Annotated in this window: 33 protein-coding genes and 1 pseudogene; 19 read left to right on the forward strand and 15 right to left on the reverse strand. The window is 73.6% G+C overall.

Annotation, left to right across the window (positions count from 1 at the left end):
- Positions 1-45: 45 nt before the first annotated feature.
- The 5 genes from LZF96_RS23205 to LZF96_RS23220 form a co-directional block, all read right to left on the reverse strand.
- Positions 46-3,315, reverse strand: coding sequence for a S8 family serine peptidase (locus tag LZF96_RS23205; protein WP_233876226.1), 3,270 nt, complete (start codon positions 3,313-3,315; stop codon positions 46-48).
- Between the two features lie 478 nt (positions 3,316-3,793).
- Positions 3,794-7,201: a S8 family serine peptidase gene (locus LZF96_RS23210; protein WP_233876228.1), complete on the reverse strand. Its 3,408-nt coding sequence runs from the start codon at positions 7,199-7,201 to the stop codon at positions 3,794-3,796.
- A 252-nt stretch (positions 7,202-7,453) separates the two neighbouring features.
- Positions 7,454-7,588 carry a morphogenic membrane protein MmpB gene (gene mmpB / locus LZF96_RS26770; protein WP_267941279.1) on the reverse strand — a complete coding sequence of 45 codons (135 nt, stop codon included), beginning with the start codon at positions 7,586-7,588 and terminating at the stop codon, positions 7,454-7,456.
- A 112-nt stretch (positions 7,589-7,700) separates the two neighbouring features.
- On the reverse strand, positions 7,701-7,913 hold the full coding sequence (locus LZF96_RS23215) for an acyl-CoA carboxylase epsilon subunit (RefSeq protein ID WP_233876230.1): 213 nt from the start codon (positions 7,911-7,913) through the stop codon (positions 7,701-7,703).
- Positions 7,914-8,103: 190 nt separating this feature from the next.
- A complete protein-coding gene (locus LZF96_RS23220) occupies positions 8,104-9,699 on the reverse strand; it encodes an acyl-CoA carboxylase subunit beta (RefSeq protein ID WP_233876232.1) in 1,596 nt (531 codons plus the stop codon).
- A 136-nt stretch (positions 9,700-9,835) separates the two neighbouring features.
- On the opposite strand from LZF96_RS23220, the gene LZF96_RS23225 reads away from it, so the two are divergent.
- From LZF96_RS23225 to LZF96_RS23250, 6 genes are all read left to right on the forward strand, one after another.
- Complete coding sequence (locus LZF96_RS23225; protein ID WP_233876234.1) at positions 9,836-10,717, forward strand: biotin--[acetyl-CoA-carboxylase] ligase; 882 nt, start codon at positions 9,836-9,838, stop codon at positions 10,715-10,717.
- Positions 10,718-11,107: 390 nt separating this feature from the next.
- Entirely contained in the window at positions 11,108-12,121 is a 1,014-nt protein-coding gene (locus LZF96_RS23230; protein ID WP_374203313.1) for an adenylate/guanylate cyclase domain-containing protein, read from the forward strand.
- A gap of 240 nt (positions 12,122-12,361) precedes the next feature.
- Entirely contained in the window at positions 12,362-13,129 is a 768-nt protein-coding gene (locus tag LZF96_RS23235; protein ID WP_233876285.1) for an enoyl-CoA hydratase-related protein, read from the forward strand.
- A gap of 123 nt (positions 13,130-13,252) precedes the next feature.
- Positions 13,253-14,563: a diguanylate cyclase gene (locus LZF96_RS23240; protein WP_233876239.1), complete on the forward strand. Its 1,311-nt coding sequence runs from the start codon at positions 13,253-13,255 to the stop codon at positions 14,561-14,563.
- Positions 14,564-14,580: 17 nt separating this feature from the next.
- Entirely contained in the window at positions 14,581-16,194 is a 1,614-nt protein-coding gene (gene hutH / locus LZF96_RS23245; RefSeq protein WP_233876287.1) for a histidine ammonia-lyase, read from the forward strand.
- Positions 16,195-16,710: 516 nt separating this feature from the next.
- Positions 16,711-17,187: a hypothetical protein gene (locus LZF96_RS23250; protein WP_267941280.1), complete on the forward strand. Its 477-nt coding sequence runs from the start codon at positions 16,711-16,713 to the stop codon at positions 17,185-17,187.
- A 168-nt stretch (positions 17,188-17,355) separates the two neighbouring features.
- Here the strand turns inward: LZF96_RS23250 and LZF96_RS23255 are convergent, their stop codons facing one another.
- Positions 17,356-17,673 carry a hypothetical protein gene (locus LZF96_RS23255; RefSeq protein WP_233876241.1) on the reverse strand — a complete coding sequence of 106 codons (318 nt, stop codon included), beginning with the start codon at positions 17,671-17,673 and terminating at the stop codon, positions 17,356-17,358.
- 446 nt (positions 17,674-18,119) lie between these two features.
- The gene (locus tag LZF96_RS23260; RefSeq protein ID WP_233876243.1) at positions 18,120-18,884 is read right to left on the reverse strand and encodes a class I SAM-dependent methyltransferase; all 765 of its coding nucleotides are present in this window, start codon (positions 18,882-18,884) and stop codon (positions 18,120-18,122) included.
- Positions 18,885-18,930: 46 nt separating this feature from the next.
- On the opposite strand from LZF96_RS23260, the pseudogene LZF96_RS23265 reads away from it, so the two are divergent.
- Positions 18,931-19,089 (forward strand): annotated as a pseudogene (locus LZF96_RS23265) (DNA mismatch repair protein MutT); the annotation flags it as partial.
- Between the two features lie 60 nt (positions 19,090-19,149).
- Here LZF96_RS23265 and msrA read toward each other — a convergent pair.
- Complete coding sequence (gene msrA / locus LZF96_RS23270) at positions 19,150-19,839, reverse strand: peptide-methionine (S)-S-oxide reductase MsrA (RefSeq protein ID WP_233876245.1); 690 nt, start codon at positions 19,837-19,839, stop codon at positions 19,150-19,152.
- Between the two features lie 13 nt (positions 19,840-19,852).
- Positions 19,853-21,115 carry a hypothetical protein gene (locus LZF96_RS23275; protein ID WP_233876247.1) on the reverse strand — a complete coding sequence of 421 codons (1,263 nt, stop codon included), beginning with the start codon at positions 21,113-21,115 and terminating at the stop codon, positions 19,853-19,855.
- A 221-nt stretch (positions 21,116-21,336) separates the two neighbouring features.
- Between LZF96_RS23275 and LZF96_RS23280 the strand changes: the two genes are divergently transcribed.
- Positions 21,337-22,488, forward strand: coding sequence for a cystathionine gamma-synthase (locus tag LZF96_RS23280; protein ID WP_233876249.1), 1,152 nt, complete (start codon positions 21,337-21,339; stop codon positions 22,486-22,488).
- A 445-nt stretch (positions 22,489-22,933) separates the two neighbouring features.
- Here LZF96_RS23280 and LZF96_RS23285 read toward each other — a convergent pair whose 3' ends face one another.
- Positions 22,934-23,470: a MarR family winged helix-turn-helix transcriptional regulator gene (locus tag LZF96_RS23285; protein WP_233876251.1), complete on the reverse strand. Its 537-nt coding sequence runs from the start codon at positions 23,468-23,470 to the stop codon at positions 22,934-22,936.
- Between the two features lie 593 nt (positions 23,471-24,063).
- Between LZF96_RS23285 and ilvA the strand changes: the two genes are divergently transcribed.
- The 4 genes from ilvA (at position 24,064) to LZF96_RS23305 (ending at position 31,481) form a co-directional block, all read left to right on the forward strand.
- Positions 24,064-25,197 carry a threonine ammonia-lyase gene (ilvA, locus tag LZF96_RS23290; RefSeq protein ID WP_374203314.1) on the forward strand — a complete coding sequence of 378 codons (1,134 nt, stop codon included), beginning with the start codon at positions 24,064-24,066 and terminating at the stop codon, positions 25,195-25,197.
- A 517-nt stretch (positions 25,198-25,714) separates the two neighbouring features.
- Entirely contained in the window at positions 25,715-26,848 is a 1,134-nt protein-coding gene (locus tag LZF96_RS23295; protein ID WP_233876255.1) for an ATP-binding cassette domain-containing protein, read from the forward strand.
- Positions 26,845-27,723 (forward strand): ABC transporter permease, encoded by an 879-nt coding sequence (locus LZF96_RS23300; RefSeq protein WP_374203312.1) that lies wholly within the window; start codon positions 26,845-26,847, stop codon positions 27,721-27,723. Before LZF96_RS23295 ends, LZF96_RS23300 begins: the two co-directional genes overlap by 4 nt.
- A 323-nt stretch (positions 27,724-28,046) precedes the next feature.
- Positions 28,047-31,481 carry a tetratricopeptide repeat protein gene (locus LZF96_RS23305; RefSeq protein WP_233876258.1) on the forward strand — a complete coding sequence of 1,145 codons (3,435 nt, stop codon included), beginning with the start codon at positions 28,047-28,049 and terminating at the stop codon, positions 31,479-31,481.
- Between the two features lie 121 nt (positions 31,482-31,602).
- On the opposite strand, the gene LZF96_RS23310 is transcribed toward LZF96_RS23305, so the two are convergent.
- Positions 31,603-31,794 carry a hypothetical protein gene (locus LZF96_RS23310; RefSeq protein ID WP_233876260.1) on the reverse strand — a complete coding sequence of 64 codons (192 nt, stop codon included), beginning with the start codon at positions 31,792-31,794 and terminating at the stop codon, positions 31,603-31,605.
- Positions 31,791-32,726, reverse strand: a complete 936-nt coding sequence (gene mca, locus LZF96_RS23315) for a mycothiol conjugate amidase Mca (RefSeq protein WP_233876262.1) — start codon at positions 32,724-32,726, stop codon at positions 31,791-31,793. The genes LZF96_RS23310 and mca overlap by 4 nt, the downstream gene beginning before the upstream one ends.
- Before the next feature lie 244 nt (positions 32,727-32,970).
- On the opposite strand from mca, the gene LZF96_RS23320 reads away from it, so the two are divergent.
- Positions 32,971-33,435, forward strand: coding sequence for a DUF4307 domain-containing protein (locus LZF96_RS23320; protein WP_233876264.1), 465 nt, complete (start codon positions 32,971-32,973; stop codon positions 33,433-33,435).
- A 225-nt stretch (positions 33,436-33,660) separates the two neighbouring features.
- Here LZF96_RS23320 and LZF96_RS23325 read toward each other — a convergent pair whose 3' ends face one another.
- Complete coding sequence (locus LZF96_RS23325) at positions 33,661-34,872, reverse strand: S8 family peptidase (protein WP_233876267.1); 1,212 nt, start codon at positions 34,870-34,872, stop codon at positions 33,661-33,663.
- Between the two features lie 790 nt (positions 34,873-35,662).
- Here LZF96_RS23325 and greA point away from each other — a divergent pair.
- Together greA and LZF96_RS23335 are read left to right on the forward strand one after the other, a co-directional pair.
- The gene (gene greA / locus LZF96_RS23330; protein WP_233876269.1) at positions 35,663-36,160 is read left to right on the forward strand and encodes a transcription elongation factor GreA; all 498 of its coding nucleotides are present in this window, start codon (positions 35,663-35,665) and stop codon (positions 36,158-36,160) included.
- Between the two features lie 119 nt (positions 36,161-36,279).
- Positions 36,280-38,412, forward strand: a complete 2,133-nt coding sequence (locus LZF96_RS23335; RefSeq protein WP_233876272.1) for a thioredoxin domain-containing protein — start codon at positions 36,280-36,282, stop codon at positions 38,410-38,412.
- A 96-nt stretch (positions 38,413-38,508) separates the two neighbouring features.
- Here the strand turns inward: LZF96_RS23335 and LZF96_RS23340 are convergent, their stop codons facing one another.
- Positions 38,509-39,150 carry a hemolysin III family protein gene (locus LZF96_RS23340; RefSeq protein ID WP_233876291.1) on the reverse strand — a complete coding sequence of 214 codons (642 nt, stop codon included), beginning with the start codon at positions 39,148-39,150 and terminating at the stop codon, positions 38,509-38,511.
- 585 nt (positions 39,151-39,735) lie between these two features.
- Between LZF96_RS23340 and LZF96_RS23345 the strand changes: the two genes are divergently transcribed.
- Positions 39,736-41,580 (forward strand): phosphoenolpyruvate carboxykinase (GTP), encoded by a 1,845-nt coding sequence (locus LZF96_RS23345; RefSeq protein WP_233876274.1) that lies wholly within the window; start codon positions 39,736-39,738, stop codon positions 41,578-41,580.
- Between the two features lie 168 nt (positions 41,581-41,748).
- Here the strand turns inward: LZF96_RS23345 and LZF96_RS23350 are convergent, their stop codons facing one another.
- Positions 41,749-42,960 (reverse strand): pyridoxal phosphate-dependent aminotransferase, encoded by a 1,212-nt coding sequence (locus tag LZF96_RS23350; RefSeq protein ID WP_233876276.1) that lies wholly within the window; start codon positions 42,958-42,960, stop codon positions 41,749-41,751.
- Between the two features lie 118 nt (positions 42,961-43,078).
- On the opposite strand from LZF96_RS23350, the gene LZF96_RS23355 reads away from it, so the two are divergent.
- The 3 genes from LZF96_RS23355 (at position 43,079) to LZF96_RS23365 (ending at position 47,113) form a co-directional block, all read left to right on the forward strand.
- Positions 43,079-44,356, forward strand: a complete 1,278-nt coding sequence (locus LZF96_RS23355; protein ID WP_233876279.1) for an alanine racemase — start codon at positions 43,079-43,081, stop codon at positions 44,354-44,356.
- Positions 44,357-45,052: 696 nt separating this feature from the next.
- Positions 45,053-45,559 (forward strand): SigE family RNA polymerase sigma factor, encoded by a 507-nt coding sequence (locus LZF96_RS23360; protein ID WP_233876281.1) that lies wholly within the window; start codon positions 45,053-45,055, stop codon positions 45,557-45,559.
- Between the two features lie 27 nt (positions 45,560-45,586).
- Positions 45,587-47,113: a hypothetical protein gene (locus LZF96_RS23365; RefSeq protein WP_233876283.1), complete on the forward strand. Its 1,527-nt coding sequence runs from the start codon at positions 45,587-45,589 to the stop codon at positions 47,111-47,113.
- Positions 47,114-47,329 lie beyond the last annotated feature (216 nt).

The following is a 47,329-nucleotide window of genomic DNA, read 5'->3' on the forward strand; positions in this document are numbered from 1 at the left end:
TGAGCGGAACGCTCACCGGCCCCCGGGTGCCGAACCCGTTCGGGATCAGCGGGTGCGCCAGGCGTCGATGATGGTTTGTTCGGTGGTGTTGCCGTCGGTGTCGGTGAGGTGGGCGCGCAGGGAGACGGAGCCCCCGGCGGCGGGGTTGTGGACGGTGAAGGAGCGCTTGTCGTGCTTGTCGGTGGCCTTGCCGGTGACCTTGACGGTCTTCCAGGTCTTCCCGCCGTCGAGGGAGACCTCCACGCGCAGGGACTTGGCGTTCTTCCCGGCGGCGGCGCCGACGACGGTCAGGGGGACGCGGGTCTTCTTCCCGGCCTTGGCGGTGCTGTCCAGGGCGAGCTTCGGCTGGTAGCGGACCGCGGAGATCGGCAACTCCGTCTCCTCGCCCTCCGGCGGGGCGGCCGAACGGAAGGTGTGCGCCGTCTCCACTCGCGAACTCACCGCTCCGTAAGGGGTGTCCGCGCGGCTCAACGAGGTCTCCAGCCGGTAGTCGGCCGCCTCCGCGGGCACCTCCAGGAACAGGTAATCGGCCGGTTCCTCCTCGTCGATCAACACCTCGCCGTTCCGGTACAGGGTGGTGCGGGCCGCATCGAAGGAGGTGAATCCGTCGTTGCCCCGACCGTCGGCCAGCGGAGCGAGCCCCCCGAAGATGAGGTCACCGTCCCGCAGGAGGCCACCGGCCGCCGGGTTGGGTCCGAAGACGCCCACCTGAAGCGTCTCGCTGTGCTTGCTCCCGGCGGGACGCGACCGGTACGGGGTGGCGTAGAAGGACCAGTCGTCCTCCTCGTCCCACTCCCAGACCTCCTGCATCCACTTCTCCGCGTCCCCGGCGACATTCACCTCGACCGTGGTGGGCAGCTCGCGGAACCAACCGAGACCGAAGGTGAAGCCCTCGGGCAGCGTGCTCAGCGCCCCCTCCCGCCCCGGAGCGGGAGAGCCCACGCGAGTGGTGATCCGGGCGAAGTCCCGACGGCCGAAGTGCCGGGTCAGATCGGTGGGCAGCCGGCCCTCCTCGCGCAGGAACACCTGGTACTCGGTGTCCAGGGACGGCCGGATCCAGTGGGCCCCCACCGTGCCGGCGGCCTCGACGCCGTCGCCGACCTCGCCGGTCTGCCCCAGCCGGACCGAGAAACCGTCCAGCGGGAAGAGCGCGCCCCACGAGTGCACGTCCTCCCACGACTCCCCGTCCTCATCCCGCTGGACGCGCAGCTCCAGCGCGGCGTCGAGGAGTTCCCCCACCGCACGGCGGTCGTGGACCGTCAGGTTCACCGGGGAGGCGTCGGCGGCCGAGTGCGTCAGCACGCTTCCCTCGGTCTCCTCGTTCATCTCCAGGGCCGGGTGCAGCAGCCAGGAGAACTCCGGGGTCTCCCCGTCGTCCACCGGCTCCCCGTTCTCGTCGAGCTCGGGGAACATGAAGGTGTCCACCAGCCACTCGCCCTCGGGCACCCGGGCGACACCGACGCTGCCGTCGGTGCTCTCCGGGTCGGGGAAGAGGAACTCCATCTCGAAGGTGAACGGGTCGACCGCGATCGTGTCCCACAGGGGCGTGGGCTCCCCGTCGGAGGAACGGTGGTCCACCCGCAGGTCGTACAGGCGCGGCTCGCGGTACACCATCCCGGCGGTCCGCACCTCCTGCCCGTCACCGGAGGCGGTGAGGAACAGGCTGTACACCCCGACACCACCCGCTTCGACGCGGGGGTCGGCGGTCACCTCGACCGCGGCGGTGCCGCCGGCCGGGACGGTGATCGTCTCCTCGGAGAGCGAGAACATCCCCTCCGGCGCCGGCCCGCCCTCCGGGCCGATCGCCTCGGTGGCCGGCTCCAGGGTGACGTCCTCCCCGCCGAGGTTGCGGTAGACCACCTCCCGGCTGATCGGCTCCGCCTCCTCGTGCGGCCAGACCGCCGTGCCGAAACTCACCGACCCGGACTCGACGATCACCTCGGTGGCCAGCGCCCGCTCGATGTCGATCCGCCCGCTGCCCTGGCGGTGGGCGGGGGTGTCCGCCAGGCCGACGGCGGAGCCCATCAGCACCGCCTTGATCTCCTCGGCGGTCAGTTCCGGCCGGGCCTGCGCCAACAGGGCGGCGGCGCCGGCGACGTGCGGGGTGGCCATCGAGGTCCCGGAGATCGCGAGGTAGCCCTCCTCCACGGCCTCCTCCCACTGCTCCAGCAGGCTGCCCGACGCCGCGGCGGCGGCGATGTCCACACCGGGGGCGGTCACGTCCGGCTTGAGCGCGCCGTCCCGCAGCCGGGGGCCGGAGGAGGAGAAGTCGGCGACGGTGTCGTCACGGTCCACCGCGCCCACGGTGAGCGCGGCGTCGGCGGTACCGGGGGAACCCAGCCTTCCCCGACCGGTGCCCTCGTTACCGGCGGCGATCACGAAGAGGCTGTCGCTCTCGGCCGAGAGACGGTTGACAGCCTCCTCCAGCGGGTCGATCGTCATGCCCGCGTAGCCGCCGAGGCTCATGTTGACGATGTCGGCGCCCCGCTCGACCGCCCACTCCATGCCCTCGATGATCTCGGAGTCGAAGCCCCAACCGTCGTCGTCCAACACCTTGACGTCGAGCAGGTCGGCGCCGGGGGCGACGCCGGTGAAGCGTCCGTCGGACTTGGCGCCGGTGCCGGCGGCGATCGAGGCCACGTGCGTGCCGTGGCCGAAGAGGTCGCCGACCTCCGGGGCGTCGGAGAAGTTGACCTGCTCGACCACACGGTCGGCGAGATCCGGGTGGGAGGTGTCCACACCGGTGTCCAGGACCGCTATGGTGACGCCCTCGCCGTCCAGCCCCAGCTCACGGGCCGCCGGGACACCGATCTGTTCGGTGCCGCGGTCCAGCAGGGCCTCCCGCACGCCGTCCAGTGCCACGGCGCGCACGCCGGGGGCCAGTTCCGCCCCGACGGTCTCGTCGCCCGCCTCGACGGTCAGCGCCTCCCACACCGGGGGAACGGTCTCCTCGACGAGAGTCAGGGCCTCGGCGTCGATGGTGTCGAATTCGGTGCGCGCGTCGGCGTCCACCTCGGCCCCGACCGCCTCGCGGGCCTCCGCGCCGCCCTCGGCGTCCTCCTCGTAGAGGACGATGACGGGCAGGCCGTCGATCGCGTCGTACTCGGGCCGGGTCAGTTCGGCGGTGTCGAACAGGCGCCGGTCCAGGGTGCCGTCGGCGACGGCGCCGGCGATGTCGAGCGGCAGCACCAGGGTGCCGTTCTCACTCGGCACCGTGCGGATCGGGATGTCCCTCCGGCCCTCGGCGGGGATCAGGCCGGTGGCCCGCCCGTCCGGGCCGACCACGACGCGGTCGCCGGTGATCAGGGTGACCATCCGGGGCGTCCCCGCCGGGGCCGTGTCACCGGCCGGTGGAACCGGGCCGGTCGGCCCGTCGGGCGGTGCGGCGAAGGCCGGGCCGCCGAGCAGCGTGCCGGCCAGAGCGGCGGCGAGGAGGGCGGCGGCGGATCGCGCCGGGCCCGGTCGGCGGCGCCCGGAACGGGTCGGCCGCGGTATCGGATGCGGGTCGTGTGAGGCGTGCGAATCGGGCAACGTACCCCCTTGTGACACGGGACCTGTCGGTCCCGAAGCGGGGGGAAGCCCCGTGCGTCCCCCCACGCGTGGTCAGAAACCTACGCAGCGGAACGGGGCATTCAGCAGGGGGTATCGGGGGGTTTTCGGTGGGGGAAAGGTGCGCTGGTGGTGAAGTCGCCGGAATTCACGACGAGTTGATTCGGATCTTCACGGATGTGAAGGGCCCGGGGGCCGGTGAGTGGAACGCTCACCGGCCCCCGGGTGCCGAACCCGTTCGGGATCAGCGGGTGCGCCAGGCGTCGATGATGGTTTGTTCGGTGGTGTTGCCGTCGGTGTCGGTGAGGTGGGCGCGCAGGGAGACGCTGCCTCCGGCGGCGGGGTTGTGGACGGTGAAGGAGCGCTTGTCGTGCTTGTCGGTGGCCTTGCCGGTGACCTTGGCGGGCTTCCAGGTCTTCCCGCCGTCGAGGGAGACCTCGATCCGCAGGGTCTCGGTGTTCTTTCCGGCGGCGGCGCCGACGACGGTCAGGGGGACGCGGGTCTTCTTCCCGGCCTTGGTGGTGCTGTCCAGGGCGAGCTTCGGCTGGTAGCGGACCGCGGAGATCGGCAACTCCGCCTCCTCGCCCTCCGGCGGGGCGGCCGAACGGAAGGTGTGCGCCGTCTCCACCCGGGTGGAGACCGGGGCGGCGGTGTCGGTGCGGTCCGTCACCGTCTCCAGGCGGTAGTCGCCCTCCCCGGCGGGCACGTCGAGGGACACGTAATCGGGCGCCTCGGGTACCCGGGCCACCTCCTCGCCGTTCCGGTACAGCACCGTCTCACCGTGGTCGTACAGGTTGAAGCCCTCATGGCCCGCCCCGTCCACGAGGGGAATCATCCCTCCCTCGATCGTGTCGCCGGTCCGGATGAATTTCCCGAGGTCCGGAGCCGGACCGAAGACCCCGACGTTGAAGGTCTCCGTGCGCGAGGAGCCGGGCCGCAGGTCGGGGTGTACCGCCAGGTGAAAACTCTCGAAGTCCCACGAGGAGTTGATCTGGAAGGCGACCTGGGACCAGGAGAGGCCCTCGGGGCGAATGTGGACCTCGACCTCCGTCGGGAGATCCGGAAAGCTCAGGGAACCGAAGCCGAGCCCGTCGGGCGAGGTGGTGAGGAGGCCTTCCCGGTCCGGGGCCCAGCTCCCCACCCGGGTGGTGATCAGGGCGAAGTCCCGCCGGGTGCTGTGCTGGGTCACCCCGCTCGGCAGCCCACCGGGGTGCATGATCACGGACTGGTACTCGCGGGCCCCGTCCGGCGTTCCCCACAGTGACCACGCCGAACCGAGAACCTCGACGTGCGCGGGTGTCTCCCCGGTCTGGGCGGTACGGACCGTGATCCCGCCCGGGAAATAGGCACTCTCCTCGATCAGACGGTCCTCCGACTCGGCCCGCAGACCGATGCCGAGTTCCAGGTGCTCGGCCCGACGGTCGTGCACGGTCATCCGCACCGGTCGGGTATCGGCCGCGGAGTGGACCAGTCGGACGTCCTCGGTCTTCCCGTCCAGTTCCAGCCAGGGGTGCAGCATCCAATCGATCGTGTCGTCCCCGGTCTCCCCCACCATGGTCTCGACGAGCCAGAGTCCTTCGGGCAGACGGATCCCACCCACGTGCGGTTCCTCCGCCGGGTTCGGTTCGAGGAAACGCATCTCCGAGGTCATCGGATTGAACGCGATCGTCCCCCAGCCCTCGGTGGGCTCCCCGGCCCGGTCCAGGTGCTCGACCCGCACGTCCACCATCCGGGGCTCCATGTACAGGCTGCCGGCCGTGCGGACCTCCCGCTCCCCGTCGCCGGCGGTCACGAACGCGCCGTACACGCCCGCGCCCTCCTCGCCGAGCCCGGGGTCGGCGGTCACGTCGACGGTCGCCGTTCCGCCGGCGGGCACGGTCACCTCACCGGAGTCGAGGGTGAACATGCCCTCCGGGGCGGGAGAGTCGTCGGGGGCCATGGTCTCGAGGGAGAGCGCCAGGGTGACGTCCTCCGTGCCGAGGTTGCGGTAGGTCAGTTCGCGGGTGACCGGGGAGATCTCCCCGCTCTCCCACGGCACCAGGCCGAAGCCCAGGGAGGTGGGTTCGGAGATCACGTCGGCGGCCAGGGCGCGCGGGACATCGACGCGCCCGCTGCCCTGTCGGTGGACAGGGGCGTCGAGCCCGACGGCGGAGCCGACGAGCACCGCCTTGAGCTCCTCGGCGGTCAGTTCGGGGCGGGCCTGCGCCAACAGGGCGGCGGCGCCGGCGACGTGCGGGGCGGCCATGGAGGTGCCCGATCCCGGGAAGTAGCCGCCGGTACCGACCTCCGCGGCCATGATCTCCACACCCGGCGCGGTGAGGTCCGGTTTCGGCGCACCGTCCCGGAAACGGGGACCGGAGGAGGAGAAGTCCGCGACGGTGTCGTCGCGTTCCAGCGCGCCGACGGTGAGCGCCGCCTCGGCCGTACCGGGGGCGCGCAGGGAGGAGGTGAACGGACCCTCGTTGCCGGCGGCGACGACGAACAGGGTGTCGCTCTCCGCCGAGAGCCGCTCCAGGGCCTCCTCCACGGGGTGCACCGCGTCCGTCACGAAGTAGCCGAGGCTCATGTTGACGATGTCGGCGCCCTGTTCGACCGCCCACTCCATGCCCGCGATGACGTCGGACTCCAGGCCGCCGCCCATGTTGTCCAGCACCTTGACGTCGAGCAGGTCGGCGCCGGGGGCGACCCCGGTGTACAGCCCGTCGGAGGCGGCTCCGGTACCGGCGGCGATGGAGCCGACGTGCGTGCCGTGGCCGGCCACGTCGCCGATGTCCGGGGCGCCGGAGAAGTTGATCTGCTCGACGACGCGGTCGGCGAGGTCGGGGTGGGAGGCGTCGATGCCGGTGTCCACGATGGCGATGGTGAGGCCCTGGCCGTCCAGCCCGAGTTCCCGGGCGGCCGGGACCCCGATCTGCGCGGTGCCACCGTCGAGGGTCGCCTCCACGATGCCGTCCAGCGTGACGGCGCGCACGCCCGGGGCGAGGGAGGTGCCGTCGAAGAGGTCGCCGTCGTGTCGGGAGGCGTCCCGTGCGTTGCCGCCGGCCTCGACGGTCAGCGCCTCCCAGGCCGGGGTCGTGTCCTCCTCGGTGAGGGTCAGGGCCTCGGCGTCGATGGTGTCGAGTTCCACCCGGGCGTCGGTCCCCACCTCGGCGTGCAGGGACTCCCGGGCCTCCTCCGCGAGAGGGCCGTCCTCCTCGTAGCGGACGATGATCGGCAGGCCGTCGATTCCGTCGTACTCGGGTCGGGACAACTCGGCGGTGTTGAAGAGGCGTTGGTCCAGGGTGCCGTCGGCCACGGCCTCGGTGACGTCGTGCGGCAGCACCAGGGTGCCGCCCTCGCCCCGCAGGACCCGGACCGGGATGTCCTCCCGGCCCTCGGCGGGGAGGACCCCGGAGACGGAGCCGTCCGGATTCACCAGCACGCGATCGCCGGTGATCAGGGTCAGAATGTCGGGCGTCGCCGGGTCACCGGCGAACGTGCCGGTCCCGGGCGGCCCGTCGGGCGGCGCGGCGGAGGCGGGGCCGCCGAGCAGCGTGCCGGTCAGGGCGCCGGCGAGCACCGTGGCCAGAAGGCCGAGGCGGCCGGCGCGGGAGCGGCGACGCCCCGGTACGGACGGTGGTGGTATCGGGCGCGGATGGTGCGCGTCGTGCAACGGACTCTTCCCCTCGTGACGCGGGACCGGACGGTCCCCGAGGTGGGGGGAGGCCCCGTGCGTCCCCCCACGCGTGATCCGCAACCTACGGTCCGGAACGGGTCGTTCAGCAGGGGATCGATGGGGGCGTTCGATGGGGGAAGGGTGCGCCGGCGGTGAAGGCGCAGGTGATCGGAGCGTGAGAAAGCGCTTGCTCAGCGCGAGGAGGGCCACCGAAGACGGTGGCCGGCGGGCGGCGGGCGTGGAAAGGGATCAGCGGGAGCCGAGGGCCAACAGGATGGCGAGCACCATGGCGACGGCGATCACCCACCCGGCCCGGCGCAGCATGGCGCGGACCGCCCCCGCCTCCTCCTCCGGCGAGGGCTCGCGCAGGTCGGACCAGAGCATGGTTCCGATGCTGCCCGGGCCGAGGGGGCGGCGGCCTGAGTACGGGTACTCAGATTCCGGTCGGGCCCGCGGGTCGGGGCGCTGCCCGGGCCCGACGGGTGCCGACGCCGGGTCAGGCCGGCCAGAAGCTGGTGCGCCAGGTGTCCGGGCCCGGGGCCGGCAACCGGCCGGGCACCGTCCGCGCGGGGTCGGACCACGGCGTGGGCCCTCCCGCGCCCTCTCCGGTCCCGGTGGCGGCGGAGGCGGCGGCGGCGCGTGCCCGCACCACCGCCAGGGCGGCGGCCAGTTCCTCGGGGGTGGGGTCGCCTCGCAGGACACGGATCACGGTGTACCTCCGGTGCTGATGGAACGGGCGGGGAAAGAAACGGGGAAACGGACGGAAGGGGGAGCGTGGATCCGGACCACCCCGGGGGGCGGGACGGGGGAGCGGGCGGCTCCGCCCGCTCCCCACCGCCCCGGTGTTCCCCACGGGGTGCCCGGGGTGCCCGGGGTGCCCGGGGCGGCCGGCCGGCCGCTCACAGCGGGATGTTCCCGTGCTTCTTCGGTGGCAACTGCTCCCGCTTGGCGTGCAGGGTGCGCAGGCCGCGCACGATGTGCCGGCGGGTCTCCGAGGGCATCACCACGGCGTCCACGTACCCGCGCTCGGCGGCCACGTACGGGTTGAGGAGGGCGTCCTCGTACTCGGCGGTGAGGCGGGCGCGCAGCTCCTCGCGCCCGGCGTCGTCCTCCACGGCGGCCAGGGCGCGCCGGTGCAGGATGTTCACCGCGCCCTGCGCGCCCATGACCGCGACCTGCGCGGTGGGCCAGGCCAGGTTCAGGTCCGCGCCCAGGTGCTTGGAGCCCATCACGTCGTAGGCGCCGCCGAACGCCTTGCGGGTGATCACGGTGATCAGCGGCACGGTGGCCTCGGCGTAGGCGTAGATCAGTTTGGCGCCGCGCCGGATGATGCCGCTGTACTCCTGATCGGTGCCGGGCAGGAAGCCGGGCACGTCCACGAAGGTGAGGACCGGGACGTTGAAGGCGTCACAGGTTCGCACGAAGCGGGCGGCCTTCTCCGAGGCGTCGATGTCCAGGCAGCCGGCGAACCGCATCGGCTGGTTGGCGACCACGCCCACCGGCCGTCCCTCCACTCGGCCGAAGCCGGTGACGATGTTGGGCGCGAACATCGCCTGCGTCTCGAGGAACTCCCCGTCGTCCAGGATCAGTTCGATGACCCGGTGCATGTCGTAGGGCTGGTTGGCCGAGTCCGGGATGATGGTGTCCAGCTCGCGGTCGGCCTCGGAGACCTCGAGGTCGGCCTCCTCGGGGAAGGCGGGCGCCTCGGAGAGGTTGTTCGAGGGCAGGTGCGAGAGCAGCGCCTTCACCCAGTCGATGGCGTCCTTCTCGTCGCCCGCCATGTAGTGCGCCACGCCGGAGGTGGTGTTGTGGGTGCGGGCGCCGCCCAGTTCCTCGAAGCCCACGTCCTCCCCGGTGACCGTCTTGATCACGTCCGGTCCGGTGATGAACATGTGCGAGGTCTGATCGACCATCACGGTGAAGTCGGTGATCGCGGGGGAGTAGACCGCGCCGCCCGCGCAGGGGCCCATGATCAGCGAGATCTGCGGCACCACCCCGGAGGCGTGGACGTTGCGCCGGAAGATCTCGGCGAACAGACCGAGTGCCGCCACGCCCTCCTGGATCCGGGCCCCGCCGCCGTCGTTGATGCCGATCACGGGACAGCCGGTCTTCAGCGCGAAGTCCATCACCTTGACGATCTTCTCGCCGTACACCTCGCCCAGCGAACCGCCGAAGACCGTGAAGTCCTGCGAGTACACGCACACCGGACGGCCGTCCACCGTGCCGTAACCGGTCACCACGCCATCCCCGTACGGGCGATTGCGCTCGATCCCGAAATTGGTCGAACGATGACGGGCGAATTCGTCCAACTCGGTGAAGGAACCCTCGTCCAACAGCAGTTCCACCCGTTCCCGGGCGGTCAGCTTCCCCTTGGCGTGCTGCTTCTCGACCGCCCGCGCGGAGCCCGCCTGCGCGGCTTCCTCCGTCCGCCGCCGGAAGTCGGCGATCTTGCCCGCGGTCGTGTGGATATCGGGCCGGATTTCCTGTTCGGGCACGGGCTGCGGCTCCTACTCGTCCTCGGGTGGCTACCGATCCGTAGGTTAGCGTCGCGGAAGCTCTCCGACAGTGCGGCGTTGGACACACCGGGCGGGGACGAACGGACCCCATTCGATCCCTCTTACCCTCTTGACCATGACACCACCCGCCGACGGGCGCTGGACCGATCTCGACCGCCCCCCGCTGAACGCCGGCGCGCTGCGCCGCGCGCTCACCGCCCCCGCCGGTCCCTGGGCCGCCCTGGAGGTCCTGGAGAGCACCGGCTCCACCAACGCCGACCTCGTCGAACGCGCCCGGGCCGGCACCGCCGTCCCCGGCACCGTCCTGATCGCCGAGGAGCAGACCGGTGGACGCGGTCGGCTGGGCCGCAGCTGGAACGCCCCGGCCCGCTCCGGCCTCTTCCTCTCCGTCCTGCTCTCCCCCCGGGCCCCCGGCGAGCGCTGGGGCTGGCTCCCGCTGCTCGCCGGTGTCGCCGCCGCCGAGGCCCTGGCCCGCGCCGCCGGCGTCGACACCGCCCTGAAGTGGCCCAACGATCTGCTGATCACCGTGGAGGGCGAGGAGCGCAAGGCCGGTGGGATCCTCGCCGAGCGCGTGCCCACCCCCGCCGGGGAGCCCCTGGTCGTGCTCGGCGTCGGTATCAACGTCAGCCTGCGCGCCGACGAACTGCCCGTGCCCGGCGCCGGGTCCCTCGTCCTGGCCGGGGCGCCCGGCACCGACCGGGACCCGCTGCTGCGCGCGGTGTTGCGCACCCTCGCCGATCGCCTCCGCCGATGGGAGGAGGCCGGCGGCGACCCGGTGACGAGCGGGGTCAGCGGCGCGTACACGGCGGGCTGCGCCACCCTCGACCGCGAGGTGCGGGCCGAACTGCCCGGCGGCGACGAGGTGATCGGCCGCGCCGTCGCCCTGGACGGGGACGGCCGGCTGGTCATCCGCACCGGGGACGGCACCCGCCGGGCCGTCTCCGCCGCCGACGTGGTGCATCTGCGCGCCCGTCCGACGGGGGCCGGGCAGGGATGAACGACCCACGCCGCCGTCCGGACGGCCCCGGCGTGACGCACCGCACATCTGCCGTAGGGTGGTGCGGTGACGCCGCGCGCAGGGTGCGGTGGATCGGAACGGCAGGGGCAGTGCACAGCGGAGCGACCTCCACCCGGACCCCCGTCCGGCCGGCGCGGACGGTGGGTCGCGATCGTGGCTGAGCCGGAGCTCCCCGAGGGGGCGGGAGCCGGATCGTCGACGGCCGGGCCCACCGAACCGCCATCGGTCCCCGGGGTGTCCCCCGACGCCCCGGCCGACGCCGACGGCACGCCCGCCCCGACCGACGCGGACCCCGAGCACGGCACGGCCCCGTCCGACGCCCCGCCGCGGGGCGACGGGGACGGTGCGGCCGAGGAGGGCGACGACACCATCGCCCTGCGCCTGGAGCAGCTGATCATCGGCTCCGAGCGGCAGTACACCCCCTACCAGGCGGCCCGCACCGCCGACGTCCCGATGGACCTGGCCTCCCGCTTCTGGCGTGCCATGGGCTTCCCCGATGTCGGGCAGGCCAAGGCGCTCACCGAGGCCGACGTGCTGGCGCTGCGCCGGCTCGCCGGTCTGGTCGAGGCGGGTCTGCTCAGCGAGTCGATGGCGGTGCAGGTCGCCCGGTCCACCGGTCAGACCACGGCCCGGCTGGCGGACTGGCAGATCGACTCCTTCCTGGAGGGGCTGACCGAGCCGCCGGAGCCCGGCATGACCCGCTCCGACGTGGCCTACCCCCTGGTCGAGCTGCTGCTGCCGGAGCTGGAGGAGTTCCTGGTCTACGTCTGGCGCCGTCAGTTGGCCGCCGCCACCGGACGGGTGTTGCAGGCCCAGGACGACGCGGAGATGGTGGACCGGCGCCTCGCCGTGGCCTTCGCCGACCTCGTCGGCTTCACCCGGCTGACCCGCCGGCTGGAGGAGGAGGAACTCGGCGAGCTGGTCGAGAACTTCGAGACCACCGCCGCCGACCTGGTCGCCGCCCGGGGCGGTCGGCTGATCAAGACCCTCGGCGACGAGGTGCTCTACGCCGCGGACGACCCCGCCATCGCCGCCGCCATCGGTCTGGAACTGGTGGAGACCCTGGCGGACGATCCGAAGATTCCGCAGATCCGGGTCGGCATCGCCTTCGGCACCGTCACCACCCGCATGGGCGATGTCTTCGGCAACACCGTCAACCTGGCCAGCCGACTGACCTCGATAGCGCCCAAGGACGCCGTCCTGGTGGACGAGGCGATGCGCGAGGAGCTGACGGCGGTCGGCGCCGCGCCGCACTCGGAGAAGGAGGCGGACGAACGGCCCGCCGGAGTCGCCCCGTACCGCTTCGGGCTGCGTCCCATGTACCGGCGGCCGGTGCGCGGCCTGGGCGTGGTCGAGCCCTGGATCCTCTCCCGCCGCTCCTGAGTCCGAGTCGTCCCCGCCCCGCCGGTCCCCGTCCGCCCCCGGACACCCCTCCGCCGGCCGCCCCCGCCTCCGGGGCGGACCGGCGTCGTGCGATGATGCCCCGGTTCGGTGAGCGATCGTTAACCGGAGGCGGATGTGACGGACGGGACGAACAGCACGCGCGAGGGTGCCGGGAGCGGCACGGACGCCCTCGGAGGGGGAGGCGACGGGGTCGGCGCGCCCGTCCGGCACGGGGAGTGGTTGGAGATCCGCCGGCACGGCGCGGTGGCCGAGCTGGTGATGGACCGCCGCACCGCCATGAACGCCGTCTCCACCGCCTTCGCCCGGGACATCGCCGCGGCCTGCGCCGCGCTGGCCGCCGACCGTTCGGTGTCGGTGACCGTCCTGTCCTCCTCCCACGAACGCGCCTTCTGCGTCGGCGCTGACCTCAAGGAGCGCAACTCCCTGAGCGACGCCGAACTGACCCGGCAACGGCCGATCGCCCGCTCCGCCTACACCGGCGTGCTGGAACTGCCGATGCCCACGATCGCGGCCGTCCACGGCTGGGCGCTGGGCGGCGGCTTCGAGTTGGCGCTCTCCTGCGACCTGATCGTCGCCGACGACACCGCCGTGGTCGCCCTGCCGGAGGTCTCGGTCGGGGTCGTGCCGGGCGGCGGCGGCACCCAGCTGCTGCCCCGCCGGGTGGGCGCGGCCCGGGCGGCCGAGCTGATCTTCACCGCTCGCCGGGTCGAGGCGGAGGAGGCCCGCGAGCTGGGCCTGGTGGACCTGCGGGTGCCCGCCGGCCGGGCCCGGGCCGAGGCCCTGGAGCTGGCCGACCGGATCGCGGTCAACTCCCCGGTGGGTCTGCGCGCCGCCAAGCGGGCCCTGCGCACCGGCTGGGGCACCGACCTGCGCGCGGGGCTGGAGATCGAGGACGCGGCGTGGCGCACGGTGGCCTTCTCCGGGGACCGGGCCGAGGGCGTGGCGGCCTTCAACGAGAAGCGTTCGCCCCGCTGGCCGGGGGAATGACCCGGGGAGCGGGCCGGAGGCGACCGGTTTCCGGGTCGTGCGTCCCGGCCCCGGGGGCGCACAGGGCGCGCGCAGAGGCACAAGGGGAGCGCGAAAGCGCCTTCCCGGCCATAACCTTGCGACATGAACGAGGACCGTCGGCTCCGGGCCGTCACACGGTTGGCGGAGGGACTGGCCGGAACCACGGGGCTTCCCGAGGCCGCCCGCCTGGTGGCCGAGCACACGCGTGAGGCACTGGCGGCGGATTCCGTCGCGGTCCTCCTCGCCGACGTCGCCCGCCGCCCGCGTCCCGGGCGACGTCCGGTTCCGCTGCGTCCGCTGGCCATAGCCGGGTCGCCCGGGGCCGGCCTCATCGCCCCCGGCCGACGCCCCGATTCCCGCCGGGCCACCGTGCCCCTGCCCGTGACCGACCGGCTGCGCGGTGAACTGCGCGCCCGTCGCGCGTCCGGCGACCCGGCCTTCGCCGATGCCGACCTGGAGCTCCTGCGTGCCATCGCCGCCCTCGCCGGAACCGCCCTCATCCAGCAGGAACGTCTCGACGAGGCCCACCGGCTCGCCCGCACCGACGCCCTCACGGGCCTGGCCAACCGGCGTCTCGCCGACGATCGCCTCGCCGAGGCCCTGGCCGAACACCACCGCGAGGGCACCGTCGTCTGCCTGGCGGTCTTCGACCTCAACGGCCTCAAGCAGGTCAACGACACCCTCGGTCACGCCACCGGTGACCGCCTCCTGCGGGCCTTCGCGGACCTGTTGACGGAGACCGCCCGCCGCCTGCCCGGCGCCCTCGCCGCCCGCCTGGGCGGCGACGAGTTCTGCGTCGTCACCATCGGGACCGGCGGCGACGAACTGCTCGCCGCCGCCCGGCACATCTGCCGTCGCGCCGCCGCCCCCGGCTTCGCCGGCATACCCGCCCCGCCGCCGCCCGGAGGCACGACGGGACGCGACGGAGTCGGGGGAGGCGGCGAGGCGGGCGGGGGCACCGCCGGCGGGGGCGACGCCGGGGCCCGCACCGGGGAACACGGCATGGAGGGGGGGAGTGCCGAGGGCGACAGCCCCCCTCGACCCGCCGCGGCCCGACCGGCCGCGGCCCGACCGGCCGCCGGTACCGCCGCGGCCCGTGCCGGCCGGATCGCGGGCGGCACCGGCGGCACCGGCGGCGCCGCCTGCGGCCTCGCCGGTACCGACGAGCCCATCGGCCCACCGCTGACCGCCCGCCGCCTGCTCCGCCTGGCCGACGCCGCCCAGTACCGGGCCAAGACCGACGGCCTCCTCGAACCCGTGGTCGCCGGTCGCGGAGCCGTCGGCCGCGAGGTGGTCCGGTTGGCCGACGCCGCCGCTCCGCGCACCCCCGATCGTCGTGCGCTGCGGGGCGGGGCCGGACCCCGGGCGGCGGTGCGCGCCGCACCACGTGACGGGCCGCGATTCACCCCGTAGGGTGCGTGAATATGTCCATGCACACCGTGGTGGTGAACCCGGCCGGCACGACGCCCGCGGACGTCCTCGCCGTCGCCCGGCACGACGCCCCCGTCCGCATCCCCGACCGCACCCTGACCGCCGTCGCGGCCTCCCGCCGGATCATCGACGAACTCGCCGCCGGTCCCGACCCCGTCTACGGAGTCTCCACCGGCTTCGGCGCCCTCGCCGTCCGGCACATCGCCCCCGAACTGCGGGTCCGGCTCCAACACCACATCGTCCGCTCGCACGCCGCCGGTATCGGTCCCCGGGTCGAGCGGGAGGTGGTCCGGGCGCTGATGTTCCTGCGCCTGAAGACCCTGTGCTCGGGCCGCACCGGCGTCCGCCCCGTCGTCGTCCGGGCCCTCGCCGACCTGCTCAACGCCGGCATCACCCCCGTCGTCCACGAGTACGGCTCGCTCGGCTGCTCCGGCGACCTCGCCCCGCTGGCCCACTGCGCCCTCACCCTCCTCGGTGAGGGGGAAGCCGAGGGCGCCGACGGCCGGGTCCGCCCCGCGGCCGACCTCCTCGCCGAGCACGGCCTCGCCCCTCTCGAACTCCACGAGAAGGAGGGCCTGGCGCTGCTCAACGGCACCGACGGGATGCTCGGGATGCTCCTGATGGCCTGCGCGGACCTCGAGATCCTGCACACCGCCGCCGACATCACCGCAGCCCTGACGCTGGAGGCGCTGATGGGCACCGACCGTGTTCTGGACCCCGCGCTGCACGCCCTGCGGCCGCACCCGGGTCAGGCCGCCTCCGCCGGGATCATGCGCCGCGTGGTGGCCGGCTCCGAACTCCTCGGCCACCACCAGGACGACGAGCCGCGCGTCCAGGACGCCTACTCCGTGCGCTGCGCGCCGCAGGTCTCCGGTGCCGGCCGGGACACCCTCGCACACGCCCGCCTGGTCGCCGAACGCGAACTCGCCGCGGCCGTGGACAACCCGGTGGTCCTCTTCGACGTGCTGGACGAACCGGACGCCGCGCGGGTGGACAACCCCGACCGGGCGGGCATGGGGCGGGTGGAGTCCAACGGCAACTTCCACGGCGCCCCCGTGGGCTACGTGCTCGACTTCCTCGCCATCTCCGTCGCCGACCTCGCCTCGATCGCCGAGCGCCGCACCGACCGACTGCTGGACCGCCGGCGCTCGCACGGCCTGCCCGCCTTCCTCGCCGACGACCCCGGCGTGGACTCCGGCCTGATGATCGCCCAGTACACCCAGGCGGGGTTGGTCTCCGAACTCAAGCGGCTCGCCGTGCCGGCCTCGGTGGACTCCATCCCCTCCTCGGCGATGCAGGAGGACCACGTCTCGATGGGCTGGTCGGCCGCCCGCAAGCTGCGCACCGCCGTGGACGGGCTGGCCCGGGTGATCGGGATCGAACTGTGCGCCGCGACCCGGGCCCTGGAGTTGCGGGAGGCGGCGGAGGGCCGGCGGCCGGGCCCGGCGGCCCGCGCGGTGGTGGAGGCGCTGCGCGCGGCGGGTGCGCCGGGGCCGGGGCCCGACCGTCACCTGGCGCCGGAACTGGAGGCGGCGACCGGGTTCGTCCGCTCGGGGGCGCTCACCCGGGCGGTGGAGGGGGTCACCGGACCCCTGGCGTCGACGGGGGAGTGACCCCGGGGCGGTGCACGGGGACCGGCCGGCCGGGACGGGCTCTGCCGGCCGAAAACGATCCCCTGATCGGGTTGATGATGTGACAGATGTCACGTTTGAAAAGCGGTTGATCAGGAGAGAGGAATCCGGCGGAACGGATCATTCCGATCCGGCACCCGAGGGGGCGTGGCGAACCGATCGGCGTGCGGAAAGGGACGGGGAGCGAACCCCTGTCAGTCGGTGGGCGCCCGTGGCGCCGACGGTCCGGGGCCCTCCACGGACTCGCTCACCGTGCCGATGCCGGGCGTGCCCTCCCCCGTGTCCGGCCCGGCATGGGCCGACGGCATCAACCACACCCCGCACAACACGACCGCGGACACGACGCCCGTCATCAGGGGGCGGCGATCGGACATACGGCGGTGCTCGGCCACGGGTGCTCCCGGGTAGTGCTGAGGTTCGCGGGCGTGGTGGGCGATGTTACGGCGCGTCGCGGGTCGCGGGGAAGACACGACCGGGGACGGGCATACCCTCACCCCCATGACAACAGAGGAAATCGGCCGGGTCAGGGTGCGCATCGATCTGCTCCTGGAAGTGGCCGATATCGAGCGCCTCACCCGCATGGCGCTGGCCCGTATCAGCGCCGACGAACTCCTTCCCGACGAGGAGCGCGGCCCCGCCGGCGAGGCGGTCAGCCGTGACCCGGCGGAGGCCATCGCCTACCTCGTCGATCCCATCGAGCTGGTCGACGGCCTACCCGGCGTGGAACTGGCCCGTGCGTCCTGGAGCAGCGAGACCGTGGACGCAGACGACGAGGGCGGCTGGCTCGACGACGAGGACGACGAGGACGAGGGCTACGGGGACGACGACGAGGACTACGCCGACGGGGGCGGGGAGGAGCGCGACACGGTCGACGCGGAAACCCGGGAACCCCACCGTGACGGCAACGGCACCGAGACGTACGACACGGGCTCCCCCGCCCCCGGCGGATACGGCCGACTCAACGGCAGCGCCTGATCATCGACCCCGGCGGCCCGACCCCGTCCGGCCACGCGCCCGTGGCCGGATCCGGTCACGCCGGCCCGAACGCTCCCTCCCGGACGTGGTCGGCCGACCGGCGGCGGTGTCGGCGAGGGCGATGATGGTGGCAGCGATGGTGACAGTGCCGGGAACACCGCCCGCCGCTCACCCCGCCTCGGCCGCCGTACCGCCCGTCCCGCCGACCGTCGGTCCGTGCCCCGCCCCGCGCTGCCGCCCCCGCTCGCCCAGCGCCATCAACCCGTAGGCCACCCCGAACGCCGAACCGAGGAACACCCCACCCCACTCCTCGCCGGGCAACGCCGTCGCGGCGAACAGCACCGACAACGGTGCCCCCGCCCCCAGCGCCACCATCAGCGGCCGCCGTGCGAGAAACACCTCGAAGGACGTGGGCTCACCGGGGCGGGCGACTATTCGGTCAGCGGCCCGGTAGACCCGGACCGCTCTCCGGCCGAAAGCGATCATGCGGGCAGCCTAGCGGCCCCGCCGACCGCCCGGAGGCCGCTTCCCGCACGGCCTCCCCGGGCGTCCGGAGAGGCCGTCACCCTCACATCGGGGACCAGTCCCGGCGGGCCGGACCGGCGCGCATCGACGCCGCCCACGAGCCCCATGCCTCCACGGGGCGCCTGACACCGGCCACCGGCCGCACCGCCGGAAAGCCATGCCCGGAAAGCCGTGCCCGGCCGGCCGGCGCCCGACCGAGACCTCCCGGGCGGGCTCCCGCCGCAGCGGCAGCCGGCCGCCCCACCCGGGCCACCACGGCGCCCCCGCGCAGCAGGAAGACGGCGTTCTCCCCGCCCCGCGCCGACCGCGCCCCACCGCCGCGCACGCCTCCTCCAGCGCCCGCCGCGCGTCCGCCGGGCGGTCGGCGGTGTTCCGGCCCTCCCCGGCCCTCGGCGTCGTCGCGGCTGTCACGTCAGGCGGGCCCGCCACAGCTCCTCACACGGCCAGTTCCGCGCCCATTCGGCGCTCAGGTAGTCGTACTCCCGATGGGTCTTCGCCGGGGCTTGGATCTCCACCAGATCCTCCACCTCGAAACCGCAGGAGCGCAGCAGCCGCAGCATCTCCCCGTGCGGGAGGGTGAACTCGAAGGAACGGCCCCAGTCCAGTCGGCTCGTGCCGAACTGCGGGCGCAGCAGGCGCGGGCCCGCCGGGCCGTCCTCCGCCGCGCACAGCGCGAACAACGGCGAGGGGCGCAGGAAGACCAGCCGGCCGCCGGGGCGCAGCACCCGCGCCGCCTCCGGGATCCAACGGTGCGGATCGCACCACAGGGAGGCGCCGTACTCACTGATCGCCAGATCGAACTCCCCGTCCCTGTACGGCAGTCGCTCGGCATCCCCGTGCACGAGCGGGAAGTCGGGGCCGAACTCCGCCGCCATCCGACGGGCGACCTCCAACTGCTCCTCGGAGATGTCGACACCCGTCGGGTGGGCGCCGGCCCGGGCCAACCAGGCCGAGACGTACCCGGTGCCGCAGCCCAACTCGATGGCCCGCTTCCCGGCCACGTCCGGCGGGAACACCGCCAACTCCGACTCCGGCGTCCGCCACAGGCCCCAGCGTGGCTCGGACGCCGCCCAGTGCTCCCGCGCCAGGGGACCGTGATCGGCCACCCCCTTGTCGTTCCAGTACGCCCGGTTCGCCTCGACGTGCTCCGCCCGCTCCTCGTCCGTGGTCATCAACCCATCGGACCCCACCGCCCCACCCTCCACAACCGATTTCCTCACCGCCCGCGTCGTCGGCGGGACGCTCGCGATCTCGGACGAGTCCACCGAGCTGCGGTTCGTCGCCCCGGGGGAGCTGGACGACCTCCCGATGCACCACACCCAGCGGCTCCGCCTGAACCACTTCCTGGAAGGACGGGAACGGCCCCACCTCGGATGAGCGGGTCATCCGGGGCGGGGCCGTGGAGACGGGAGCCCGGGGGCACGGGCCCCGAGGGGGTCAGTCGCCGGCGGGGGCGATGCCGATGGGGCAGGAGCCGCCCTCGGACCGGTCACCGAACTTGACGCCCGTGCCACCGATGCCGCAGTAACCGCCGGGGTTCTTCTCCAGGTACTGCTGGTGGTACTCCTCCGCCGGGAAGAACGTCCGTCCCTCGGCGGGAAGGATCTCGGTGGTGATCTCGCCGTGCCCGTTGGCGGCCAGCACCCGCTGGTAGGCGTCGCGGGACTCCTCCGCGATCCGCCGCTGCTCCGGCGAGTGGGTGAAGACCGCCGAGCGGTACTGGGTGCCGGTGTCGTTGCCCTGGCGGAAGCCCTGGGTGGGGTTGTGCGCCTCCCAGAAGACCTTCAGCAGCTTCTCGTAGGAGATCACCGAGGGGTCGAACACCACGCGCACGGTCTCGGTGTGCGCGGTCATCCCGGAGCACACCTCCTCGTAGGTGGGGTTCGGGGTGTGGCCGCCCTGGTAGCCGGCGAGCGTGGTCCACACGCCCTCGGTCTGCCAGAACTTCCGCTCCGCGCCCCAGAAGCAGCCCAGGGCGAGGTCGGCGACCTCCAGGCCCTCGGGGTAGGGGCCGAGGAGGGGGTTGCCGAGCACGACGTGCTTCTCCGGCACGGTGAACAGCGGTTCGGAGCGCCCGCTCAGGGCCTCCTCCGGACCGGGAAGTCGGGTCTTGGAACCGAACAGCATGAAGGTTCTCTCCTCACTGGAGGCCGATGGCCAGGGCACGGAACGCCGCGTACTCCCGGGCGGGGTCCGGGCTGTTGACCCAGGGCACCGCACCGACATAACCGTCGACGGCCCACACGTGTTCCGCCGCCTCCCCGAAGCGTTCGGCCCGCACCAGGAACCACAGCAGCAGGTGCCGGACGTGCGGCTCGACGGGGTGGCCGGGTTCGGCGTGGTGGATGGCGAAGCGCGCGGCCTCCACCGCGTCGCTCACCACCTTCCCGGTGAACACCGACGGGGAGAGCGACATCTCCGGCAGGTGCTCGTGGACGGCGAACAGTGGCAGCGCGGGCAGCAGGCTGCCCTCCGGCGCGGCGGCGGCGGCGCTCTGCGCGAAGCCGTACGCCTCGTCCCGCGAGCCGTGCCACTTCTCCGACCAGTGGGTGAGGGCGGTCAGGTGCGCGCCCATGTGGTCGGGGCGGCGGCGGGTGATCTCCGCCCACACCGCCTCGAAGTCGGGGCGGCGGTAGTCGAGGCCGCGCGCGACGAAGAGTTCGGTGACGAAGGGGGTGGGGTCGTCCGGCGCGAGGCGGGAGGCCTCGGCGCACACGGTACGGGCCTCCTCCAGGATGATCCGGTGGTCGGCGGAGCCGGTCTCGGACATGGCCTGCCAGACGAGGAACTGCGCGTACACCTGGGCGCCGCCCGGGTCGCGGGGCTCCTCGGAGCGCCAGTTCCGCAGCCAGCCGGCGTCCCGCCGCACACCGTCGGCCGCGCCCGGGGCGCCGGCACCGCCCGTCGCCGGCCCGTTGTCGGGGGCGCCGGCCGTGGTGCCGTGCTCGGCCCGCCAGCGTGCCAGCTCCATGGCCGCCGCGCCGGCGACGGACTGCACGCGCTGCCAGCGCAGCTCGTACTCCTCGGTGAGGGCGAGCAGGCGGCCGACCGGGCGCCAGTCCTGCGTGTTCGCGGACTCCTCCAGCGCGGTGACCAGGGCGTCGTCCGGGCCGGGCAGGCGCAGGTCCAGCTGTTCCACCGGGACGGGCCCGCCGGTGCGGGGCCGGGCACCGGTGGGTCGGTCGCCCTCCTTGTCCAGGGAGACGCCCTCGCGACGCCCGCCGGGGCCGCCCGCGCCCGTCCCCGCACCGGCGTCCGGCCCGAAGCCGCCGGTGGGATCGCCGCGTCGCGCGTTCTCCGCCGCCTGTTCCAGGCGCTTGCGCTCCTGGTATCTGCGGATGGCGGGGGCGCCGAGCACGCCGAAGATGGCGGTCAGGGCGATCAGGAGCAGGATGGCTTCCATGGGGTGCGGCTCTCCCGGGGTCGGTTCCGGTGGGCTGACGGTGCGGGCCGGTCATTCGGGCGGGTGGACGGGCGGGTGTGCGGACGTGGACGACGCGAACCACACGAACGACCAAGGACTCTACGGAGTCGCGTCCCCGGTGCCACCCGGGGGGCGGCCGACGGGGCGGCGCCGGATCGTCGGCCGTCCGTTTCCACCGTACGGCCGACTACGGTGGGGACATGCACGAGCAGCCGAGTCCCCACTTCGAAACCCTGGCCATCCACGCCGGCCAGGAGCCCGACCCCCTGACCGGGGCGGTGGTGCCGCCGATCCACCAGGTCTCCACCTTCAAGCAGGACGGTGTGGGTGGCCTGCGCGGCGGCTACGAGTACAGCCGCTCCGCCAACCCCACCCGGACCGCCCTGGAGACGAACCTGGCGGCGCTGGAGGGCGGCTCCCGCGGCCTGGCCTTCGCCTCCGGCCTGGCGGCCGAGGACTGCCTGCTGCGCACGGTCCTGTCGCCGGGCGACCACCTGGTGATCCCGAACGACGCCTACGGCGGCACCTTCCGGCTGATCGCGAAGGTCGTCGAGCGCTGGGGCGTGGAGTGGTCGGTGGTCGACACCTCCGACACGGAGGCGGTGCGGGCGGCGATGCGTCCGCGTACCCGCGTGGTGTGGGTGGAGACGCCGTCCAACCCGCTGCTGGGCATCACCGATATCGCGGCGATCGCGGAGATCACCCGTGAGGCGGGCGCGCGCCTGGTGGTGGACAACACCTTCGCGAGCCCGTACCTACAGCAGCCGCTGGCGCTGGGCGCGGACGTGGTGGTGCACTCGACGACCAAGTACCTCGGCGGCCACTCGGACGTGGTGGGCGGCGCGCTGGTGACCTCGGACGCGGGACTGGGCGAGGAGCTGGCGTTCCATCAGAACGCGATGGGCGCCGTCGCCGGGCCGTTCGACTCCTGGCTGGTGCTGCGCGGCATCAAGACGCTGGCGGTGCGCATGGATCGGCACAACGCCAACGCGGCGCGCGTGGTGGAGATGCTCGACGCCCATCCGGCGGTGCACGCGGTGTTGTACCCGGGGTCGGAGTCCCACCCGGGCCACGAGGTGGCGGCCAAACAGATGTCGGGCTTCGGCGGGATGGTCTCGTTCCGGGTGACCGGGGGCGAGGAGGCGGCGGTCGCGGTGTGCGAGCGCGCCCGGGTGTTCACCCTCGGGGAGTCCCTGGGGGGCGTGGAGTCGCTGATCGAGCACCCCGGGCGGATGACGCACGCCTCCACGGCGGGGTCCGCGCTGGAGGTGCCGGCGGACCTGGTGCGGCTGTCGGTCGGGATCGAGGCGATCGACGACCTGCTGGAGGATCTGACCCGCGCGCTGGGCTGATGGTCGCCCTCCCGGCGGGAGTCGGGGAGGAAAGCGCGGAGGCGGGCGTCGACCGGTGGTCGGCGCCCGTCGCGGTGTGTCCGTGCGCGTCCGCCTCCGAGCGTCGGTCGGGCGCGGTGCGGGAGTGCGCGGTGTCGGCCGGCCATCCACCCTCCACCGGACGGGTGTCCGACGAGGAGGCCGATCCCCGGGGCCGGGGACGCGGCACGCCGTCGGACGGTCGCGCCGAGGGGGTTCGGCCGGTACCGGCCGGCTCCCCGGGCGCCCCGCGTCCCGTGCTCGCACCGGACGCGGGGCGCCGCCGGGTGGAGCGCCACCGGGCGGGGCCGGGCCGGCACGTCGTCATCGGGGCGGGGAGCGCGCGGAGTCGGGGCGGGCGCACCCGAGGGGCCGGGTTCAACGGGTGAACACGACCCCTCGGGTCACATCCTCGGCGCCGCGCCCCTCACTCGGGGAGGGTGTAGTTCGTCTGCCAGCCGGCGACGGCGGTGTTGAACCGGGTCAGCAGGACCTGGAAGGTCTCCTGCTCCTCGTCGGTCCAACCCTCGGTGAGCAGCGACATCAGCTTGCACCGTGAACGCCGCACCTCCGCCAGGCGTTCGCTGCCGCGCTGCGACAGGCGCAGCACGACCGCCCGCCCGTCGGCGGGGTCGGCGGCCCGGGTCACCAGGCCGGCGTCGACGAGCGGCGCGACCTGCCGGGTGACGGTCGAGGAGTCGATGCCCATGCCTGCGGCGAGGGCCTTCACCCCGGTCGGTCCTTCCTGGTCCAGCTTGCTGAGGAGCAGGTAGGCGGCGCGGTCCATCGAGTTGCGGGCCGGGCCCAGACCCCCGAGGCGGGTCTGTTCGGCACGGCGCGCGAAGACGGCGACCTCGTGTTGCAGGGCGTCCAGCAGGGGAGGCACCGCCCGTGGATCGGGGTGCTCACCCGAGCCGGCCGGCGGGGTGGAGGAGTGCTGGGGTGCGGTGGATTCAGGCGTCATATCCGGGATGTCTCGCAGAGTTGCGGGTGAGGGTCAGCCGTGGGGGATGGCGCGCGGGATGTGGGCCACAGGGTACGCGCACGGACGGGTGCACGTGCACCAATGGGTGAACCCTTGACGGCCCCGTTCGGGCCCCGTCGGAGCGGTCCCGGCGCCCCGCGCGGCGCCGGGGGCATCGTCGGCGCAGGTGGGGCGCCCGGGGTGGTGGACGGGCCGGTTCGGTGGACGGGGGGTGACCGTCGCGGAACCGTTCCGGACCGTGACGAAAACGGTGCACTGGCCCACCGGGCGAACGTCGCACGCGCCGTCGTAACACCCGGGGCACGTGCTGCCAGACTGGCGACATGAACGTGAATCTGCGCGCGGGCGCCGACCCCGCCCGATCGGTGGGGCAGCCCTCGGCCGGTACCGGTGACCCCGGGACCGATGTCGGGGCGACCGGTTCGAACACCCCGGCGGGGTCGGACACCGCCACCCCCGGAGCGACCGGCGATCCCTGCGACGAGAAAGCCTCCGGGATCCCCGCCGTCCCCGACATCAAGGACGTGTGGCGGGCGCGCGAGATCCTGACCGGCGTGGCCCGGGTGACGGCGATGGAGGGCAGCCGTCACCTCTCCCACCTGGTCGGCTCGGCGGTCCACCTGAAGTGCGAGAACCTCCAGCGCACCGGCTCGTTCAAACTGCGCGGCGCCTACACCCGCATCCACGGCCTGACGCCGGCGGAACGGGAGCGCGGCGTGGTGGCCGCCAGCGCCGGCAACCACGCCCAGGGGGTGGCCCTGGCCGCCTCCCTGTTGGGGGTGGAGTCCACCGTCTTCATGCCGGCGGGCGCCCCGCTGCCGAAGATCGCGGCGACCCGCGAGTACGGGGCCCGGGTGCTCACCCGGGGACAGGTGGTGGACGAGACGCTGGAGGCGGCGCGCGAGCACGCCGAGCACACCGGCGCCGTCTTCATCCACCCCTTCGACCACCCGGACGTGGTCGCGGGGCAGGGCACGGTGGGGTTGGAGATCCTCGAGCAGTGCCCCGAGGTGCGCACCGTCGTGGTGGGTATCGGCGGTGGCGGGCTGGCCGCCGGCGTGGCGCTGGCGGTGAAGTCGCTGCGCCCGGACGTGCGGGTGGTGGGGGTGCAGGCGGAGGGGGCCGCCGCCTACCCGCCGTCCCTGGCCGCCGGTCGGCCGGTGGCCGTGGCCTCGCCGGCGACGATGGCGGACGGCATGAAGGTGGGACGTCCCGGCGAGGTGCCGTTCCGGGTGATCGCGGAGTTGGTGGACGACATCCGGTTGGTGTCGGAGGACGCCCTCTCCCGCGCGCTGCTGCTGTGCCTGGAGCGGGCGAAGCTGGTGGTGGAGCCGGCGGGGGCGGCGCCGGTGGCGGCCCTGTTGGAGGAGCCGGACCGGTTCGACGGGCCGGTGGTCGCGGTGCTGTCGGGGGGCAACGTGGACCCGCTGGTGCTCCAGCGCACGTTGCGCCACGGCATGGCGGCGGCCGGCCGGTACCTCACGCTGCGCCTGCGGTTGCCGGACCGGCCGGGGGTGCTGGCCGCGCTGTTGGGGACCCTCTCGGGGGTGGACGCCAACGTGCTGGCGGTCAACCATGTGCGGACCGACGCCCGGCTGGCGGTCGACGAGGCCGAGGTGGAGGTGTGGCTGGAGACGCAGGGACCGGAGCACCGGGAGCAGGTGGACGTGGTGCTGCGGAAGAGCGGGTACCACGTCCTGGCGTGATCCGTCGCCCCGCCGCCCTGCGGCAGAGGGGGCGCCGGGGCGGAAAACCGGGGGCGATTGTCGGTGGTGGGGGCTACGGTTTTCCGGGTGGGATCCGTCGGGACGGGGGTGCCGCGCCGGGGACGGCGCCGCCGTGCCGACGGGCCGCGCGCGGGGTCCGTGCCCCGGGCCGGCGTGTCGTGTCGGCCCGGTGCGGTGGGGGTCGGCGTGGATGGGAGCCCGACAGGGCTTTCCCCGATGTGTGTTCGGGGTGTCCGCGTGGTCATATGGGGATGTTCCGGGCATCGGGATGTCGATGCCGGCCGATACCGGTCGGCGTTCGTCGGGGTTCCCGGATGTGGCGGCAAACGCGATACATCGCGATATGCTGAGCCGGTGTCCCACCGGCCCGACACGCCCCGGGTACCGGTGTGCCCCCGCACGTCCCGTCGGTGAGGGCCACGTCCCCCACGTCTTTTCGTCCACCACCCGATCCGCGGGTCCGACACCCGCCCTCACCCCTCTTCCGGGAGTTCACATGCCAGGCGCCATCCACGCCGAGGGGTTGGTGAAGACCTTCGGCGACGTCCGCGCCCTGGACGGTGTCGACCTCGACGTGCCGCAGGGCACCGTGCTCGGCCTGCTCGGGCCCAACGGCGCGGGGAAGACCACCACCGTTCGGATCCTCACCACCCTCCTGCGCCCGGACAGCGGGCGCGCCGAGGTCGCCGGCATCGACGTCCTCACCCACCCCAACGACGTGCGTCGCTCGATCGGTCTCTCCGGCCAGTTCGCCGCCGTGGACGAATACCTCACCGGCCGCGAGAACCTGCGCATGGTCGCGCGCCTCTACCAGCTGTCGGGTGCCCACGCCCGTCGTCGCGCCGACGAGCTGCTGGAGCGCTTCAACCTCGCAGACGCCGCCGACCGCATCGCCAAGAACTACTCCGGCGGTATGCGACGGCGCCTGGACCTGGCCGCCGCGCTGGTCGTCAGCCCGCCCGTCATGTTCATGGACGAACCCACCACCGGCCTGGACCCGCGCAACCGCCAGGCGCTGTGGGAGGTCATGAAGGAGCTGGTCGCCGGCGGCACCACCCTGATGTTGACCACCCAGTACCTGGAGGAGGCCGACCACCTCGCCGACAGCATCGCCGTCGTCGACCACGGTCGGATCATCGCCCGGGGCACCTCCGACGAGCTCAAGCGCCGCAGCGGCGGGGACGTGGTCGAGGTCATCGCCCGGGACGCGACCCGACTGGACGAGACCCGTGCCATCCTGAACCGCCTGGGAGACGGCGAGGCCGGTGTCGACACCCACACCCGTCGGCTGACCGTTCCCGCCGTCGGCGGCGCCAAGCTGCTGGTCGAGGTCATCCGCGAACTGGACGCGGTGGGCATCGAGATCGACGACATCGGTCTGCGCCGCCCCACCCTGGACGACGTCTTCATCTCGCTCACCGGCCGTACCGCCGAGGACCCGGGTCTCACCGGCGACGGGGACGCCGCCGATGAGGGGGACACCACCGACGGATCCGACGGCGGGAAGGGCCCCGACGGGGCCGCGAACACCACCAGCCGGGGGAAGGGCACCGCGCCCGCCGCCGGCGGCGGGGCCATCGCGCCGGCCGCCGCCCGGACCTCCCGGAACACCGAGGAGGGCCCGCGATGAGCACCACCGTGACCGGCGACACCACCACCGCGACCGGCCCCCGCCCGGTGGGCGACCAGCGCGTCGGCATCCGTCAGGGGCTGCGCGACTCGCTGGTGGTCATGCAGCGCAACCTGCTGCGGATGATGCGCATCCCCGAGGTCGTGGTCTTCGGCCTCATCCAGCCGATCATGTTCGTGGTGCTGTTCTCCTACGTCTTCGGCGGCTCGATCAACATCCCCGGCGCCGGCCTGGACGCGGACGCCTACCGACAGTTCCTGATGGGCGGCATCTTCGCGCAGACCGTCACCTTCGCCACCGCCGGCGCGGGCGCGGGCATCGCGGAGGACATGCAGAAGGGCATCATCGACCGCTTCCGCTCCCTGCCCATGTCCCGGGGCGCCGTCCTCACCGGCCGCACCCTGGCCGACCTGGTGCAGACCGCGCTCATCCTGGTGGTGCTGACCATTGTGGCGCTGCTGGTCGGCTGGCGGATCAACGAGGGCGTCCCCTCCGCGCTGCTCGCCTTCGGGCTGCTGCTGCTCTTCGGCTACGCCTTCACCTGGATCGGCGCCCTGATCGGCCTGTCGGTGCGCAGCCCGGAGGCCGCCACCTCCGGCGGGCTGGTGTGGCTCTTCCCGCTCACCTTCGTCTCGGTGGCCTTCGTGCCCTCGGAGGGCATGCCCGGCTGGCTCCAGCCGGTCGCCGAGTGGAACCCCTTCAGTGCCACCGTCCTCGCCGTCCGCGAGCTGTTCGGCAACCTGCCGCCCGGCTACCAGGCGCCCGACGCGTGGCCGATGCAGAACCCGGTGCTCGCCTCGGTGCTGTACTCGGTGCTGGTCATCCTCCTCTTCCGCACCCTGGCGGTCCGCAAGTACAAGACCGCCGCCGGCTGAGGCCGCGCCCGGTCCCCGGGCCGGTCGGGACCCCGTTCCCGACCGGCCCGGGGGCGTCTCCGCACCCTTCCCCAACCCCTGTACCCGGAATGGGGGTTCACCGCCGACCCGGCGTTCCTCCGGCGGAAAACCGACCCCTCCGCGCCGCGTGACGGACCCCTCGGAGGGGAACGGCTCAGATGACGCGCCCCGACCCCGCCCGGCCGTGGCGGGACGGGTCGATCACCGCGCCGCGCCACCGCGCCGCGCCGAGTCTCCGCCCACCCCGGGGCCGCCCCAGCCGGCTGTCCCGGGGTCACCGGCGGACAGGGGGAGGAGCCGCCATGACCGTCACACCCGGGCCGCCCGGCACGCCCCACCGGCCCGTTCCCCGCACCCTGGAGGAACTGCCGGCGCCCCGCCGCGAGGACGTGGAGCGTCTGTTGACGCGCGTCATCGAGGACGAGGTCCGCCTCGCCGGCGACGGAACGGACGCCGGCCGGCTGCTCCGCCTCGCCCGTTCCTCCGTCGACCGGATCCTCACCCCCGCCGCCGAGGAGTGGCGGGAGTACCTCCGGGTCGAGGAGGAGGACGCCGCCGGACGGTTCCGCGAGCGTCTGGACGGCCGGACCCTGGCCGCCGTCACCGCCTCCACCCTGTGCGCCACGGTCGTGGCGCTGTTGCTGCTGAGCTCCACGGGCTCCGGCTCCGGCTCCGGCTCCGGCTCCGCCGGCGTCGCGCTGACCGGCGCGTTCATCGTCGCGCTGGCCTCCGTCGTCGGCTTCCTGCTGCAGGCCGCCGTCGCCCACCTGTGGGCCTCCGAGTCGCGGGCCGGCGTTCGCAACCAGCCGGGCGGCGTCGAACAGCTCCGCCTGGCCTGGCTCAACGCCGTCGAGGTCCGCGGCCTGAACCCCTGGCTCGCCCAGCAGCGCGCCGTCGTCGCCCGCGGCGGGACCCGCCGCACCCCCGTGGGCCGGGCCTCCCACCGCCCGCCGGCCCGTGACCGCAGCGGCGTCAGCCGCACCCGGGGCGTGCTGGAACGCTCCTTCGAGCGCCTGCCCGAACCCGTGGAGCACTTCCCCGGCCGGCGCGAGGAGCTGACCCGCATCACCCGACTGGTCAACCGCGACCGGGCCGGCACCGACACCCACCCCACCATCGTCGTCCTGCACGGGCCGCCCGGCACCGGACGCACCGCCCTCGCCCACCACGTCGTGCACGAACTGCGCTCCCTGTTCCGGGGCGCCTGCTCGGTCGACCTGCGCGGCGGAAGCGAGGACCCGATGTCCACCCGGGCCGCCGCGCTGTACCTGATGAACCGGCTCGGCGCCCCCCGTGACCAGGTGCTGCAACGAGAGGGCGGTGGACGGGACGGCGACGAGGAGCCACCCGGCCGCCTCCTGGACCGCTACCGGCAGCACCTCGCCGGCCTGCCGGTGGTCATCGTCCTGGACGACGCCGCCGACCCCGAGCGGGTCCGCCCACTGATACCGCACCGGTCGCCGGCGCTGGTGCTGGTGACCACCTCGCGCCCGATGGACCCCGCCGATCTCCTCCCGCCCGGCGACGGACCCGGCGGCGCGGCCGGGCCCGATCCCGCCGACCGGATCCACCACATCGCCCCCGCGCCACTGACCGGTGCCGCCGCCGCCGAGCTGATGCGGGCGGCACTCGGGGGCCGTCGCCCCGCCGGTCCGCCGGACGATCCCGGCGCGGCCGGGGACCTCGAGCGCCTCGCCGCCGCCTGCGCGGGCCGGCCGCTGCTGCTGCGCCTGGTCGGCGCCGCGCTGGAGCACCGCCCGGCCGCCGACCTCGCCCGGGCCCTGACGACCGGCGACGGCAGAGGCACCGACAGCGGCGCCGACACGGGCAGCGGTCCGGCCGGTCCGGCCGCCCCCGAGGGGGACCCGACCGAGCGGGTCCTGACCCTGTGCGCGGAACACCTCGAGGAACCCGCCCGCCGCCTGCTGCGCCGCCTGGCCGTGGCCGGCCGTGCCGCCGTCGGCCCGGCCGCCGCCGTCGCCCTTCTGGACACCCAGCGCGCCGAGGCGGTCCGCCGCACGGAGGAGTTGGCCCGGGCCGGATTCCTGCAACCGGCGCGCGGCGACCGTCACCGCCTGCACGAGTCGGTGCGCCGCTTCGCCCGCGCCCGACTCAACGAGGAGGAGACCGCCGAGGAGCGCGCCGCCGCCCGCGAGCGCCTCATCCGCAGCTACGCGGAACTCGCCGACACCGTCATCCGGCTCGTCGACGGCAACACCACCACCCGCACCGACGCCCTGCCCGGCGCCGCCGGTCGCCACGGCTTCACCTCCCTGGCCGCCGCCCTGCGCTGGCTGGACGAGGAGGCCGACTTCATCACCGCCACCCTCCGGCACGCCGACCCCTCGGTGGACCGCGAGGCGATGCTGCGCCTGCTCGGCGCCCTGGGCGATTGGTGCCTGCTCCGCGGCGACCTGCACCGACTCGGGGAGCTCAACGCCATGGTCCGGGCCCTGGACGAGGAACGCTTCACCCGCTCGGTGCGCTGGCGCACCGGCGTCGCCGAACGCCAGCTCGGCGAACTGGACAAGGCCCGGTCCACGCTGACCTCGGTCGTCGACCTCTACCGGGAGGACCGCAACCGCGCCGGCGCCGCCCGTGCCCTGCGCGACCTGGGCATCACCCTCCAGCACCAGGGCCGACTGCCCGAGGCCGCCGAGCGGCTCGGCGAGGCGCTGGAGACCCAGACCGCCGACGGGTTCGCGGCCGACCGCGCCTGGACCTTGCACGCGCTGGCCGCGGTGGAGCGCGAGCGCGGCAGGGTCCTGGCCTCCGGGCGGCTGCTGGAGGAGGCGCTGGAACTGCACCGCTCCGGCGGCAGCGTGCACGGTGAGGCGTGGACCCGCTTCCAACTCGGGCAGACCCTGCTACGGCGTGGCCGGACCGCCGACGCCGAGCGGGAGCTGGCCGGGGCGGGCGACCTGTACGAGCGCTCCCGCGACCCCCGCGGCGGCGCGTGGGTGCTCACCGAACTCGGCCGCGCCCGCCTCTTCGACGGGGACGGCATCGGGGCCGTGGAACGGCTGGAGACGGCCCTGGGCCGCCACCGGGAGACCGAGGACGTCCGGGGCGAGGCGTGGACCCTGCACCACCTGGGCCTGGCCCTGGAGGAGATCGGCAACCCGGCCGAGGGGGTTCGCTCGCTGGAGCGGGCCCGCGGGATGTTCAACCGGATGCCGGACATCCACGGTCTGGCCCTGGCCCGCCACCACTCCGGGCGGGTCACCCGCGACATGCGGGCCGAGGCCACCGGCTCACTGCGCAACAGCGGCTTCCCCCGCCAACTGCTGGTCGACGCCCGCCGCGACTTCCGCCGCGCCGGCGCGCCCTACGGCGACGCCTGGTCGGCGCTGGAGCTGGCGGTGGTCGACGCCGGCAACGAGCGCGCCGGGCAGGCGCTGGAACTGGCAGACGAGGCGTTGGCGGTCTTCGCGGAGGGATACGGCGAGGGCGTCCCGGACGCCCGCGGCACCGACTGGGCGCGCTTCCTGCGCTGCACCCTGCTCCCGCTCGCCTCCCCCGGCGGACCGGAGGTCGGCGCGGTCGTCGCGCAGGAGGAACTGGAACGGCTCCGGCGCGAGGACCACCCGCTGCGCGACCCGGCGCTCGCGGACGCGGTGGAGTCGTTCGCGGTGATGCTGGGGCGCGACCGGGGCCCGGAGGAGGGGTGGACGGCGTGGCGACTGGGCATGGTGCCTCGCCGGGCCGCCGGCGAGGTGATCGGCGTCACCGGCTGAACCGGGCACGCCGGTGGACCCGCCGCCCGGGGGCACGCCGACGGCCGGGTGCGGGCACTCCGATGGATGCCCGCCCCCGGCCGTCGGGACGCCGGTGTGCCCCGCCCGGGGGGCGAGGGGCTCAGTCCCCCCGCTCGTCCCGCCGGGCGTCCAGACGGTTGAGCCGCCCGCTCATCGACCGCAGCAGGATCCACACCACCGCGCCGAGCGCGGCGAAGACGGTGAACCCCAGTACGCCGGGGGTCACGGTGAACTCGTTCAGCTCCCGGGCCGGCTCGGCCAGGAACGTCGCCAGGGAGATCGGGTCGCTCATGGGGCCATTGTCCCGGGTGCCCCGGGAGCGGCGGACCCCCGGTCGGTCGGCAGGTCGGTCGGCAGGTCCCGGACCCCCGCGAACAGGTCGGACTCCGGAAAGGTGGTGTCGACCCGGCTGCGGGCCAGTTCGTACTCCTCGGTCGGCCACACGTCCTGCTGGACCTCCAGCGGCACCTTGAACCAGCCACCGTCCGGGTCGATCTGGGTGGCGTGCGCCAGCAGCGCCTTGTCACGGACGGGGAAGTACTCCGCGCACGGCACCCGGGTGGTCAGCTCCCGGTCCGTCCGCTGGAACTCGTCCCAGCGGCGCAACCACTCCCCGTACGGGGAGTCCATGCCGCGCTCCAGCATCGCGTTGTGCAGCGCGAGGGTGCGGGGTCGGTTGAAGCCCTGGTTGTAGTAGAGCTTCAGGGGCTCCCACGGCTCCCCGGTGCCCGGGTAGCGCTCCGGGTCGCCGGCCGCCTCGAAGGCGACCATCGAGACGCGGTGCGTCATGATGTGGTCCGGGTGCGGGTAGCCGCCGTTCTCGTCGTAGGTGGTGATCACCTGCGGACGGAACGAGCGGATCAGCCGTACCAGCGGCTCCGCGGCCTCCTCCTCGTCCAGGAGCGCGAAGCAGCCCTCGGGCAGTGGTGGCAGCGGGTCGCCCTCCGGCAGCCCGGAGTCCACGAAACCCAGCCATTCCTGCCGCACGCCCAGGATCTCGCGGGCCTCCGCCATCTCCTTCGCCCGCACCTCGTGGATGTTCTCCTCGATGTACCGGTCGCCCTGCAGGCGTGGATTGAGGATCGATCCGCGTTCGCCGCCGGTGCAGGTGACCACCATCACCTCGACACCCTCGGCCACGTACTTGGCCATCGTCGCCGCGCCCTTGCTCGACTCGTCGTCGGGGTGCGCGTGCACGGCCATCAACCGCAGTTGCTCTGTCAAGACTCGGTCCTCGCCGTCTCACTCCGGGATACGCCTTCTATAGTGACCGATGGAGAAGGCTCCCCATTCCCGCTTTTCCGGCGCTTTCCCCGGTTCGCGGGATTCGGCGGCCGGAACGGACCGGGGAGGGCGCGGGAACACCGTCCCGCCGGGAACACCGGGACCGCCGGCCACATGCCGTACCGCCGGTCACCCACCGGAACACGGGGAACACACACCACACCGGGAACGCGAGGAATCACGCATGACGTCCGAGAGGCATCCCGGGGCGGCCGGGACGCCGTCCACCGCCCCGTCCGGCGGTGCCCGACCCGCGCCCCCGCCCGGTCGCTACGGACGCTCCGCCCCCGACGACGCCCGCACCGACCGCAGGCTGCGGGTGGTGGGCGCCGGCCTCGGCGCGCTCCTGCTGGCCTTCCTGGTGTGGACGGGGATCTCCGTGATCGGGGGGGAGCGGGTCACCGGCACCCTCACCGGTTTCACCGTGGTCTCCGACGAGGAGGTCGAGGCGGTTCTCCAGGTCCGCAAGCCCGCCGACGGGGTCGGGGTGTGCACGGTGCGTTCCCAGGCGGAGGACGGGCTGGAGGTCGGCCGGGCCCAGTTCCGCTTCGAGGCGGAGGGCGAGGTGGAGCTGCGGGCGGTGACCGTGCGCACCACCCAGCGCGGCACCAGCGCGGAACTGCTCGGCTGCGTGCTCGCGGAGAACTGAGGTCCGGGGCGGGCCGGCTCCCGCGATCCGGCCCGGGCGGTCCGACCCACGCGGGCCGGCGGCGCGGCCCGGTGGCCCGACCGCGCGGAGCCGGGCGCCTCCCCGGTGGGGGAGACGCCCGGCCGTGGCGCGCGGGGTCGGGGCCGGATCACCGGCCCGGGGACGCGCTCTCATCGTGCTTCGGGGAACCCGGCGGTTCCGGGCGGCGGGAGGGACGGGGTCGGGTCAGGGCACCCGGAGCAGGCGGTTGGGGCTGCCGCTGCCGGGGTTGGAGATCCGTCCGGTGGTGGACAGGGAGACGAGCCGGGACTCCACCTGGGCGGGGGAGAGGCTCGGGCTGCCACCGAGGACGAGGGCGGCGGCGCCGGCCACGTGCGGGGCGGCCATCGAGGTGCCGGAGATGGTGTTCACCGCCGGGTTGGAGGTGTGCCAGGGGGCGGCGATGCTCTGACCCGGGGCGAAGATGTCGACGACCGTGCCGTAGTTGGAGAAGGAGGCGCGGCTGTCGGAGCTGGTGCTCGCGGCGACAGTGATGGCCTGGGTGACCCGGGCGGGGGAGGAGTTGCCGGCGTTGGCGTTGCTGTTGCCGGCGGCGACGACGTAGGTCACGCCGGAGGCGATGGAGTCGCGCACGGCCTGGTCGATGACGGTGCTGGCGCCGCCGCCCAGGCTCATGTTGGCGACCGAGGGGCCGGAGGCGTTGCGGGTGATCCAGTTGATGCCGTTGACCACGGACTGGACGGTGCCGGAGCCGGAGTTGTTGAGCACCTTCACGCTGACCAGGTTGGCGCGCTTGGCGACGCCGTACGAGGTGCCTGCGGCGGTGCCGGCGACGTGGGTGCCGTGGCCGTTGCCGTCGGAGCCGTTGCCGCCGAAGGCGTCGTAGCCGAAGCTCGCCCGGCCGCCGAAGTCGTTGTGGGTGTACCGGATGCCGGTGTCCACGACGTAGATGGTGACCCCGGCCCCGGCCTGGTCGGGATAGGTGTAGGAGTTGTTGAGCGGCAGGGCCGGCTGGTCGATGCGGTCCAGACCCCAGGAGGGCGGGTTGACCTGGGTGGCGGTGGTGTGGACGACCTCGTCCTGGACCACGGCCTCGACGGCCGGGTGGGCGGCGAGCTTCTCGGCGTCCGCCTCGTCGGCCTCGATCGCGACGCCGTTGAGCACCGCTTCCCAGGTGCTGGTGATCTCGGCGTCGAAGTTCTCGGCGAGCTTCTCGGCCTCGGGCGATCCGGCCTCGACCTCGTCCTTGAAGATGACGATGTAGCTGCCCTCGACGGCCTCGGGGGCGTCGGCGTTGAGGATGACGCCGACCGGTTCCTCGGCCGACGCGGCGTGCGAGGTGGCGGGCAGGATACCGAGACCGAGGGCGAGGACGGCGGCTCCGGCCACCGTCAGTCGAAGTCCGGAACGGCTCAGGGGGGTGCGCGGCACTGACATCGAGGGTCCTTCCTCAGCGTGGTGCGCGAGTGGGGGGACGGGCGGGTGGTGCCTGTGCCCGGAGTGGCGGACCCGGGGACCCATCTGGGGCATGGGCATGACAAAGCAATCCCGGTGGCGTCCGAGGTGACGGACGTCCCGCCGGGGAAAGATTCGCCCCGTCACAGGAATCGCGCAAGGGGGTCGGGAGTCATGAACCCGTAATTCACACGGCTGTGACACCTTTCACGCGACGGTGACGCGGCGGACCCGAACCTCCCGAAGCTGTGGGCGGGTTGGGGAAACCGACGCGCCGTCGGGGATCCACCGGTCCGCTCCGTGGCCCCCGCCGACGCCTCCCACCAAGGCGTCGGCCGGGTCGGGCTCCGGGCGGGCGGGGGACGGGCCGGCTTCCCGGCCGGCCGGGGGCGGACCCCGCGCGCCCGCGAATCCCCGGAGCGTTCCGGGAACGGGATCCCGCCCGGGTGAACGGTTCCGACACGCCCGGGGCCGCCACTGTTCCGATGTCACCCACCCGCGCCGCTCGGCCGGACGCCCACCGGCGACACGTCGATCGGGCACTCTCCGTCATCCACGGCCACCGGAAGGTGTCCGTCCCGGGTTCGCGGGGGGAACGGATCACGGCGCGGGGACGAATGGCGGGTTGCCGGTTTGCCGGCGACGCCGCAGGGTAATTCTCCGGCGACTCGATCGCCCTTCGGTACGATTGATGTTTCGCCCACCCGGGGCGTCACCGCCTTCCGGGTCGGGCCTTGTTTGTATTCCGCCGAAAAGTTCCTAGGAGCTACTTGTGACCCAGACCAGCGAGAGCGTCACCTGGTTGACCCAGGAGGCGTACGACCAGCTCAAGGCCGAGCTGGACCACTTGTCGGGTCCCGCACGCACCGAGATCGCCAAGAAGATCGAGGCCGCCCGCGAGGAGGGCGACCTCAAGGAGAACGCGGGATACCACGCGGCCAAGGAAGAGCAGGGCAAGCAGGAGGCGCGCGTGCGCCAACTGGAGCACCTGCTGCGGACCGCCAAGGTGGGCGAGGCCCCGGCGGACACCGGCGTGGTCGCCCCCGGCATGGTCGTCACGATCGCCTTCGACGGCGACGAGGACGACACGATGACCTTCCTGTTGGCGTCCCGGGAGTTCGCGACCTCCGACATCGAGACCTACTCCCCGCAATCGCCCCTCGGCGGCGCGGTGACCGGCAAGCGAGCCGGGAACGAGGCCCGATACGAGTTGCCGAACGGCAAGATGGCCATGGTCAAGGTCATCGACGCGAAGCCCTACCAGTCCTGAGCCCGCCACCGGGCCGTCGGCCCGGTCCGACGCCCGGTGGCCTCCGGGCGCCGGGAAACAGTCGGGCCGGGCCCGCGCCGGTACCGGGCCCCGGAGGGGGTCTCCGGCAGGATGGGTCCATGGCCAACCGACTCGCCGAAGAGAGCTCGCCCTATCTCCTGCAGCACGCCGACAACCCGGTGGATTGGTGGCCGTGGTCGCCCGGGGCCTTCGAGGAGGCCCGCCGCCGGGACGCGCCGGTCCTGCTGAGTGTCGGTTACGCGAGCTGTCACTGGTGTCACGTGATGGCCCGCGAGTCCTTCGCCGATCCGGATGTCGCCGCCTACCTCAACGAGCGCTTCGTGGCGATCAAGGTGGACCGCGAGGAGCGGCCCGACGTGGACTCCGTCTACATGGACGCCGTGCAGGCCGCCACCGGGCAGGGTGGCTGGCCGATGACCGTCTTCATGACCGCCGAGGGTGAGCCCTTCTACTTCGGCACCTACTTCCCCCCGGAGCCGCGCCACGGGTTGCCGTCCTTCCGGCAGTTGCTGGAGGGGGTGCACACCGCCTGGACCGATCGGCGCGAGGAGGTGGGCGGTGTCGCCGGGCGCATCGCCCGTGACCTGGCGGGCCGGGAGGGGGTCCGCGACTTTCCCGACCCACCCGGGCCGGCCGAGCAGGCCGCGGCGCTGCTCCAACTGAGCCGGGAGTTCGACATGGCGCGCGGCGGGTTCGGCGGCGCGCCGAAGTTCCCGCCCTCCATGGTGCTGGAGTTCCTGTTGCGCCACCACGCCCGCACCGGCGCGGCCGGCGCGCTGGGGATGGCGCGCCGGACCTGTGACGCGATGGCGCGCGGTGGCATCCACGACCAGCTCGGCGGTGGTTTCGCCCGGTATTCGGTGGACGCGGAGTGGACTGTCCCGCACTTCGAGAAGATGCTCTACGACAACGCCCTGTTGTGCCGGGTGTACACCCATCTGTGGCGTGCGGACGGCACCCCCCGGGACCGCCGCGTCGCACTGGACACCGCCGACTTCATGATCCGCGATCTGCGCACGGCGGAGGGCGGCTTCGCCTCCGCGCTGGACGCGGACAGCGCCGATCCGGCCGATCCGGACGGGCCGCACATCGAGGGCGCCCACTACGTGTGGACGCCGGCGGAGGTGCGCGAGGCACTGGAGGGGCTGGACGAGGCGACCGTGAACGCCGCGCTCGACCTGCTGGGTGTCACGGAGGAGGGCACCTTCGAGGAGGGCCGGTCGGTGCTCCGCCTGCCCCCGCCCGCCGGTCCGGCCGGCGGAACCGGCGCGTCCGGCGACCCCACCGACCCCGGGCGCGCCGCCGCGGGGGAGGACGACCCGGCCGCCGCCCTGCCCGCCGAGGTGCGCCGCCGGCTGCTGGCCGCCCGCGACCGCCGGCCGCGTCCGGAACGCGACGACAAGGTCGTCGCCGCCTGGAACGGCCTGGCGATCGCCGCCCTCGCCGAGGCGGGAATCTGCTTCGACCGCCCCGATCTCGTCGAGGCCGCCGAGGGGGCCGCCGATCTGATCGTCGGCCGACACCTGGATGCCGACGGTCGACTGACGCGCACCTCGCTGGGAGGCGAGCCGGGGCGCAGCGCGGGCGTGCTGGAGGACTACGCGGATGTCGCCGAGGGCTTCCACGCCCTGTACGCCGCGACCGGTGAGGTCGCCTGGTTGGATCTGGCCGGTGTCCTGCTCGAGGTGGTGCTGACCCGGTTCCGGGACGCCGACGGCTCGCTGTACGACACGGCGGATGACGCCGAACGCCTGATCCGGCGTCCACAGGACCCCACGGACGGTGCCGCCCCCTCCGGGTGGACGGCCGCCGCCGGGGCGCTGCTGACCCATGCCGCCCACACCGGTGACGCCCGGTACCGGGAGGCCGCCGAGCGGGCCCTGGGGATCGTCTCGGCCCTGGCCCCCCGGGCGCCCCGCTTCGCCGGGTGGGGCCTGGCGGTGGCCGAGGCGGCGCTGGACGGTCCGCGCGAGGTGGCCGTGGTGGGGCCGCCCGGCGATCCGCTCCGGACCGAACTGCACCGGGTGGCGCTGCGTTCCACGGCGCCGGGCGCGGTGGTGGCGCTCGGCGAGCCGGACGGCGCGGACACGGACACCGCGCCGCTACTGCGCGATCGCCCGCTGCGGGAGGGGCTGGCGACTGCGTACGTGTGCCGGAACTTCGTCTGTTCCGCGCCCACCACCGATCCCGCCGAGTTGGCGGAGCGGCTGCGTCCCGACGGCACGCCCTGACGCCCGGACCGACCGGTCCCGGCGTACGACCGCGGCCCCGAACCCCCGCGGAGGGGTTCGGGGCCGCGGTCGTACGCCGGTGGTGCGCGCCGGGGATCAGCCGGTGCCGTAGGCGACCAGTGAGATCCCGACGTAGTGCACGACGAACGCCGCGAGGGTCAACGAGTGGAAGACCTCGTGGAAGCCGAACCACCGGGGGGAGGGGTTGGGGCGCTTGAGCCCGTAGACGACCCCGCCCGCGCTGTAGAGCAATCCGCCGATCACGATCAGGATCATGACCACGATGCCGCCGGCGCGCATGAAGTCGGGCAGGAAGAAGACGGCGGCCCACCCCATGGCGAGGTAGCAGGGGGTGTAGAGCCATCGGGGGGCGCCCACCCAGAAGACCCGGAAGGCGATACCGGCGGCGGCGGCGAGCCAGATGCCCCACAGCAACATCTGTTGGCGGCCGTCCTCCAGCAGCAGGATCGTCAACGGGGTGTAGGTACCGGCGATGATCAGGAAGATGTTGGCGTGGTCGAGCCGGCGCAGCACGGCCATGGCCCGCGGACCCCACCGCCCCCGGTGGTACAGCGCGCTGACCCCGAAGAGCAGGCAGGCGGTGAGGGTGTAGACGGCGCAGGCCAGTCGCCCCTCCGGGGTCTGTGCGAGAGCGGTGAGCAGGATGCCCGCCACCAGTACGGCGGGGAACATGCCGGCGTGCAGCCAACCCCGCAGCCGGGGCTTGATGAACTCCATGGCGGCGCCCGGCGCGATCTGCGACTCGTCATCGGCGGACCGGCCCGTCACGGTGACCGTGGCCGGGGGCGCCCCCGGGGAGTCCGGAGAGGAGGGGCGCGCGGGGCGCGCGCCCGCCGGCTGCGGGGGTCGGGAGCCGGCCGTGGGATCCGGGGCATCGGTCATATGTCGATGCTAGCCACGGAACCCCGGGTATCGCCCGGGGGGCCGCCCCTCCGACGCGAGGGGTCTCGGCCCCCTGCGCGGCCGGGATGCCGGTGGGCCCGGTGGCGGGCGCGGTTTCCGCGTCCCGTCGGCACGAACCACCCCAATCCTCCCCTTCCCGTACCCCCGGGGCGTGTCACGGCCGCGTCCCGGTGTGACCGAACCCACGTCGCGGCCGGGGCCGGGAGGGGTCGGGAGGCGGGCGCCGGTTCATGCTCCCGGCGCGAGTGGCGATGCTCACCTGAGCCGCGCTGGACACAGACGTGAACAGTTGGGAAACTCAGATGAGCGTGGTCGATACCGAATGAGCGGCAGACGCATTCGGATCGCAGCCCCCACGGGGCCGACCCAACCCTCGAAACCCTCATCTGGAGCGATACCGTGGCGCCCACCCCGACGGCCCCCACCAGCACCCCGGTTCCCACCCGCCACCAGGAACTCATCGCCTGGGTCGACGAGATCGCGGCCCTCACGCAGCCGGACCGCGTCGTGTGGTGCGACGGATCCGAGGAGGAGTACCGGCAGCTGTGCGAGCAGCTGGTCTCCACCGGAACCTTCACGCCGCTGAACCCCGACAAGCGGCCCGACTCCTACTGGGCGGCCTCCGACCCGACCGACGTCGCGCGGGTCGAGGACCGGACCTTCATCTGCTCCGAGCGGGAGGAGGACGCCGGCCCCACCAACCACTGGATGGCACCCGACCGGATGCGGGAGATCTTCAGCGGCTCCGAAGGCCTCTTCCACGGTTCCATGCGCGGCCGGACGATGTACGTCGTCCCCTTCTGCATGGGCCCCCTGGATTCCCCGCTCTCGGCGCTCGGCGTGGAGATCACCGACTCCGCCTACGTGGCCGTGGCCATGCGCACCATGACCCGGATGGGTACCCCCGTGCTGGAGCGGCTCGGCGAGGACGGACGGTTCGTGCGGGCCGTCCACTCCGTCGGCGCCCCGCTGTCCGAGGGCGAGGCCGACGTGCCGTGGCCCTGCAACACGACCAAGTACATCTCGCACTTCCCCGAGACCCGCGAGATCTGGTCCTACGGCTCCGGCTACGGCGGCAACGCCCTGCTCGGCAAGAAGTGCTACGCGCTGCGCATCGCCTCCGTCATGGCCCGCGACGAGGGCTGGCTGGCCGAGCACATGCTCATCCTCAAGCTCACCCCGCCCGCCGACGACCCCGCCGCCGGTGAGCCCGTCTACATCGCCGCCGCCTTCCCCTCCGCCTGCGGCAAGACCAACCTCGCCATGCTGGAGCCGACGATCCCCGGCTGGAAGGTCGAGACGATCGGCGACGACATCGCCTGGATGCGCTTCGGCGAGGACGGTCGGCTGTACGCCATCAACCCCGAGGCCGGCTTCTTCGGCGTCGCGCCCGGCACCGGTGAGCACACCAACGCCAACGCCATGCGCACCCTGTGGGGCAACTCCGTCTTCACCAACGTCGCCCTCACCGATGACGGCGACGTGTGGTGGGAGGAGATGACCGCCGAGCCCCCGGCCCACCTCACCGACTGGCGCGGGAACGACTGGACGCCGGACTCCGACACCCCGGCCGCCCACCCCAACGCCCGGTTCACCGTGCCCGCCGCCCAGTGCCCGACCATCGCCCCCGAGTGGGAGGACCCGCGCGGCGTCCCGATCTCCGCCATCCTCTTCGGCGGACGCCGGGCCACGGCCGTCCCGCTGGTCACCGAGTCCTTCAACTGGCGACACGGCGTCTTCCTCGGCGCCAACATCGCCTCCGAGAAGACCGCCGCGGCCGAGGGCACCGTCGGCGAACTGCGTCGCGACCCCTTCGCCATGCTGCCGTTCTGCGGTTACAACATGGGCGACTACTTCGGCCACTGGCTGGAGGTCGGCGCCAAGGCGGACCCGGCGAAGCTGCCCCGCATCTACTGGGTCAACTGGTTCAAGAAGGACGACGCCGGCCGCTTCGTGTGGCCCGGCTTCGGCGAGAACAGCCGGGTGCTCAAGTGGATCGTGCAGCGGCTGCGCGGGGCGGCCGACGGGGTGACCACCCCCATCGGCGTGCTGCCCACCCCGGCCGCGCTGGACACCGACGGGCTGGCCCTGACCCGCGACGAGTTGGACTTCCTGCTGGAGGTGGACCCGGAGGAGTGGCGCCGGGAGGCATCCCTGGTCCCCGGCCACCTGGAGCTCTTCGGTGACCGAACCCCGAAGGAGCTGTGGGACGAGTACCACGCCCTGGTCGACCGGCTCGGCTGACCGACGGCGGGCGCGGGCCGCGCGGAAAGACCCCACCTCCGCCCCGCCGCGACCGGTGAACCGGCCCCGCACAATGGCGTGCGGGGCCTCCGGCGTGTCCGGGGCGGGAACGCCGCCGGACGTGGCGGACAGTGGTGATCGGTGGTGATCGGTGTCGGCCGGTCTCCGTCAGTACTGCCCGTAGCCGTCGAGGAAGTTGCCGATCCGGGTGATCGCGTCGGTCAGCTGCTCCACCGACGGCAGGGTGACGATCCGGAAGTGATCCGGCTCCGGCCAGTTGAACCCGGTGCCGTGCACGATCATGATCCGCTCGGCCCGCAACAGGTCCAGCACCATCTGCCGGTCGTCCTTGATCTTGTAGACCTGCGGATCCAACCGCGGGAAGGCGTACAGCGCGCCCTTCGGCTTCACGCAGGTCACCCCGGGGATCGAGGTCAGCAGCTCGTGGGCGGCGTCGCGCTGCTCCCGCATCCGGCCGCCGGGCAGCACCAGGTCCTCGATCGTCTGCCGTCCGCCGAGCGCCGCCGCCACGGTGTGCTGCGCCGGCATGTTGGCACACAGCCGCATGTTCGCCAGGATCGTCAGACCCTCTATGTAGCTGCCGGCGTGCGCCTTGGGACCGCACACCGCCATCCAACCGCAGCGATACCCGGCGACCCGGTAATTCTTCGACAACCCGTTGAAGGTGAGGGTCAGCAGATCGGGGGCGACGGCGGCGGTCGGGACGTGCTCGGCGTCGTCGTAGAGGATCCGGTCGTAGATCTCGTCCGAGCACAGCACCAGATTGTGGCGGCGGGCGATCTCGGTCAGCTCCCGCAGCATCTCCACCGGGTACACCGCACCGGTCGGATTGTTCGGATTGATGATCACCAGCGCCTTGGTGCGGTCGGTGATCCGACGCTCGATGTCGGCCGGGTCCGGCAGCCAGTCCGAGGACTCGTCACAGCGGTAGTGGACCGCCGTACCGCCGGCCAGCGAGACCGACGCCGTCCACAGCGGATAGTCCGGGGCCGGCACCAGAACCTCGTCACCGTCGTCCAGCAGCGCCTGCATCGACATCTGGATCAGCTCGGAGACGCCGTTGCCGAGGTAGACGTCCTCCACCGACACGTCGATCCCCCGCGTCTGGTAGTGCTGCTGCACCGCCCGCCGGGCCGACAGCAGTCCCTTGGCGTCGCCGTAACCGTGCGCGGAGCCCACGTTGCGCAGGATGTCCTCGAGGATCTCCTGCGGGCACTCGAACCCGAAGGCGGCGGGGTTCCCGGTGTTCAGCTTCAGGATGCGGTGACCCGCGGCCTCCAGCCGCTGTGCCTCCTCGAGCACCGGTCCCCGGATCTCGTAGCAGACATTGGCGAGCTTCGTTGACTGGGTCACCTGCATAGCGGTCACCATACGGCGGGCCGGTGGCGGACGCGCGGTGTTATTCGCCACTCGGACGGTCCCCGGGGCGCACCGGCGCTCCGTTGACCAGCCGCGTGCGGGCTGTTAAACAGCAGCCATGGCCATCGCGACCGCGCTCGACCGTCTGGGTGGAGAGAGAGTCGACCACCGCTTCAAGGGCCTGCCGCCGAACGCCGCCGGACGCACGGTCCGGGAACTCACGGCCGAGCGGCGCAATCTCTACCGGGGTGGCTTCACGACCCCGATCCTCACCCTCTCCGCCGAGGCGGTGGAACACAACCTGCGCTGCATGGCCCGGTACGCCGACCGCCACGGCCTGGAGTTCGCCCCCCACGGCAAGACCTCCATGGCCCCCCAGCTGTTCTGGCGCCAGGTCGAGCACGGCGCCTGGGGCATCACCGTCGCCGTGCCGCACCAGGCCCGGGTCGCCCGGGACTTCGGCGTCCAGCGGATCTTCCTGGCCAACCAGCTCGTGGACGTCGCCGCCCTCGGCTGGCTGGCCGGGGAACTCGCCGCCGACCCCCACTTCCGCTGCGTGGTGTACGTCGACTCCGTGCGCGGCGTGGAGCTGATGGACCGCGCCCTGCGCGGGGCCGGGGCCCGCCGCCCGCTGGAGGTCGTCATCGAGCTGGGATCGGACGGAGCCCGATCCGGGGTGCGGGACACCGACACCGCCCTGGCGGTCGCCGGCGCCGTGGACGCCACGAGCACCCTCACCCTGGTCGGCGTCGCCGGTTACGAGGGCGAGCTGCCCGAGGCCGACGGCGCCGGGGTGCGTGCCTGGCTGGAGTCGCTGAGCGCGCTGGCGCTGACCCTCGACCGGGCCGGCCGCTTCCGGGACACCCCCGAGATCATGATCAGCGCGGGTGGCAGCGCCTGGTTCGACGCGGTGGCCGAGGCGTTCGCCAAGCTGCCCCGGTTTTCCCGCCCGGTCTGCCGGCTGCTGCGCTCGGGCGCCTACATCAGCCACGACGACGGCCGCTACCGGGAGGTGACCCCCTTCAACCGGATACCCGAGGAGGGCTTCCTGCTGCCCGCCTTCCGGCTGTGGGCCCAGGTGGTCTCCCGCCCCGAGCCGGGGCTGGCCCTGATCAACGCGGGCAAGCGGGACGTCGCCTACGACCTGGGGCTGCCCGAGGTGCAGGTGGTGCGGGACACCGCGGACCGGATGCGTCGCGCCACCGGTGTCACCGTCACCCGGCTGGCCGATCAGCACGCCTTCCTCGACTGCTCCGGGAGCCCCGAGCCACCCGAGGTGGGGGACTGGGTGGGGCTGGGGATGTCGCACCCCTGCACGATCTTCGAGAAGTGGCCGCTGATCCCGCTGGTGGCGGGGGACGGGACGGTCAAGGACTACATTCGCACCTTTTTCTGAGCCGGCCTCCGAGTCGGGGGCGCGGAGGCGGCCGGTGCCGGTCGGCCGGAACCCCGGCGCCGAGGACGGGGAGTGCCCCGGGGACCGGGGGTGTCCCGCCCGATGGCCGGCGGTGTCGGCCCGGGCCGTCCGGGAGGCGGTGGCCCGACGCGGTGGCCGGCGTTGTCGCGCCGGGCACCTCCGAACAGTGGTTCCCGGGGTTCGGGTGATGTTCCGGGAACGGTGTGTTCTCGGCCGGCCGGCGGGGGTGTGGGGGCGGTGGACCCGCCGCCGGTGGGACCGTATCGGCCGATCGCCTCCGCGCCGGGGAGACCCCGCACCGCCCGTCCGCCCGCGGCCGCGTTCCTCCGGGCGCCTCCGCCGGTTCCGGGGCCCGGGGCCCGGCGTGTTCGGTTCCGGCGCGGCTCCCGACCCGATCCGTCGGTGGGGTCGTCGGTCGACGGGAGGGGACGGGAGAGGGGTGGGGAAGTCGGCCGGCGCCGTGCCTCCCGGGGCCTCCCGGGAAAAAACTTGCCTCCGGGGTGCGACATCCGAGGGGGGCTCGCGCATCTCCATGGTGAGGACGGAACGCCGCGGCCATCGGGGGCCGGTCGCCGGGGAGCCGTCCCGGCCGGTGGACCACCACCGGTCCGGTACCGCCCGCCGGCCATACGGCCGGGGGCGGCGAAGAGGGTGAAGAAGGGGACAGGGGGACCCATGAGGCAACGGGACAGGGAGAGTTACCACGAGTTCATCCGCGTACGCAGCGGGCCGCTCTACCGATCGGCCTGCCTGCTGACCGGTGGGGACACCCATCTCGCGGAGGACATGGTGCAGGAGACCTTCGGGCGGATGTACTCCGCCTGGAGCCGGCGTTCCTGCATCGAGAACCCGGTGGGCTACGCACAGAAGGTGCTGATACGGGCTCATCTGACGCATCGCCGCCGTCGCAGCAGCGGTGAGCGGCCGGTGGACGGCCTACCCGACCACGGTACCGAGGGGGAGGACACCCCGCTGCGGGTGACCCTCCTGACCGCGCTCTCCCAGCTCTCCGCCGAGGACCGGGCGGTACTCGTCCTGCGCTTCTGGGAGGACCTGAGCGTGGAGCGGACCGCCGAGGTCATGCGTACCACCCCGGGAGCCGTACGCAGCCGCAGCGGCCGGGCGCTGACCCGCCTGCGCGCCGTGCTCGGCGCCCGGGACATCACCGAACTGACCGCGTAACCCGTCACCGCAGGGAGGGCGAGAAACATGAGCGCACACGACGAGAACACCTTCCCCGCCGGGGGCGGGGAGGAGAAGGACACCCCGACCGGAAGCGGGCGGCGGGACCCGAGGCTCCCGGCCGACCCGGAGCGGGGGTCGAACCGGGTCCCGGAGGCCGATGACATCCACGGACAAAAGACCGTCGTCGGTACCCCCGGGTACGGCGGGGCGCGGAGCACCACGGGCTCGGACGAGCCGGGCGGCCCGGAGACCGAATTCGAACAGAGGCTGGCCGACATGCTCCGACGCACCGGTGACGAATTCCGCCCCGACACCCCGAAGCTGATGGAGGGTGGCCTGCGGCGCGGCCGGGCCCGGGTGTGGCGCAGGCGGGCCGCGATGATGACCGGTGCGGCCTCCCTGGTCGCCGTCACGGTGGCGGCCATATCCCTGCCCGGCGGTGACCGCTCGACCCCGGTCGCCGCCGACATTCCGCGAACGGGCGAGGACATGGTGGAGACCCTGTTGGCGATGCTGCCCGAGGACACCGCGATGGAGAGCTCCGAGGGGTTCGGCCCGGACCTCCACCCCGAGCCCGTCGTCTGGATGCAACTGGAGGACGGCCCCGGTTCCCTCGACGTCACCCTCGCCCTCGGCCGCACCGTGGAGGAGGGCGGGGACGGTCCCGTGGACTGCGCCGCCCGGGAGGAGTTCGAGGAGGCGGGGGAGGAAGTCGAGTGTGAGGAGCGGCGGCTGGCCGACGGTTCCGTGCTCTCGGTGGCCTCATGGGAGGACGCCGTTTCGTCGGTCGACATCGTCGGGGGCGAGGGGTTCGCCACCCGCACCCTGGAGGCGACCCTCCGGGGCCCCGGAGGGTCCGACGGCGAGGGCCCCGGCGGGCGCCAGGTGTTCTTCTCCATGACCAAGGACGTGGCGGGGCCGGAGGAGTTGGAGGGGTACGCCTTCCCGATCAACCGGGACACCCTGGAGGAGGTCGTCCTCGCGCCGGTGTGGCAGGGGGTTCTCGACGAGGTGGACGTCCGGCACGGCCCGCCCGCCGAGGGTGACGGGACCGAGGACGACGGGGAGGAGTGGGAGCCGCCGACCGCCGAGAAGGCCGCGGAGGTCCGTGAGCACCTGGCCGGTCTTCTCCCCGAGGGGATCGACATGACCGAGCACCCGGGGGAGCCGGGGTTCCTGCCCGGTGTGGTGCTGGACGACGGCGACGGCGCCGTGCGGGCCGACATCGACTTCGGACCGGAGGGTTACCTCGTCGGCGGCGACGATCCCGCCTTCGGTCTCGACGACCCGGTATCCGACTGCGTCGAGGAGTCCCGGACCGACGGCCTGCGGGTGGCGGTCTGCACGCTCTCCGACCCCGAGTACACCTCGGAGACCCTGTGGTGGGCGCACGCCATGCACCCCGACGGCTTCCGCGTCGAGTTCACGGTGATCAACGCCCCCGACCACGGTGAGGAGCCGATCCGGGAGGACATGCCGCTCTCGACGGACGACCTGGTGCGCGTCGCGACCGACCCGGGCTGGCGGGAGGTGATGGCGGCCGGGGAGTGAGGTTCCCCGGAGCCGGGCGCCGGGCGCCCGGCTCCGGGCCCTCGGCACCCGGGCGGCTCGGCCCTCCGGTCCCGGGGGCCGCCCCCGAGCCGGGCCACCCGCGCCCGGGGCGGGGGCCCGCGACCGGGATCAGTTGATCTCGATGCCCTCGATCACCACGTCCTCTGCCGGCTTGTCGTTCGGGCCGGTCTCGGTGGCGGCGATCTCGTCCACCAC

This window comes from Streptomyces sp. ST2-7A (assembly GCF_021390475.1).
Lineage (GTDB): Bacteria > Actinomycetota > Actinomycetes > Streptomycetales > Streptomycetaceae > Streptomyces.

Coding starts and splice junctions, on each gene's coding strand:
- LZF96_RS23205 (WP_233876226.1), bottom strand. CDS start 3,315: ATGGTCACCCTGATCACCGGCGACCGCGTCGTGGTCGGCCCGGACGGG.
- mmpB (WP_267941279.1), bottom strand. CDS start 7,588: ATGCTCTGGTCCGACCTGCGCGAGCCCTCGCCGGAGGAGGAGGCGGGG.
- LZF96_RS23225 (WP_233876234.1), top strand. CDS start 9,836: ATGACACCACCCGCCGACGGGCGCTGGACCGATCTCGACCGCCCCCCG.
- LZF96_RS23240 (WP_233876239.1), top strand. CDS start 13,253: ATGAACGAGGACCGTCGGCTCCGGGCCGTCACACGGTTGGCGGAGGGA.
- hutH (WP_233876287.1), top strand. CDS start 14,581: ATGCACACCGTGGTGGTGAACCCGGCCGGCACGACGCCCGCGGACGTC.
- LZF96_RS23250 (WP_267941280.1), top strand. CDS start 16,711: ATGACAACAGAGGAAATCGGCCGGGTCAGGGTGCGCATCGATCTGCTC.
- LZF96_RS23255 (WP_233876241.1), bottom strand. CDS start 17,673: ATGATCGCTTTCGGCCGGAGAGCGGTCCGGGTCTACCGGGCCGCTGAC.
- LZF96_RS23260 (WP_233876243.1), bottom strand. CDS start 18,884: ATGACCACGGACGAGGAGCGGGCGGAGCACGTCGAGGCGAACCGGGCG.
- msrA (WP_233876245.1), bottom strand. CDS start 19,839: ATGCTGTTCGGTTCCAAGACCCGACTTCCCGGTCCGGAGGAGGCCCTG.
- LZF96_RS23275 (WP_233876247.1), bottom strand. CDS start 21,115: ATGGAAGCCATCCTGCTCCTGATCGCCCTGACCGCCATCTTCGGCGTG.
- LZF96_RS23280 (WP_233876249.1), top strand. CDS start 21,337: ATGCACGAGCAGCCGAGTCCCCACTTCGAAACCCTGGCCATCCACGCC.
- LZF96_RS23285 (WP_233876251.1), bottom strand. CDS start 23,470: ATGACGCCTGAATCCACCGCACCCCAGCACTCCTCCACCCCGCCGGCC.
- ilvA (WP_374203314.1), top strand. CDS start 24,064: ATGGAGGGCAGCCGTCACCTCTCCCACCTGGTCGGCTCGGCGGTCCAC.
- LZF96_RS23295 (WP_233876255.1), top strand. CDS start 25,715: ATGCCAGGCGCCATCCACGCCGAGGGGTTGGTGAAGACCTTCGGCGAC.
- LZF96_RS23300 (WP_374203312.1), top strand. CDS start 26,845: ATGAGCACCACCGTGACCGGCGACACCACCACCGCGACCGGCCCCCGC.
- LZF96_RS23305 (WP_233876258.1), top strand. CDS start 28,047: ATGACCGTCACACCCGGGCCGCCCGGCACGCCCCACCGGCCCGTTCCC.
- LZF96_RS23310 (WP_233876260.1), bottom strand. CDS start 31,794: ATGAGCGACCCGATCTCCCTGGCGACGTTCCTGGCCGAGCCGGCCCGG.
- LZF96_RS23320 (WP_233876264.1), top strand. CDS start 32,971: ATGACGTCCGAGAGGCATCCCGGGGCGGCCGGGACGCCGTCCACCGCC.
- LZF96_RS23325 (WP_233876267.1), bottom strand. CDS start 34,872: ATGTCAGTGCCGCGCACCCCCCTGAGCCGTTCCGGACTTCGACTGACG.
- LZF96_RS23335 (WP_233876272.1), top strand. CDS start 36,280: ATGGCCAACCGACTCGCCGAAGAGAGCTCGCCCTATCTCCTGCAGCAC.
- LZF96_RS23340 (WP_233876291.1), bottom strand. CDS start 39,150: ATGGAGTTCATCAAGCCCCGGCTGCGGGGTTGGCTGCACGCCGGCATG.
- LZF96_RS23350 (WP_233876276.1), bottom strand. CDS start 42,960: ATGCAGGTGACCCAGTCAACGAAGCTCGCCAATGTCTGCTACGAGATC.
- LZF96_RS23355 (WP_233876279.1), top strand. CDS start 43,079: ATGGCCATCGCGACCGCGCTCGACCGTCTGGGTGGAGAGAGAGTCGAC.
- LZF96_RS23360 (WP_233876281.1), top strand. CDS start 45,053: ATGAGGCAACGGGACAGGGAGAGTTACCACGAGTTCATCCGCGTACGC.
- LZF96_RS23365 (WP_233876283.1), top strand. CDS start 45,587: ATGAGCGCACACGACGAGAACACCTTCCCCGCCGGGGGCGGGGAGGAG.